Raw genomic sequence first — 56,527 nt, 5'->3', positions numbered from 1 at the left:
TGGCGATGAAAAACGGTTCCGCCTACCGCGCCCGCTGTTGGATCGTGCGGGGTGCGATATGTCGTTCTCGGGGCTGAAAACTGCAGTTCTTCGGGCGCGTGACGCTTTGGTTGCGGAAAAGGGCGGTATCACGGTTCAAGACCGCGCCGATCTGTGTGCCGGGTTTCAGGGTTCTGTCCGCGATGTGCTGGCCGAAAAGTCGCGCCGCGCGCTGCGTGAATATATGGCGCTTAACCCTGCGTCCCCGGCGTTTGCAGTTGCCGGCGGCGTTGCGGCAAACCAAGCTATTCGCGGTGCGTTAGAGACTGTTTCTGCGGAATTTGGCGCGCAATTCGTTGCCCCACCGCTGGCGCTGTGCACCGACAACGCCGCGATGATCGCTTGGGCCGGGATCGAACGGTATCGCGCGGGGCATGCTGACGACATGTCCCTTTCCGCACGGCCCCGCTGGCCACTGGACACTTCAAGCCCATCAATGCTGGGCTCTGGCAAAAAAGGGGCCAAGGCATGAGCCATATCGGCATCATCGGCGCAGGTGCGTTTGGGACTGGGCTGGCCATATCGCTAAGCCGCATTGGCACGAAGGTGACGCTGTGGGCGCGCAGTGAAGAACAAGCTGCGGATATGCAAAAGCATCGCGAAAACCGCGCGCGGCTGGCCGGGTGCGCGTTTCCAGACAGCTTGCAGGTTTCGTCCAAGATCGCCGACCTGCACGATGCTGACGCCGTGTTGCTGGCGACCCCAATGCAATCTCTTTCCGGGTTTCTGGGCCAGAATGGTGACGTTTTGAACGGCGCGCCGTTGGTCGCCTGTTCCAAGGGTGTCGATCTTTCGACAGGGCGTGGGCCAACTGCGATCATCCGCGAAATTTGCCCTGCATCTGTGGCGGCTGTTTTGACCGGCCCCAGCTTTGCCGCGGACATTGCGCGCGGGCTTCCCACCGCGCTGACATTAGCGTGCAAAGACGCGGCGGCTGGCACGCATCTGCAACAGCTACTTTCCACCCCCAACCTGCGCCTTTACCGCAGCACCGACACCACAGGCGCCGAACTGGGCGGCGCGTTGAAGAATGTCATCGCAATATCCAGCGGTATCGTCATTGGCGCCGGGCTTGGCGACAGTGCCCGCGCCGCGCTGATGACCCGTGGTTTCGCGGAAATGCAACGCTTAGCCAGCGCGTTTGAAGCCGAAACAGAGACGCTTTCGGGTCTGTCGGGCCTTGGTGATCTGGTGCTGACCTGCACGTCCACCCAATCGCGGAACTTTCGCTATGGGCACGCGCTGGGTACGGGCGAAGGGTTTGACAGCTCTATCACCGTTGAAGGCGCGGCAACCGCCAAGGCCGTTACGAAAATCGCACGCGACCGCGACATCGATATGCCAATCACGATGATGGTTGCGGCCGTCATTGATGGTAAGTGTAGTATCAAACAAGCGACCGAGGCCCTTTTGGCCCGTCCGTTGAAGGAGGAATAAATGCCGTTTTTCGCCGTTATCTGCAAAGACAAACCCGGCCATCTGGAAACCCGTAAGGCAAACCGCGAAGCACATGTCGCGTACCTGAAAGAGACGAACGTCGCCCAAGCCGGCCCGTTTTTGGACGGGAACGGCGAAATGTGCGGCTCTTTACTGATCCTTGATGTTGCCGATGTCGCTGCGGCGCAGGCATGGGCGGCGAATGACCCTTACGCCAAGGCTGACCTGTTCCAAGATGTTCAGATCCAGCATTGGAACCGGGTGATCGGCTGATGGCCTATTGGTTGTTCAAATCCGAACCCAACACCTGGGGCTGGGAACAGCAGGTCGCCAAAGGTGACGCGGGCGAAGAATGGGACGGTGTTCGCAACTATCAGGCCCGCAACAACATGCGCGCGATGAAGGTTGGCGACCGGGGGTTCTTTTACCACTCGCTTAAGGAAAAAGCAGTGGTCGGCGTGGTCGAGGTGATCACCGAAGCCCATCCAGACAGCACAACCGACGATCCCCGTTGGGAATGCGTAGACATCAAAGCGGTAAAACCCGTCGTGACCCCCGTGACCTTGGACATGTGCAAAGCGGACGAGCGGTTGAAAGACATGGTGTTGGTCAACAACTCGCGCCTGTCAGTACAGCCGGTTTCAGACGCTGAATGGGTCGTGGTTTGCGCGTTGGCCGGTATCGAACCCTAGCCCGACGAACCGGCCTTTGGCATAGTTCGTCCCATAATTCTAATGAGGAGGGACCCGTGGATTACCTTTCAGTCATCATCGCGGCCATCGCGTCATATGCGTTCGGCGCGGTCTGGTACATGAAACTGGCCCGCCCGTGGATGCAGGCCGCCGGAATTGAGGCCGATGAAAACGGCCGCCCGAAAAACAACGCTGGCGCGATGCCCTATATTATCGCGTTCGTATCTGCGGTGATCGTCGCGGGCATGATGCGCCATATCTTTGCACTAAGCGGGATCGACACACTGGGCGCTGGCATCATCAGCGGTTTCGGGCTTGGCCTGTTCATCGCCACACCATGGATCGCGACCAATTATGGCTTTGCAGGGCGTCCACGGATGCTGACCTTGATTGATGGGGGCTATGCCACGATCGGCTGCACGATCATGGGGCTGGTCCTTAGCCTATTCTGAAAAAATGGAGGGCCCCGACCCATCGGAACCCTCCATCCACCCCACGCGCACCACTGCACCAGCACGTGTTATTATGAAGGTCCGACCATCCTGGCCCAACAAGAACAGGTTAGGAAACTTCGCGCCGCCGGGCAACGATCAAGCGCGTAAAATCTAATTCAAATACCCCAATAGAAAACGCCCGCCTGAAAACCAGACGGGCGTTTGAATGTTCACTGCGGCAGTAATTTAGCCGTAGATTTTTTCTTTACCAAAGTGCTTGGTCAGCATGTAATAAACCACAGCGCGGTATTTGTTACGCTCGGATTTGCCATAAGTTTCGATCACGGAATTGATCGCATCCATCAGTTCTGGCCCGTCGGACAGACCCAGCTTTTTGATCAGGAAGTTATCCTTAACGGTTTCAAGTTCGCTTTTCTGCGAGCCTGCAACGGTGGAGGCATCTGCATTATAGATGGACGGGCCGCAGCCAATCGTCACTTTTGTCAGCAGGTCCATGTCTGGCTGCATGCCGCATTTGTTGCGAAGGTCGTCGGCATACTGCGCGATCAAGTCGTCTCTCTTACCCATGTTCTCTGTCTCCCACCGTGGCTCGGTTTACGTTATCAAGCGCCCATAATTTATTTTTCAGGCGCGCGCGGGAAAGGTTACTTACGAATGCTGCGCAAACAAAGGGATTTTTGGTCGTAAGTTCCCCGCAAGTTTTACAAAAGCAAAACGCCGCCGCGGTTCCCCGCGACGGCGCCAGAATTGGGCAAACACCCGCTTAGTAGCGATAGTGTTCCGGCTTGAACGGCCCTTCGACTGCAACGCCGATGTAATCTGCCTGTTCTTTCTGAAGCTCTGTCAGCTTTACGCCGATACGGGCCAGATGCAGACGGGCGACTTTTTCATCCAGATGCTTAGGCAGGATGTAAACGTCGTTCTTATATTCGTCGCCTTTCAGCCAAAGCTCCATCTGAGCCAGAACCTGGTTGGTGAATGACGCGGACATCACGAAGGATGGGTGACCCGTGGCATTACCAAGGTTCAACAGACGACCTTCGGACAGAAGGATGATGCGGCTGCCGCTTGGCATCTCGATCATATCGACCTGATCTTTGATGTTCGTCCACTTGTGGTTCTTCAGGTGCGCGACTTGAATTTCATTGTCGAAGTGACCGATGTTGCCAACAATCGCCATGTCCTTCATCGCGCGCATATGCTCGATCCGGATAACGTCTTTGTTGCCAGTGGTGGTGATGAAGATGTCAGCGTCGGAAACCACGTCTTCCAGAACCACAACTTCGAAGCCGTCCATTGCGGCCTGAAGGGCACAAATCGGGTCAACTTCGGTTACTTTCACGCGGGCACCAGCGCCACGAAGGGACGCGGCCGAACCTTTGCCCACATCGCCGTAACCGCAAACAACCGCAACCTTACCGGCCATCATAGTGTCGGTGGCGCGGCGGATGCCATCAACCAGCGACTCTTTACAGCCGTATTTGTTGTCGAACTTCGACTTGGTGACAGAGTCATTCACGTTGATCGCAGGGAAAGGCAGCTGGCCCTGTTTCACCAGATCGTACAGGCGGTGAACGCCAGTGGTGGTTTCTTCGGAAACGCCTTTGATCTGGTCGCGCACCTTGGTGAACCAACCGGGCGATGCTTCCATGCGCTTCTTGATCTGCGCCTTGATCACCTCTTCCTCTTCCGAGCTTGGAACAGGAATGATGTCTTCGCCAGCTTCGGCACGCGCGCCAAGCAGTACGTAAAGCGTGGCATCACCACCATCATCAAGGATCAGGTTCGGGCCGTCTTCGAACATGAAGGACTTATCAAGGTAATCCCAATGCTCTTCCAAGGATTGACCCTTGATCGCGAAAACTGGTGTGCCACCCGCAGCGATCGCCGCAGCAGCGTGGTCTTGGGTCGAAAAGATGTTGCAAGACGCCCAGCGCACGTCAGCGCCCAGCGCGACCAGCGTTTCGATCAAAACAGCCGTCTGAATCGTCATGTGCAACGACCCAACGATGCGCGAACCTTTCAACGGTTTGCTTTCGCCATATTCGTCGCGAAGGGCCATCAGGCCCGGCATTTCGGTTTCAGCGATATCCAGCTCTTTTCGGCCGAAGTCGGCCAGCGCGATATCCTTTACGATATAGTCTTCCATGTCCGTCTCCTGCGGAATTCGTATTTAAGGTGGCAGATAACAGGGACATTGGGTTCGGGCAATGGTTTGCCCCCGAAACGTTGAGGAAGATCAAAGCCAGCAACGGCGAATCCTGTGATGCGTCATGGCATGGATTTGTTGATCAGGATTGCTCCAAATGTCACTTCCCAAGACTATGAAAGCCGCCGTCGTTCCATCGCTTAAGGCGCCGTTGGAAATTCGCGAAGTTCCGGTGCCCGAAGTCGGCCCCGGCCAAGTACTGATGCGCGTGCGCGCGTCGGGCGTTTGCCACACCGATTTGCACGCCGCCGAAGGCGATTGGCCGGTTAAGCCCACCGCGCCCTTTATTCCCGGCCACGAAGGTGTGGGTGAAATCGCCGCTGTTGGTGCTGGCGTCACGCATCTGAAAGAGGGTGACAGGATCGGGGTGCCGTGGCTCCATTCCGCGTGCGGCCGGTGCGAACATTGCGTCGGCGGGTGGGAAACGCTGTGCGATTCACAGTCGATGACCGGCTACACCGTCAACGGCGGCTATGCCGAATATGTTCAGGCCGAAGCAGGCTATGTTGGCAAGCTTCCCGACGGGCTGGATTTTGGCGGGGCCGCGCCAATCCTCTGTGCCGGGGTTACCGTTTATAAGGGTCTGAAAATGACCGATACGAAACCCGGTGATTGGGTTGCGATTTCGGGCATCGGCGGCTTGGGCCATATCGCCGTGCAATACGCCAAGGCGATGGGCCTGCATGTGGTCGCGATCGACGTGCATGATGACAAGCTTCAGCTGGCCAAAGCCCTTGGCGCAGACCTGACCTTTAACGCGACAAAAGAAGACGCCGTGAAGGAAATCCAAACCCATCTGGGCGGTGTTCACGGTGCGCTTGTGACGGCTGTGTCGAATGCCGCGTTCGGCCAAGCGGTCGGGATGATGCGTAAGGGCGGCACGCTTTCGCTGGTTGGCCTGCCACCCGGCGACTTCCCTCTGCCAATTTTCGAAGTTGTTCTGAAAGGCATCACCGTGCGCGGATCAATCGTCGGCACGCGCAATGACCTGAACGAAAGCCTTGCCTTTGCAGGCGAAGGGTTGGTGAAATCTCATTTCACATGGGACAGCTTGGACAACATCAACGCGATCTTTGACAAAATGCGCGCCGGGCAGATTGATGGCCGGATTGTTCTGAAAATCTGATCAAGGGCCGGGCGGGCAAACGCGCTGCCCGGTTTACCTTTGGATGGGCATTTCATATTCCAGTGATGACAAGCACAGGACGGTGACAATGCCCAAGACCCAACCGCGCGCATGGCAACGAATGCTTTCGGGCCGACGGCTTGATCTGCTGGACCCTACCCCAGTCGACATAGAGATTGAGGATATCGCCCACGGCTTGGCGTTTGTCGCGCGTTGGAACGGGCAGACGAAGGGCGATTTTCCCTATTCGGTCGCTGAACACTCTTTGTTGGTTGAACAGCTTTACGCTCGGATCGTGCCCGATGCCCCGATCAAGTGGCGGCTGGCCGCGCTGCTGCATGACGCGCCTGAATATGTGATTGGCGATATGATTTCACCGGTTAAGGCATCGGTGGGGCCCGGTTACGGTGAACTGGATGACCGCCTGAGCAGCGCAATTCACATCCGGTTCGGCCTTCCTGCGGCGGTGCCTGTTTCCGTCAAGAAACAGATCAAACGGGCCGACCGGGTTTCAGCGTGGCTTGAGGCGACACAGATTGCCGGTTTCACACACGCCGAGGCGGACAAATTCTTTGGAAAGCCAAAACCAGACCTGATTGAAGGGCTGGGCATTCGTCTAAGACCGCCAGTAGAGGTGCGCGCAGAATACACCGCGCGTCACCAGGCGCTGTTGGCGGAATTGTCATCCAAACCGAAGCGCACTTAACGCAGGCCCGCGATCAGCCCCCAGATACGTGCGCTTTTGCGGCGATGTTCTTCCTTTGCTGGATCGTTCCGGTGGCGCAGATCATTGTGGAAGGTCGGATCGTCCATCCGGCTGGCGATCATCATTGCATTTGAAAGTAGGGTCAACATTTCTAAAACTCCTTAATCTCTGTTGCCCCTCGTGTATAAATTGAAAGCGAGGTATCGCTGAGTCAGGGATATTTCAGATATGTTAGCCAAACTTACAGGTGGTCGAATTGGACTGGCGCACAATACCTTCGCTGACTGCCCTGCGCGCGTTTGAAGCGACGGCGCGGTTGGAAAGTTTCAGCGCCGCCGCGCGCGAACTGAACGTCACCCACGCCGCGATTTCCCAACAGGTGCGCGCACTTGAAGAAGATTTGGGCGTCGGGCTTGTTTACCGGGATGGGCGCACAATGGCCCTGACGGCTGACGGTGCGCAATTGGCCGAGGCCCTTCGTGATGGGTTTGAAACCATCAAAGCTGGTGTTCTGGACATACGTGACCGCGACGCGGCGCAGCCTTTGAAAATCTCGCTTACGCCGGCGTTTGCCACGCAATGGCTGATGCCCCGGCTTGGCCGCTTCTGGAAAGAGCATCCGGACACACCTATTTCCCTGCATCCTGACCGGCGCATCGTTGATATGCGGCGCGATGGGATGGATCTGGCCATTCGGTTCGGTGCGGGTGATTGGCCCGGGCTTCAGTCTGAATATTTTATCCCTGCGGGCTACATGATCGTCGCGGCGCCGGAACTTTTGCAAGGCAAAACGCCAACAATTGCCGAGATGGAAAAGATGCCGTGGGTGATGGAACCGAACCGGCCTGAACCGCTTGCGTGGCTCAAAGGGTTGGGGATGGACACCGATGCCTTGAACATCAATTTCATTCCAACCGAAGAGCTTGCAATTGCAGCCGCGCGTCAGGGCTATGGCCTTTACGTGGAGCTTGAAGCGCTGGGGGAAAAAGACCTTCACGAGGGGCGGTTAAATCTGGTCCATTCCAAATGCGAAAAGACACCTGCGTATTTTCTGGTGTCGCGACCGGGTATCGTTAAGCCAGCACAGAAAACCTTTGTCCGTTGGTTGAAATCGGAACTCTAAGCTGCGGTTTACTTTTTGTTACGCTTCACGATCGCCGTACCTTCCACAAAGGCACGGTCGCCCGTCAGGCCCTTTTCGGCGAAAATAGCGTTTCTGTCTTCATCGCTCAGCGGACGCCAAGGTTCGCGCCGTTCGATAAAGCCAGATCGCACCAATTTACGCTGAAGGCGGGGCAAGTGCAGTTCGCCAAACGACAACCGGCTGGAACGTTGCTTGAATTGCGGCACCCATTCGCGGGCCAACGCATCAAGCACGATGGGCTCTCGTTCGCAAAAATGGGTTAGGTGGTTGATCAGGTTATCCACAACATTCGACGACCGGCGCAAAACCACCGCGACCTGCTGATCCGGACGGCCGACCATCGCAAACAGATGCAGCGCCGACCCGTCGCCCGCGATAATCTGTTTCGCAGCCTTATACCGGGCAACCTGCGTTTTCATGTCGTGCTTTTGCGGGTGGAAGATTTCGTATCCCTGCTCGGCCAGCTTTTCTTCCAGCGTCACTTCGCCCAGCAAACCGCCCTTGCCAAGACCCAGCTCGGAGCGTGACACATAAAGCCGATCTGGCCCGTCAGCAGGAACATCGGCCCCGAACCGTTTGTGGATTGAGGCGCGATAGGCCTCTGTTCCGGCGGAAATTTCGCCAAGGCCGAACCCCTGCCCCGGCACGATCAGTTCTTCCACCTCGCCGGGTTCCGCCATGACGCGGATCGGAAGGTTGCAACCCATCATGTCAAGGTAATCGCGATGAAACGGTTGGATCTGTTCGCCCAGACGCGGGCGTTTGGGGATGAACAAAACACCGTCGAACTTGCCGCCTTCGTAATCAAGCGCCCACAGACGGGCCGTGCTTTCCGCAAGGAAGTGCCCGAAATGCGCCCACAGAAGGCCACCCCACAACCAACGCCCCTCTAGACGCGGCAAAGGCCCCGTCGGCATAGAGGGTTCTAACGTGATCGGCTTCTTGCCACGCCACAGCGCCGCATGGGCGCAATAGCTGCCATCGCGGTGCAAAACACCGGCAGGCTGCCGCATCTTGGAGATTTCGGGCGGCATGACAATCGCATCCCGAATGGTCACGATTTCCGTTGACCAACCGCCGTCTGGGTTGGGAATGGTCGCGCTTTCGTTACTCATACAAACAATGCTCTCTCTGACGGCTTACCCGTTATCGAGGGCTTCGCTTGGCCAGAATACGCTGAAGCGTACGGCGATGCATGTTCAATCGACGCGCCGTTTCAGAAACGTTGCGGTCACACAGTTCATACACGCGCTGAATATGTTCCCACCGCACACGATCCGCGGACATGGGGTTTTCAGGCGGCGGCGGCAACGCATCGCCCGGCGCAAGAAGCGCGGCGGTGATGTCATTCGCGTCAGCGGGCTTAGACAGGTAATCAGTCGCGCCCATTTTCACCGCAGCAACAGCCGTGGCAATGGCGCCGTAACCCGTCAAAACAACGATCCGCGCATCTGGGCGCTTTTCACGCAGCACTTCGACAACATCCAGGCCGTTACCATCTTCGAGGCGCAGATCGACAACCGCAAAAGCCGGGGGGCGTGCGGTGGCAATGGCCTTACCCGCAGCAACGGATTCAGCCATTTCAGGTTCAAACCCGCGCTTTTCCATGGCCCGTGCCAATCGCCGCAGAAACGGCTCGTCATCATCGACAAGCAGAAGGGACTTGTCTTCACCGATATCCTGAGACTCACCGTCCGCCATTGCGCACACTCCTGAATGTCTTGGTATACGTTAGAAACGTTCTAGGGCGTTCTGTGGCATGGGTCAAATTACCCCGTGCCTTAGTTTTTTGATGCGTCAATGAAACAGGTGACGCGGTCTGCCATCTGCTCTGGCGTTTCTTCGCGGCGGAAATAGTCGATGAACCCTTCCCCCGGAAAGACGAGGTAGGTGAACGTCGAATGATCCATCAGATAGAACTCTTCATCCTCGGTCTGTCGTTTGGCGTAATAGGTCCGGTATGCTTGTGACACGGCTTTGATCTGTTCGGGTGAGCCCGACAGGCCGATCATCTTTTCATGCATATAGTCCGAAAATTCGCCCATCACCTCGGGTGTGTCACGGGCTGGGTCGATCGTGATGAAAACCGGATTAACGTCATAGCCACGCTCGTCCAGAATAGAGACCGCTTCGGCATTGCGCGCATTGTCCAACGGGCACACATCCGGGCAGAATGTGTAGCCAAAGTAAAGCAGTGACGGCTTGGTGATCACATCCGTGTCGGTCACCGTTTGGCCGGTTTCATCAATCAGCGTGAATGGCCCGCCGATGCTGGCTGTCCCACCTGCAACCTGCATGCCACGGCACTGGGCATATTTGTCGCCCTCACTATCGGGGCGAAGGGCAAACACCACCGCGACCGCCAACAGGGCCACAACGGCGACGGCAGACAGGATGGCTGAAAGGCGGGTCATTCGATCTCTCCATGTAAGCATATAGCGGCGCATTGATCCCGCGTCTGACCGGGATATACAAGGGAACAGCTTGCCACAGGGAACAGGTGCTATGACAGACCGCGGGAACATCGGCATTCTAAGCCCCGGCGAACGCAGCCAATGGGTCAGGCTTCGCACGCTGATCTTGCTGCGCTGGGTCGCCATTACCGGGCAAATCGTTGCCATCACCATCGCACAAAACACGCTTGGGCTACAGTTGCCGCTTGGCATGTGCTTTTTGGCGATTGGCACCGCCGTAATCGCGAACCTACTTGCGATCTTCATTTACCCCGAAAACAAGCGTCTGTCGGAAGAAGAGGCCACGCTGATGCTTTTGTTCGATGCTTCGCAGCTGGCGTTTCTGCTGTTCCTGACAGGTGGTTTGAACAACCCATTCGCGCTGTTGATCCTGACGCCCGTTACCATTTCTGCGACGGCGCTTCGGCTTCGTTCGACGCTGTTGTTGGGGCTGTCCGCCGCAACGTTGATGACGTTCGTCGCCTTTGTTCACGTACCGCTGCGCGACGCCATGGGCGAGGTTCAGCGGCTGCCCGATATCTTCTTGTTTGGCTTTTGGGTCGCCATCCTGATCGGGGTCGCATTTCTGGCGATTTACGCGGGCCGCGTGATGTCTGAAATTAACTCCATGTCCGACGCGCTGCTGGCCACACAAATGGCATTGGGGCGCGAGCAAAAGCTGACGGACCTTGGCGGCGTCGTGGCGGCCGCTGCGCATGAACTTGGCACGCCATTGGCCACGATCAAACTTGTCAGCAGCGAACTGATGGAGGAACTGGGCGATAACCCGGAACAACGCGACGACGCGGCGTTGATCCGTGAACAGGCTGATCGGTGCCGCGACATCCTGCGCTCTATGGGGCGGGCGGGCAAAGACGATTTGCAGATGCGCATCGCCCCCTTGGCGAATGTCGTCAGCGAAGCAGCCGAACCCCATCAGGACAGGGGCAAAACCGTGCATTTCGAAATTGCCGCCGCCGCTGGCAGCGATCCACGGGAACCCAGCATCGAACGCCGCCCGGAAATCATTCACGGTCTACGCAACCTCGTGCAAAACGCAGTGGATTTCGCCGCCGAAAACGTCTGGATCGAGGCGCAGTGGTCCGACGACAAAATCAGCGTGCGGATCATGGATGACGGCGCGGGCTATTCACCCCACGTTCTGGCGCGCATCGGTGATCCGTTCATGCGCCGCCGTCGCAGCCCGCGCGATAAGGAAAAGCGCCCCGAATACGAAGGCATGGGGCTTGGCCTTTTCATTGCCAAAACGCTGCTTGAACGATCCGGCGCCGAACTTAGCTTTGCCAACGGGTATGATCCGTTTGAAGAAAGCACAAAGCGCCCGGAACGCTGCGGCGCCGTGGTCGAGGTGGTCTGGCCACGTGCGGCCATCACGCCTGATCCGAAAACCGCAGGCCTTGCATTGGGTGAAAACCAGCCCTTCCAAAGCTAAGGATCCGTATAGTTAACCGGCGCTTAACCTTTCTGTCCAAAAACTGAAGCTCAAGAACTTGGAAAGAAATGGTTAAGCAAAATGGGTTTCGACTGGGGTATCGTGCTTGTCCTGCTGGGGTCGTCGCTTTTTACGGCAGTGACGGCGTTATACGTGCTCACCCGGTTTGGAACGCCACGCCTTCCGCCCATCGCCGCGACAGACGCTCAGGGTGAAGACACCGTTTTCCTATTCGACGAAGAACACCTGATTGACGCCACCCCACGTGCGCAGAAGCTTTTGGAGGGCGCGCCAACAGAATTGCCCGAATGGGATAAGCTGTCGGCGCTTTTGACACCTCGTTTTCCCGACTATCTGGCGCAACTGAAAACAGTGGCCGAACACGGTGCCGTCGTTTTGGACGAAGCATCCGGCGCGGCGCAGCTGCGCATTCGCGCGCTTGGTGAAACCCTTCGTATTGCGCTGATCGACCCCCAAACAGCCGAAGACAACGCCGCGATAGATCAACAAAGCCTTGCGGCCCTAAATTCAGAGCTTTCCGTTCTACAGCGGGTCGCCAGCCAAGTCCCCGCGTTGGCCTGGCAACTTGACAGTAGCAATGGGGTAAGCTGGGCCAACAACGCATATCTGAACCTTGTGCGCGAAACGTTGGAAGACGGCGAAACACTGGTCTGGCCCCTGCCCCACCTGTTCAAAACCGATGGCCTTGAACCGCGCCGCCTTTCGATCACGCTGCCCAGTGGCGAAACGCATTGGTTTGATTGCATGGCTGGCACCGGCGGCGAACAACCGATGTTCTTTGGCCTTCCCGCCGATGCGACCGTCCACGCCGAGGCTAGTCTGCGCAATTTCGTGCAAACGCTAACCAAAACCTTTGCGCACCTGCCAACCGGGCTGGCGATTTTCAACCGGTCCCGTCATCTGGTGATGTTCAACCCCGCCCTGATTGACCTGTGCCTGCTAGAGCCAGAGTTTCTGACCGCGCGCCCAACGTTGTTTGCGTTCCTTGATCGGCTGCGTGAAAAGCAGATGATCCCGGAACCGAAAGATTACAAAACCTGGCGGCAAAAGATGACCGCGCTGGAACAAGATGCCGCCAGCGGCGTGTTTGAGGAAACATGGACGCTGCCATCTGGGCAAACCTACCGCGTGGCGGGCCGCCCGCATCCCGATGGGGCTGTTGCGTTCATGTTCGAAGACATCAGTTCGGAAGTGTCCCTAACCCGCCGCTTCCGCGCAGAATTGGAGGTCGGCCAAGCCGTCTTCGACAGCCTTGATGAGGCGATGGCCGTCTTCTCCTCGGCTGGGGTTTTGACGATGTCGAACAACGCCTATGCCGAATTGTGGGGAAGCGATCCATGCCTGACATTGGGCGAGGTTGGCATTCACGACTCGGTTCAGCTTTGGCAGCAGAAATTCGGCCCTGCGCCCGCATGGAGCCACATGCAGGATTTCATAACCGGGCGGCAATTGCGCCAACGGTGGCGCACGGACCTTACACTGCCCAACGGTGAAACCCTGACTTGCCAGTTAACGCCGATCGCAGGCGGTGCAACGCTTGCGGCCTTCAGTATGGCGCAGCCGAACCCGGGCCTTTCGCCCAGCAGCACTTTGGCGGTTTCAGGCGCAACACTGTGATCAGCCCTTGCGGGTGCGCAGTGGCGGGTTAAAACTGACGGCATGTCCGCGAATACCGTGCCGTTGCCATTCTCATGTACCCTTCGCTCTGAAGAGGAAACCGCAAAGCTGGCCCAACGGCTTGCTCCGGCGCTTGGCGCGGGCGACGTTCTGTTGCTTCAAGGTCCCATCGGTGCCGGGAAAACTCATTTCGCGCGGTCGTTGATCCAGTTTCTGATGGCCCGCGATGGCCATGTCGAAGATGTGCCGTCACCGACATTTACGCTTGTTCAGACCTATGACGCGGGCGCGCTGGAAATCTGGCATTCTGACCTCTACCGGCTGACGCACCCTGACGAGGTGACAGAGCTTGGCCTTGAAGACGCGTTTGAAACCGCGCTGTGCCTGATCGAATGGCCCGACCGGTTAGGAGAGCTGGTGCCAGAGACCGCCTTGACCCTTACGTTTTCGCAAGGCGACACAGATGACGCGCGCCAGCTTACACTATCCGCCACTGATCCGCGCTGGGCGGATCGGCTTACCCCGCTTTTGGCTGAGGCCTCGTATGATTGATCGCTCTACACTTTCCCGTAACTTCATCGAGGCCGCTGGCTGGGGCGCGGCCCAGCGCACGGTTCTTGCCGGTGATGCATCCAACCGGCGCTATGATCGGCTTACCGACAAAAAAACCGGCGGAACAGTTGTTCTAATGGATGCGCCCCCGGAAAAGGGCGAAGATGTCCGCCCCTTCGTGCGGATCGCCAAATACCTGAACTCTTTGGGGTTAAGCGCGCCCCAAATTCTGGCCGAAGATACCTCTGCCGGGTTCTTGTTGTTAGAAGATTTGGGCGATGACCTGTTCGCACGCGTCATCCCCGAACAACGCGGCCCTGAACAGGCTTTGTATGAAACCGCGACCGACCTGCTTGTCGCGCTTCACAATAACGCCGCCCCGGCAGAGCTTGATCACTATTCCCCACCCGTGATGAGCGATCTGGCCGCCCTTGCGTTGGATTGGTATCTTCCAGGCGCGACCGATCAACCCGCCGCTGACGATACCCGCGCGACCTTTTGCGCAGAGTTAGAGACTGTTTTGACCCAGCACGCACCCGATGACACGGTGCTTATCCAGCGCGACTATCACGCCGAAAACCTGCTTTGGCTTCCAGCGCGTGACGGGGTCGCCCGCGTCGGTTTGCTTGATTTCCAAGATGCGATGGCCGGGCACCCTGCCTATGATCTGGTAAGCTTGCTGGAAGATGCGCGTCGCGATGTGCCCCCTAGCATTCAAGCCGCGATGGTCGCGCGTTACATTGCGGCAACCGGATGCGACAGTGCCGCGTTCAATGCGGCTTATTCCGTGCTGGGTGCCCAGCGGAACCTTCGCATTCTGGGAGTTTTTGCACGCCTGTGTATCCGCGACGGCAAGCCAAATTACACTGACTTGTTGCCGCGCGTCTGGAACCACCTGCAACGCGATCTGTCACATCCAGCGCTAAGCGGCGTGAAAGAACAGGTTGATCAGCTTCTTCCGCACCCGACACCCGAGATTTGCCAAAGGATTAAAGACCGATGCAAAACCAACCCGATGCGCTGATGCTTTTCGCCGCCGGGTTTGGCACCCGGATGGGCATTCTTACGGCCGACACGCCAAAGCCCATGATCAAAGTGGCGGGGAAGCCGCTGATCGATCACGCGTTCCAACAGATCGACGCGGCGAAAATCAACACCGTTGTCGTAAACACCCATTACCACGCCAGTCAGGTCAGCAAACACATATCTGGGCGGCCAAATGTTCATGTCGTGCACGAAGCGTCAGAGATTCTTGAAACCGGCGGCGGCCTACGTAACGCCCTGCCAAAGCTGGGCAGCGACCCTGTTTTCACGATGAACACCGACGCCGTCTGGACCGGGCCAAACCCGCTTAACACATTGCTGCAGGCTTGGGATCCGGACCGGATGGATGCCCTGTTACTGCTTGTGCCGCGTGAAAACGCGATTGGGCATTCGGGTTCCGGGGACTTTGAGTTTTCCGACAACGGGCACCTTATCCGCGGCCCCGGTGACGTCTATTCCGGTTTGCAGATCATTAAGACCGAGGGGCTGAAAACCATCCCGGACAAGGCATTCTCGTTGAACCTGCTGTGGGACTCTATGCTGCTGGACGAACGTCTATTCGGCGTCGTTCACGATGGCGGCTGGTGCGACGTCGGCAAACCCGAAAGCATTGCCCTTGCTGAAACGATGCTGTCCGAGGCCAAGGATGTTTGATCGCCCCGGCCCACGGGTATTTGGCCTTCCCCCCGGTGCGGATTTCCCGAAGGAGCTGTTGCTTGGTCTGGAAAAGCGGCTGGCCGGTCACCCCCCCGAAGCATGGGCCAAGGTCGAGATTTTCGTGAACACGCGGCGTATGCAGCGCCGTTTGGTTTCGCTTTTTGACAAGGGCCCGGCCCGGCTTTTACCGCGCATAAGACTTGTCACCGATATGGCGCGGATTTCTGGCCTTGGCGACCTGCCGCCCGCCATTCCGCCCCTGCGCCGCCGGCTTGAGCTAAGCCAACTGGTCGCCGGGCTTTTGGCGCGTGAACCCGATCTTGCCCCAAGTGCTGCGATTTTCGATCTGGCGGATAGCCTTGCCGGGCTGATGGACGAAATGCAGGGCGAAGGTGTTGCGCCCGAGGTTTTGCATAACCTTGATGTGTCGCATCTTTCCGAACACTGGGAACGGACGCGAAGCTTTCTGACCATTGTGGAACAGTTCTTTGGGACAGACGGCCAAGATGGCCTTGATGGAGAGGCGCGCAACCGTCGCGCCGCAGAGTTTCTGGTAAAGCTGTGGGAAACATCGCCGCCTCAACACCCAATTATCGTTGCGGGCTCAACCGGATCACGCGGGGCAACCGCGTTATTCATGGAGGCCGTGGCGCGGCTTCCGCAGGGCGCGGTTATCCTTCCGGGCTTTGATTTTGACCAACCCGACGTCGTGTGGGATGCCTTGGACGACGCGATGACGGCCGAGGATCACCCGCAATTCCGCTTTCGCAAACTGATGACAGCGTTGGGCATTTCCCGACCGGATGTTGATGAATGGAACGAAGGGTCACCCGCACCCAATCCCGCACGAAACCGCCTGATTTCGCTTGCATTGCGCCCTGCCCCTGTGACCGATCAGTGGCTAACGGAAGGGCGTGATCTGACCGAAATCGCCGCCGCAACTGCGGACATGACCCTGATCGAGGCTCCCTCGCCCCGGGCAGAGGCGATGGCGATCGCGCTGCGTCTGCGCCAAGCGGCAGAGGACGGCATCACCGCCGCGCTGATCACGCCCGACCGGATGCTGACCCGACAGGTTACCGCCGCCCTTGATCGCTGGGGCATCGAACCGGATGACAGCGCGGGCCTTCCGCTTCAACTTTCCGCGCCGGGCCGGTTTTTCCGCCATATCGCTGCGTTGTTTGGCCAAAAACTGACGGCAGAGGCATTGCTGACGCTGCTGAAGCACCCGCTTACCAGCTCAACCCCCGGTCTGCGCGGTAACCACTTGCTGTGGACGCGCGAACTTGAACTTTACATTCGCCGCAACGGCCCGCCCTTCCCGACAGGTCATGATTTGATCAGCTGGGCAGAAAAGAATGACGACGGTCGAATGGATTGGGCCATATGGCTGGCGGATATTTTAACCGGGCTAGACACCATCCAAGAGCGTCCGCTTAGCGATCACCTGACGCAGCATATTGCCCTGTCCGAAGCTTTGGCCGCTGGCCCATCCGCCGAAGGCAGCGGCGGGTTGTGGGACAAACCCGCCGGAAAAGAGGCGCACAAAGCCGTCACCGCGCTTGTCGCCGAAGCAGGCTATGGCGGGGATCTTTCCCCACGCGACTATGGTGATCTGTTCCGCGCGGTCCTTGGCCGGCACGAAGTTCACGACCCAATCCAGCCCCACGCCCGTATCATGATCTGGGGTACGCTAGAGGCCCGCGTTCAGGGTGCCGATCTGGTTATTCTGGGCGGGTTGAACGAAGGAAGCTGGCCCTCGGTCCCGCCGCCAGATCCGTGGCTAAACCGCGAAATGCGCCGCAACACGGGCCTTTTGCTGCCCGAACGCCGTATCGGCCTTGCGGCCCATGACTTTCAGCAGGCCATCGGCGCGAAAGAGGTGTTCCTGACCCGCGCCGTGCGCGATGCCGAGGCTGAAACCGTCCCGTCCCGCTGGCTGAACCGGCTTACCAACCTGCTGAACGGCTTGCCCAATCAGGGTGGCGACGCGGCGTTGAAAAACATGCGCGCAAAAGGGGCCTATTGGCTGTCCGTCGCAACAGCGCTGGAAGAACCAGCATCGCGCGAACCCTCTGCGCAGCGCCCGTCACCCTGCCCGCCCGTTACCGCGCGGCCCAACAAACTGTCGGTCACCCGGATTCAAACCCTGATCCGCGACCCTTATGCGATTTACGCGCGCTATATTCTGAACCTGAACCCACTTGATGCGCTGCGCCAAGAACCTGACGCGCCATTGCGGGGCACCATCCTGCACAAAGTGTTCGAAGAGTTCATTCGCCACGGTGTGGATCAAGATCCCGAGGTCGCAAAACATCAGCTGCTTTCAATCGCCGATCAGGTGTTCGCCGAAAGCGCGCCGTGGCCTGCCGCCCGCCGCATGTGGCGTGCCCGGCTTGCCCGCGTGGCCGATTGGTTCTTGCTGGGCGAAGCTGAACGTCAGGTCGATGCCCATTGGATCGCGCTGGAAAGAAAAGGCTCTGTTTCACTACAAAACGGCTTTGAACTTACCGCCGAAGCGGATCGGATAGACCAGCGCACGGATGGCACGTTGGTCATCTACGATTACAAAACCGGTTCGCCGCCATCGAAAAAACAGATGGAAGAATACGACAAACAGTTGTTGCTCGAGGCAGCGATGGCCGCACGCGGCGGGTTCAAGGATTTGGCCGCAGGGCCCGTGGCGCAGGTCGCCTATATCGGCCTTGGGCCAAACCCCAAGTTTGATCGGATGGACCTGCCTGACGGGATGGCCAACGAAACCTGGGCGAACCTTGGTGAGCTGATCGAAAAATACCGCCAACCGGAACGGGGCTACACCGCCCGCCGCGCAAGTTTCCGGCGCGAGGATGCTTCGGATTACGACCACCTGTCCCGCTATGGCGAATGGAATGAAAGCTTACCCCCATCCCCCGAGGAGGTCGGCGAATGAAGCGCGACGCAGCGACAGAGCGGCAGGTTCAGGCCGCTAACCCCGGCGCCTCTACATGGCTATCGGCGAACGCCGGGTCGGGCAAAACCCGTGTTTTGACCGATCGTGTGGCCCGGCTTTTGCTGAACGAGGTGCTTCCGCAGCACATCTTATGCCTGACCTACACAAAAGCCGCCGCAAGCGAGATGCAGAACCGGTTGTTCCGCCGACTGGGCGAATGGGCAATGCTGGACGAAACCAAACTTCGCAAAGAGCTGGTTAACCTTGGATTGGACCAAGGCGTCGATGATGAAACTTTGCGTCGCGCGCGCCGATTGTTCGCACGGGCTATCGAAACCCCCGGTGGGCTAAAAATTCAGACGATCCACTCGTTCTGCGCGTCACTGTTGCGCCGCTTTCCTTTAGAGGCGGGCGTTTCCCCGCAATTCGTGGAAATGGACGATCGCGCCGCGCGCCGTCTTCGCGAAGACATTGTGGAAAACTTGGCCGACGCGCCGGTGCCTGTTGCCTTTGACGGTATCGCACGGTGGTTTACGGGCGACGATTTATCAAAGCTGACCGGCGAAATCGCCAAGCACCGCACGCTTTTGCCAAAGGCGCTGGATACCGAGGCCGTTTTCAAAGAATTCGGGCTAAAACCCGGCTTCACCATCGACGCCCTGTTGGCTGAGGTTTTCCTTGGGTCGGAACACGTGATCCTTGGCCAGCTTATTCCGGCGCTGCGCGCGGGCTCAGTACTGGACGCCAAGGCGGCCGAGGCCTTGTCGCTGATCGACGTTACCAAACCTGACGCGCAAACCCTTCGCGCGCTAGAGGGTGTTTTTCTGACGGGTGCTTCGGCAAAGGTTCCGTTTTCTGCCAAGATCGGCACTTTCCCGACAAAGGGCACCCAGAAAACCATTCCCGACCTGATGACAGAGTTGGAGCAATTCATGGCCCGCGTCGAAGGCGCGCGGGAACGGCGGCTTGGACTTGGGTCGGCGGAAAAATCCTTGGCCCTGCATCAGTTCGCCACTGAATTCCTTCCGCAATATCAGGCCGCCAAGCTGCGCCACGGGTGGCTTGATTTTGACGATCTGATCCTGAAAGCGCGTGACTTGCTGACCAACCCCGGCGTTGCCGAATGGGTGTTGTACCGACTGGATGGCGGGATCGACCATATCCTTGTGGACGAGGCGCAGGATACCAGCCCGGTGCAATGGCAGGTCATCGACCTTCTGGCGCAAGAGTTCACATCGGGCCGCGGTGCGCGGGCGAATGTGGAGCGTACCATCTTCGTCGTGGGTGACAAAAAGCAATCGATCTATTCGTTCCAAGGCGCGGACCCAGACGGGTTCGACCGGATGCGTGAACATTTCGCTGAGCGGCTGAAAAACGTCTCTAACGCACTGCAAGAGCTGCTTCTTGAATATTCATTCCGCTCTTCCGATGCCGTTTTGCGCACCGTGGACTGCACGTTCCACGAACACGCGCGCCAAGGTTTGGGGAATGAGGTCACGCACCGCGCCTTTAAGTCAGAAATGCCTGGCCGGGTTGACCTGTGGCCCGTGATCGAAAAATCCGAAGATCCTGAAAAGCCGCACTGGGCCGACCCAGTGGATACGCCATCGCCCGAACATCACAACGTGCGCTTGGCCAACCGGGTTGCCAGCGAAATTGGCCGCCTGATCCGCAACGGCGAAACGCTTGAGGATGGCCCGGGAACACGGCGAAAGGTGCGCGCGGGCGATTTTCTGATCCTTGTGCAGCGGCGATCGGCGCTGTTTCACGAAATCATTCGCGCCTGTAAAAGCGCGGGCCTGCCAATTGCAGGCGCTGACCGGCTGAAGGTTGGTGGCGAATTGGCGGTGAAAGACCTGAACGCGCTGTTGTCGTTTCTGGCCACACCGGAAGACAGCCTTTCACTGGCCTGCGCGCTGCGGTCGCCGCTGTTTGGCTGGGACGAAAAGGCAATTTATGGCGTTGCGGCGGGACGGGCGGAAAAATACCTGTGGGAAACGCTGCGCAAACAGAAAGACCAGTTCGGGGACACGTTCGAAACCCTTGATGCCCTGCGCAGCGATGCGGACTTCCTGCGCCCCTATGACCTGATCGAACGCATTCTGACCCGTCATGACGGGCGGAGAAAACTGATCGCACGGCTGGGGGAAGAGGCCGAAGATGGGATTGACGCGCTGCTGTCACAGGCATTGGCCTATGAACGGCTGGAGGTTCCAAGCCTGACCGGGTTCCTGACGTGGCTGTCCAGCGACGAGGTCGAAATTAAGCGTCAGCTTGATAGTGCTGGCGACCGTATCCGGGTGATGACCGTCCACGGCTCCAAGGGGTTGGAGGCACCGATCGTTATTCTGCCCGACACCGGAAAGCGCGACATCCGCATCAACGATGAGATTTTCGAAACGCCCGACGGCATGGCGATTTGGAAAACCGCCAAAGCCGAAAGTGCGAAGCCCGTGTTGGCTGCGAACGAACGACTTGTCGTTAAGCAGCAGGAAGAACGCCAGCGCCTGCTTTACGTCGCGATGACCCGTGCGGAACAATGGCTGATCACCTGCGCGGCGGGCGATCTGGCCAAAGGTGAAAGCTGGTACGAACGCATCGCCGGAGGGATGGAGCGGGCAGGGGCCGAGGATCACGATTTTGGTTTTGGCATGGGCAAACGTGTGCAAACCGGCGATTGGTCCGCGGGCGAACTTACCGAAGCGCCCGTCGTCGTCACACCGCCGCCGTCTGTTCCCGATTGGGCAAGGGCGCGCGCCGTGACACCTGAAAAAGAGGCGCCCGCACTTTCACCGTCTGATCTTGGCGGTGCAAAAATCCTACCCGGCGACGGGGCGGGGCTGGACGAAGAAGCCGCAAAGCTGCGCGGGACGCGCCTTCACCTATTGCTGGAACATCTTCCGACGTATGATCGCAGCGAATGGGCCGACGTTTCGCAAAGCCTGTTGTCTGGGGATGAAGGCCCAACACCGAATGAAATTGCCGCGCTTTTGGCTGAAACAGAGACTGTTTTGACCGCACCCGCACTTGCCCATCTGTTTACGGCAGACGCCTTGGCCGAGGTCGATGTGACCGCCACATTGCCAGATCTTGGCGGTCAGCCTCTTCATGGCACCATCGACCGTTTGATCATCGAAGAGGGGCGCGTGCTGGCCGTGGATTACAAATCAAACGCCATGGTTCCTGATACTGCCAACGACGTTCCTGACGGGTTATTGCGCCAAATGGGGGCCTACGCCGCCGCGCTTTCGGCAGTTTTCCCTAATAAAACCGTGGAAACCGCCATCCTGTGGACACGCACCGCAACCTTGATGCCGCTGCCATCACAACTTGTTGCTCAGGCACTTGGTCGCGCAACGACATCTTGACGGGGGTGGGGTGGCTCCATAGGTTCCAAGCAACCCAAGACACGCCAAGGAGAACAATCATGGCAACTGTTGCTGTCACCGATGCCACGTTCGACGCAGAAGTTAAGGCCTCTGACATCCCCGTAGTGGTGGATTTCTGGGCAGAGTGGTGCGGCCCCTGTAAGCAGATCGGCCCAGCGCTTGAAGAACTTTCCGCCGAAATGGACGGTAAAGTTAAGATCGTCAAAGTGAACGTTGACGAAAACCCAAACAGCCCGGCCCAGATGGGTGTGCGCGGCATTCCTGCGCTGTTCCTGTTCAAAGGCGGCGAAGTGGTTTCCAACAAAATCGGCGCAGCCCCCAAGGCGGCTCTGCAAAGCTGGATCGAAGAATCCATCTAAATGTCGGTTGAATGACCGAAATCGGGGCGCTTCGGCGCCCCTTTTTCATGCGCCGCTTGTCCCCAGCGGATCGCGCGGCCATATATCGTTGAAGAGTAAGGAGGCCCCGATGGCAGAGAGTGATTTTCCCGGCTGGCACGGCACCACGATTTTAGGTGTAAAGCGCGGCGGCGAGGTGGTGATTGCCGGTGACGGACAAGTCAGCCTTGGCCAAACCGTAATTAAGGGCACCGCCCGCAAGGTGCGCCGTTTGTCGCCCGGTGGGTATGACGTTGTGGCCGGGTTCGCCGGATCCACCGCAGATGCGTTCACCCTGTTGGAGCGGCTTGAAGTCAAGTTGGAGGCCACGCCCGGCCAACTTCAGCGCGCCGCGGTAGAGCTGGCCAAAGATTGGCGCACCGACAAATACCTGCAAAAGCTAGAGGCGATGCTGATCGTTTCGGATGGCGAAGCGATTTATGTGATCACCGGTGCGGGCGATGTTCTGGAACCGGAACATGACGTGGCCGCCATCGGATCAGGCGGGAACTTCGCGTTGGCCGCCGCGCGTGGCCTTCTGGAAACGGACCTTTCCGCCGAAGATGTGGCGCGTAAGGCCATGGCGATTGCCGCCGATATTTGTGTTTATACCAATGGTAACCTGACGGTAGAGAAGATCGCCAAATGACCGACCTGACCCCCCGTGAAATCGTTTCGGAACTTGACCGTTTCATCATCGGCCAAAAGGACGCCAAGCGCGCTGTGGCCGTGGCCCTTCGCAACCGCTGGCGCCGCAAACAGCTTGGCGCTGATCTGCGTGACGAGGTGTATCCAAAGAACATCCTGATGATCGGCCCCACTGGCGTGGGTAAAACCGAAATCAGCCGCCGTTTGGCGAAACTGGCCCGTGCGCCTTTCATCAAGGTTGAGGCGACGAAGTTCACCGAAGTCGGCTATGTCGGCCGTGATGTGGAACAGATCGTGCGCGATCTGGTGGACAGCGCCATCGCACAGACCCGCGAATACATGCGCGAAGATGTTAAAGCCGCCGCCCATGAAGCCGCCGAAGAACGTGTTATCGAAGCCATCGCCGGCACCGACGCCCGCGAACAAACCCGCGAAATGTTCCGTGGCAAGCTGAAGCGCGGCGAACTGGACGACACCGTGATCGAATTAGAGGTCGCGGATACATCAAGCCCGATGCCGATGATCGACCTTCCAGGTCAGCAGCCCGGCCAGAACATGGGCATGATGAACCTTGGCGATATCTTCGGCAAAGCCTTTGGCGGGCGCACCGTTAAGCGCAAAATGACCGTCGCGGAAAGCTATGAGTTGTTGATCGGCGAAGAGGCAGACAAAATTCTGGACGACGAAACCGTCAACCGCGCCGCTTTGGAAGCAGTTCAGGAAAACGGCATCGTGTTCTTGGATGAAATCGATAAGGTCTGTGCCCGCGCCGATGCGCGTGGTGCCGATGTTTCACGCGAAGGCGTACAGCGCGATTTGCTGCCCCTGATCGAAGGCACCACCGTATCCACAAAATACGGGCCCGTGAAAACCGACCACATCCTGTTCATCGCCTCTGGTGCGTTCCACATCGCCAAACCGTCTGATTTGTTGCCGGAACTTCAGGGTCGCTTGCCCATTCGGGTTGAGTTGCGCGCACTTACCGAAGGCGACTTCGTGCGCATTTTGACGGAAACCGACAATGCGCTGACCCGGCAATACACGGCGCTTATGAACACCGAAGAAGTTGTCGTCAGCTTTACCGACGACGGCATCGCGGCCTTGGCCAAGATCGCAGCAGATGTGAACCAGACCATCGAAAACATCGGCGCGCGGCGCCTTTACACCGTGATGGAACGTGTCTTCGAAGAGCTCAGCTTTACCGCGCCGGATCGTTCCGGCGACACGGTGACGGTAAACGCCGAATTCGTAGACGCCAACCTTGGTGAACTGCTGAAATCAGCAGATATGAGCCGATACGTGCTGTAACGAACGCTGGTAAGGGCGAAGATGTTTACGTAACACTTCGCCCGAAACCATTTTCGAAACAGCGGCCATGTCCTCTTTCAAATTCCTCGTTTTTGCACTTGTCGCACTGGCCGCCTGCACACCGCGGCCCAGCCTTATCCTTGTTCCTGAGGCTGCCAACGTGGGCGAGGTGGTTGATGTTTACTATGCCTCGACCCGGACGCCGGATGTTACGGTTGGGCTGGGTATAGAACGGTCATCCTCTTCGTCGTTCGGGCGTATTTCCGTGGCCATCCCACCAGAACACCAAGTGGGAAAAGTCGAAGTGGCCGAAGGACGGCCCGACCCTGCGGAAAGCTTTGCAATTGCGGACGTCACCAACTTTCCCAACGCAGACACGTTTCGAAAAACACTGGCGCAAACCTTTCGCAGCAAACCCAAGGGCGCGCGCGAGGCTGTGATTTTCGTGCATGGGTTCAACAATAACTTCGCCGAAGGTGTCTTTAGAACCGCGCAGCTGGAACATGATTTTGAACTGGATGGCGTTGCAATCCATTATGCCTGGCCATCACGCGGAAGTGCCGTCGGATATGCCTATGACCGTGATAGCGCGCTATTTGCCCGCGACGGGTTAGAGCAATTGTTGCGCGATGTTCGCGCGGCTGGTGCTGAATCGGTGCTGTTGATTGCGCATTCCATGGGCGCGCAGCTAAGCATGGAATCGATGCGCCAGATGGCGATCAGATCCCCGGCGGAGCTTCGCCGTTCTGTTGATGCCGTCGTGCTGCTGTCACCGGATATCGACATTGATGTGTTTCGCTCTCAGGCCACGCGTATCGGGCAACTGCCGCAACCTTTCGTCATTTTCGTATCGCAGCGCGATAGGGCGCTGGCGCTTTCGGCACGGTTATCTGGGGAAAGTAACAGGCTGGGCAACGTTGAAAGCATCGATCAGGTGGCCGACATCGACGTAACGATTTTTGATGTGACCGAGTTCACCAAGGCGACTGATCTTGGCCATTTCACCGTTGGCAATTCGCCCGCATTGATCAACCTGCTCGCCAGCTTACCGGGGATTGATGCGTTGTTCCGGGGGGACACCTCTGGCCGGCTCGGGTTGTTGCAGGGCACCGTTCTGACGGTACAAGAGGCAACGAAGGTCGTGCTGTCACCGATCTCTGTTCTGGCCGAGTAAGCCTAACGCTGACGGCGCAGATACACGTAATAGGCGCCGCCGCCGCCATGTTTTTGGTGGGCGGGCGAAACCTGCAGCACGACGGACCCCAGCGGCGGAGAGTTAAGCCAATGAGGCACCTGATGTTTCAAAATTCCACGGCGCACTGGCATGGGGCCGGTATCTTCGCCGCGCTTTCCTTTGCCGGTGATGACAAGCACCAACCGCTTACCCGCCGCATGTGATTGCAGAATGAACGACGTCAGCGCGGGGTGCGCCTGTGACAAGGTCATTCCATGAAGGTCGATCCGGCCTTCGGGCGAAAGCTTGCCGCGTTTCATCCGGCCGTAACTTTTACGATCCATATGCACAGGGGCACGGCCCAGCGCCTCGGCCGGGCCAAGGGCAAGGTCATGGGGCAGGGGATGATCGGCGGCCTTTTGACCCAAACGAAAGCCCGAAATCTCTGTCCGTGTTTTCGGTTTGGGTTTTGGCTTGGGCTTAACCGAACTTTCATCCAATTTCGGCTTTTTGGGGTGATCGGCATGCATCGGCACGGCCGTTTCCGTCACCTTCTGCCAAAGCGCATTTTCTTCGGGGCTTAACCCGCGGGGTGGGCGGCGGCGCATGGCTTAACCCTCCGGCACTAAGTCGAAGGCCTGTTCGATGGGCAGCAAAACGACCATCCGACCGGGGTCGCGAACGCGCCCTGCATCTCGGCCAGCTTCATCCCCCGTGCCAAAGAATATATCTGCGCGTTGTGCGCCCTTGATCGCGGACCCAGTGTCCTGCGCGATCATCAGCCGGCGCAATGGCCCGCGCCCGCCTTTTTCGATCCAAACAGGCGCACCAAGCGGCGTATACGCAGGATCAACCGCGACGGTCCGTAGTGTGGTGATCGAACGGTTCATCGCGCCAAGCGGGCCTTTTTCAGCGGGTACATGGCCAACTTCGCGAAAGAAAACGTAGGATGGGTTGTGTTGCAACAATTCGCGCCCGGCCTCTGGGTTGCGGCGCACCCAATTGCGGATCACCTGAGCAGACACCTGATGACGTTCATAGATGCCGCGGCGCACAAGTTCCGCGCCGATGGACCGGTATTTGTGCCCATTCGCGCCGCCATAACCAACACGCAACGCACTGCCATCGGGCAATCGCACACGGCCTGACCCTTGGATTTGCAGAAAGAAGACCTCTACCGGGTCGTCGACCCATGCAATTTCCAAACCTCGATCACTTAGCAAACCTTCGTTTTCAATCTCGGCGCGGGAATTCCATTGAACCCCGTCCTGAAGCTCGGGCGGTTTGCGATAAAGCGGAAAGCGAAAGCGGGCAGAGGGGCGAAGCGCGCCGTTAAGCTCAGGTTCGAAATAGCCTGTGAACAAGGCCGGAGCTTCACCACCGATAAGAACCGGGCGAAAGAACAGCTCAAAGAAAGTGCGGGCGTTGGGTTGGCTTTGGGCAAGGGAACAGATCGGCGCCCAGTCGGGCGATTTCAGATCGGCGCAGGTTTCCAGAAAAACGGAAAGGGCGGCCTGATGGTCATCATCCGCCCACCCATCCAGGTCTTCGAAACGCAAAATCTCTGCCGAGGCGCCGGATGCGAAATTTGCACCGCTTACGGCAAGGGCCGCCGCGGCGGCTACGGCCCTTAGGCCACGGATCATTCCCCCGTGGCCACCAGCTGCCAGTTGGGGTCGTTGGACCCCATTGTCCGGGCAAAGGTCCAGACATCGCGCTGGCGCTTAATCTCTGTCGGGCTGCCTTCGACAATTTCGCCAGCGGCATCACGTACAACCGACGTCAGCTCGCCCACAAATTTCACCGAAAGTTCGCCGATGCCTGTGTCAGGTTGGAAGCTGGCCTCTTGCAGCACCAGTTCACGCACGCCAACGAAGTTCGCCTCGATCGTCAGGCCCCGTTCTTCGCGCAGCGCGATCCCTTGGCGGAAACTTTCCAACACGTCGGGCGCAAGGAAGGATTCAACTTCGGAGATGTCGCCGCTTTCGAACGCCATCAGGATCATTTCATAAGCGCCGCGTGCGCCAGACAGGAATTCACTGACGTTAAAGCTTGGCTCTGCGACCTTCATCGCGGCCAATGCTTTTGCAGCATCTGACCCGTCTTCGACGTGATCTGTAATGTCGGAATCTGGCCCGCCTTCGATCACCTCGAAGTCGCGTCGGCCATTTTTACCCGCGTCCGAAGCGCCTTGCATCGGGGCGCGGGGCTTTTCAAAACCTTCACGCGTGCCAAGCACAGAGCGGAGCCGCAGGATCAAAAATACTGCAATACCGGCCAGAACCAGAAGTTGGATGATGGCGCCGTTCATATGATCCTCATTGCTTCGGGGGTTGGTAACATGTCTACAACGCACATATGTAAGGCACGGGGTCAATCAAGTCCACCAGCGACCCCCAAGGATAAGAGGGTTTGCCATGTGGCTTTTTGTGCTTTTTCTAGCTGTTCCGTTAATTGAGATCGCGTTGTTCATTCAGGTTGGCGGTTTGATAGGCCTTTGGCCAACATTGTTGATCGTCATTCTGACCGCACTTTTGGGCACATCACTGATGCGAAATCAGGGGGCGCTGGCCATGGGGCAGATACGATCGTCCTTCAACGAATTGCGCGACCCGACAGAGCCCTTGGCCCATGGCGCGATGATCCTTTTTGCGGGCGCGTTGTTGCTGACACCGGGTTTTTTCACCGACACGCTTGGGTTTCTTTTGCTGATCCCCGGATTTCGCTCTGCCGCGTACAAACGGATTAAGTCGCGCGTAAATGTTCAAAGCTTTTCCACAGGCCCAACAACGCATCATCGCGGCCCGCAGCAGGCAAATGACGTGATCGACGGCGAATATGAAGAGGTCAGCAAAGAAAACACGGCGCCACGCGGCCCCTCAGGTTGGACACAGCATTGAGGCAGTTCCGGCTTCCTGTTAAGCACCACTCAAAGTTCAGGTTCTTTTCAGGAGCATAAAATGACCGAAACTGCCGAAACTGGCGCGCAGGCTACAGCGCCTGTACAACCCAAGATGCAAATTCTGGGTCAATTCATTCGTGATCTGTCCTTTGAAAACCTGCTGATGCAGAAAGGCGTTCAAGGCGAAGTATCCCCCGAGGTGCAGGTGCAAGTCGCACTTGATGCCAAAAAGCGCCCTGCTGACAATCAGTACGAAATCATCGCGAAGTTCACCGTTCGCTCGGACAACAAAGCCGACAAGTCGCCTCTGTTCCTGCTAGAGTTGGAATACGCTGGCATTTTCACGGTTGAAAACGTTCCAGAAGAACAGCTTCACCCCTTCTTGTTGATCGAATGCCCACGGATGCTGTTCCCGTTTGTGCGCCGCATCGTAAGCGATGTGACCCGCGACGGTGGCTTCCCGCCGCTGAATCTGGAAATGGTGGATTTTGTGGCCCTGTATCGCCAAGAAATCGCTCGCCGCGCCGAAGCGCAGGCGGCCAGCCAGCCTACAAACTAAGCCTAGCTTAGCTTTTTCCAAAGCGCGCCATCGCCCATGTTTTCGACGAAAGCAGCGTGGGCGGTGGCCTCTTCCTCGGTCAGGCGCGAGGGCAGGGGCGTTGGCCGGGGTTTGGGGCGCCAATCATCGACTTGAACGCCTGTATTACTGGCCTGACTGCTTTGCCCGCTTAGCCCGAAATCGGGTTGGCGACCGCCGACAAGCTCCAGATACACTTCTGCCAAAATCTCGGAATCGAGCAACGCGCCGTGCAAGGTACGTGATGTATTGTCGATTCCAAAACGACGGCACAATGCGTCAAGCGACGCCGGAGAACCCGGAAACCGTTTGCGCGCGATTGCCAATGTATCAAGCGCCTGTTCCCACGGAAGCGTCGGCAAACCCATCCAGCCAAGTTCAGCGTTCAGGAATTTCATATCGAACGCCGCGTTGTGGATGACCATCTTCGAGTCACCTACAAAATCTAAGAACGCTTGCCCGATCTGACTGAACACAGGCTTGTCACGCAGGAAATCATCGCCAAGGCCGTGCACCTCAAACGCTTCTTTAGGCATCGAACGTTCGGGGTTGATGTATTGGTGGTAGGTGTTGCCGGTCGGCAGGTGGTTCCACAGTTCAACCGCGCCGATTTCGACAATCCGGTCGCCTTGCTCGGGCTCAAAGCCGGTTGTCTCTGTATCAAGAACGATTTCACGCATTGGCCAGTTTTTCCCGAATATCCGCAATCACAGAATGAACCGCAGCTTCTGCGCCTTCAAGCGTTAGCGTTTCAATCACATAATCCGCGCGCGCGCGTTTTTCCGCATCTGGTGTCTGTTTGGCAAGAATGGTATCGAATTGGACTTCGCTCATCCCTGGGCGATCCAGCACGCGCTTGCGCTGAACCTCGGCCGGGGCGGAAACGACAACGATGGCATCCACGGCTTTGTCACCGCCTGTTTCGAACAACAGCGGAATATCCAGAACCAGAATATCTGCATCGCGATGATCCGCGATGAAAGCAGCCCGATCCGCGGCAACAAGCGGATGAACAACGGCCTCAATCTGACGCAGCGCGGATTTGTCGTTGGCGATCCATGTTTTCAAAGCATCGCGATTGACAGCGCCATCAACAATGGCGGCAGGATGCAGTTTTTCGATTTCCGAAACGGCAGCACCGCCAATCGCATAAAGCCGGTGAACCGCTGCATCGGCATCCCACACAGGAAGGTCGGCTTGGCCGAACATCTTAGCCGTAGTCGATTTCCCCATACCGATCGAGCCGGTCAAACCGATACAGAATGGCATTAGACCCCCAAAACGACAGAGCGTGTCTGGTCGTCAACTTCTGGGCGGTGGCCAAACCAACGTTCAAAGCCGGGCGCGGCTTGGTGCAACAACATGCCCAGCCCATCAACGGTAGTGCATCCCTTGGCCTCGGCTTCTTCCAGAAACTTGGTGCGCAGAGGGTTATACACAATGTCGGTCGCGACGGCGTCGGGCGACAGCGCATCAAGCGAAATCCGGAAATCTGACTTTCCGGCCATCCCCAACGACGTGGTGTTCACAACCGTTGTGGCCCCTTCCAGCATATTGCCAGCCTGCGCCCAGTCATAAACGCTTATCTTGGGGCCAAACTCTGCGCGCAAAACATCGGCCCGCGCGCGGGTGCGGTTTGACAGACGAATTTCCGTCACGCCGATTTCGACAAATGACGCGATAACCGCGCGCGCAGCGCCCCCGGCACCCAACACAGCGGCTGGTCCAGCAGCGGGATCCCAACCCGGTGCGCCTTGGCGGATGTTTTCGACGAACCCGTAACCATCTGTATTGTCTGCATAAAGCTTACCGTCTTGACGAAAGATCAGCGTGTTCGCAGCCCCGATCAGTGCGGCCCGGTCGCTGACAACATCAGCCAAGGCCAACACGGTTTCTTTATGCGGGATCGTGACGTTTACCCCGACAAAGCCCAACTTCGGCATCATCTTAAGCGCGTCCTTAAGGTCCGAATGGTCGATATCCATCGGAACATAGAAGCCCGGTATGCCGTATTTCTTCAGCCAATAGTTATGAAGGCGCGGCGATGCGGAGTGAGCGATGGGGGAGCCAATAACGCCCGCGAGTGGAATTTTATTACTCATGCCTGCACTTTTCCACGCATTGTTAGATAAGATAAAAGTTCAAGAAGCGGCAAACCAAGCACTGTGAAATAATCACCCTCTACCCGAGAGAAGAGGCGAACACCTTCTTCTTCCAGCTTATAGCAGCCGACAGAATGCTGCACACTTTCCCAATTTCGGGCCAAGTAATCTTCCATATAGCTATCTGAAAACGGGCGCATGGTCAGGCGGACTTCGCCGACATGGCGCCAAACGGGCTTTCCTTCGTCATAGATAACAGCGGCAGACAGCAACTTGTGCCGATTTGCCCGCAATTGCCGCAGCTGAACGCGCGCTTGGTCAAGGTCGGTGGGTTTGGACATCACCTTACCCTTCAGCTCTAACACCTGATCGCAGCCGATAACCATTCGGTCTGGGAACTTGTCGGCGATCTTGCGTGCCTTAAACTCGGCCAGCGCGTCGGCGATGTCGCGTGGGTTTGCCTCTTCGGCTTCAAGCGCCGCGCGGATCGCTTCTTCGTCAATTCTGGACGGCAGAACCTCAAATTCGACGCCAGCTTGGCGCAGCATCTGCTGCCGAATTTCGGACGATGAAGCAAGGATGATGGGCTGGGACATGTTGATTAACCTGTGGATGACCCGGCTAAGAACCTGCGTGTGGTTTTGTGGGCAAGTGGATGTTTTCGCCGACTTGGGAATTTCGGGGGCGGTTTGTCAAGCAAGACACACAATTCATCCCATGAGGAAAAGAGGAATCTGAAACGCGGGAAAACTCTGAATACCGTCCGCTGCTTCCAGAATAGTTAACAGGCTGACACGGAAATTACATTATTTAAGTTATTGTATTTTATTGATAATAATATTGCTCAGAAGAAATCCGGCTTTTCTCAACACTGTTATCCACATCCGCGGTTTCCTGTGGATTTTTTCGTGGACCTAAAAATAATCCCCATTATCCCCAGCCCCTACATCATCATCATCTTTTCTTTTTTTCTTTTATTATTTTAGAAGGGAGCCCGAAACACAGCACAGGGATAAGATTTCAACATGGGCGATTTTCTGGCCAGCGCTTATCCTTGGACGAAGTCCCTTCATGTCATCGCTGTTCTGACCTGGATGGCAGGGCTGTTCTATCTTCCCAGGCTTTTCGTCTATCACGTCGAAAGGGTGGAAACCGGGTCAGACACCGATGCTCTGTTCCAAACGATGGAATACAAACTGCTGCGGTTCATCATGAACCCATCGATGATCGCTGTGTGGGTCTTTGGGCTTGCGTTGGCCTTCACCCCGGGAATTGTCGATTGGTCCGCTGTGTGGCCCTACACGAAGGGCGCAAGCGTGCTTGGGATGACTTGGTTCCATCATTGGCTTGGACGTCGGCGTAAGGAATTCGTTGCAGGGGCCAACACCCTGACAGGCAGACAATACCGGCTGATGAACGAAGTTCCGACGATTTTGATGCTTGTTATCGTTGTCTCAGTGATCGTTAAGTTCTGATTTCGTTGACTCGCGTGGGTTGAGCCCTTATGTGATCGCTTAACGGGCAGTCCTGCCCTTGATCTTCCCATTCTTGACAGACCTGATCGCTTCGTTGCGAAAGGCCAAAGTGTAGTTCCCATTCCCATGACCGAAGAACGTCTGAATCTATCCGATCTTAAAGCGAAAAGCCCCAAAGACTTGCTGTCTATGGCGGAAGAGCTGGAGATCGAGAACGCCTCGACGATGCGCAAGGGGGACATGATGTTCTCCATCCTCAAAGAGCGCGCCGAAGAAGGCTGGGAAATTTCCGGTGATGGCGTTCTTGAGGTTCTGCAAGACGGGTTCGGTTTCCTGCGTTCGCCCGAAGCGAACTATCTGCCGGGCCCAGATGATATTTACGTATCACCTGACATGATCCGTCAACATTCGCTGCGTACCGGTGACACCGTCGAAGGCGTCATGCAGGCCCCGCGCGAGAATGAGCGTTATTTCGCGATCACCAAGGTTTCTCAGATCAACTTCGAAGATCCAGAGAAAGCCCGCCACAAAATCAACTTCGACAACCTGACGCCGCTGTACCCCGATGAGCGTCTGAAAATGGAAGTCGAAGACCCGACAGTCAAAGACCGTTCAGCACGGATTATTGATCTGGTTGCGCCCATCGGTAAGGGCCAGCGTTCGCTAATCGTGGCGCCGCCGCGCACAGGTAAAACCGTGCTGCTGCAAAATATCGCCAACTCGATCGAGCAGAACCACCCAGAGTGTTATCTGATCGTTCTGCTGATCGATGAACGCCCGGAAGAAGTGACCGATATGCAGCGTTCCGTTAAGGGTGAGGTTATCTCCTCGACCTTTGATGAACCTGCGACGCGCCACGTTGCCGTGTCGGAAATGGTTATTGAAAAAGCCAAGCGTTTGGTCGAACACAAACGAGATGTTGTTATCCTTCTCGACTCGATCACAAGACTTGGTCGTGCCTTCAATACCGTGGTTCCATCCTCGGGTAAGGTTTTGACCGGTGGTGTGGACGCAAACGCATTGCAACGCCCCAAGCGTTTCTTTGGTGCAGCCCGAAACATCGAAGAGGGCGGCAGCCTGACCATCATCGCAACGGCGTTGATCGACACCGGGAGCCGGATGGACGAAGTCATCTTTGAAGAATTCAAAGGTACGGGTAACAGCGAAATCGTTCTTGATCGTAAGGTTGCTGACAAGCGCGTCTTCCCAGCGATGGACATTCTTAAATCCGGCACACGGAAAGAGGATCTGTTGGTTGATAAGGCTGATCTGCAAAAGACATTCTTGCTGCGCCGGATTCTGAACCCGATGGGCACGACAGACGCGATCGAGTTCTTGATTTCGAAGTTGAAGCAGACGAAGACGAACTCCGAATTCTTCGATTCAATGAACAGCTAACGTTCTTCCGTTGGGAAAATGTCGGTGGATACCATTTATGCTCTCGCTACGGCGCGCGGCAAAGCCGGTGTAGCCGTCATTCGGATATCCGGGCCGGATGCGAAAACGGCTGTGGCGTCTTTCGGGGCGTCGTTGCCGAAACCGCGTATGGCCGGATTACGAAATCTGCATTCCGCTGACGGCACGCTGTTGGACGAGGCGCTGATCCTTTGGTTTGAAAGTGGCGCAAGCTTTACCGGCGAAGAGGTCGTAGAGCTGCACACCCATGGCAGCCCGGCCACCGTTACCGCCGTTTTGCGCGCCCTGTCCGACGTTGACGGGTTGCGCCTTGCGGAACCGGGCGAATTTACCCGCCGCGCTTTGGAAAACGAACGCTTGGATCTGGCCCAAGTTGAGGGTCTTTCCGATCTTATCGAAGCCGAGACTGAGGCGCAGAGGCGACAGGCCCTGCGTGTTTTATCCGGCGCCATTGGCCAACGGGCTGAATCCTGGCGATCTGACCTTATTCGCGCGGCCGCTCTGATCGAGGCGACGATAGATTTTGCCGACGAAGACGTTCCCGTCGACGTCTCGCCCGAGGTTTTGGAGCTTCTGGACCGTGTAGAATCGGATTTGCAGCGCGAAGCAGCCGGTGTGTCTGCCGCTGAACGCATCCGAGAAGGGTTTGAGGTGGCGATTGTCGGCCCACCGAACGCTGGAAAGTCCACTCTTTTGAATGCGTTAGCTGGTCGCGAGGCGGCGATCACCTCGGAATATGCGGGCACGACGCGCGATGTTATCGAAGTTCGGATGGACCTTGGTGGCCTTCCGGTAACGGTCTTGGACACCGCCGGATTGCGCGAAACCGCGGATGTTGTTGAAGGCATCGGAATTGACCGCGCGAAAGAACGCGCAGCGGGCGCAGACCTTCGCGTGTTTTTGCTGGGCGATGGCAGCGATGATCTGGGCCTTGAACCAGCGCCCGAAGACATTGTCGTTCAAGGAAAAGCCGATCTTTCAGGCACCGCTGCCCGCGCAGTTTCTGGCAAGACGGGTGCGGGGGTTGCGCAGCTGATTGCCGATATTACATCGCATCTTGAAACCCAAGCCGCCCGCGCGGTGACAGCGACGCGCGAACGCCACAGGGTGGCGATTGTTAGATCACTGGCCTCTATTGCGACGGCACGGAATCAGGTATTGAGGGGGGCAGACAGCGCGGAGCTTGCCGCGGAAGAGCTTCGCACTGCCATCCGTTCCCTCGATTCCCTCGTGGGGCGTGTGGATGTAGAGCATATCCTGGATGAGATTTTCGCTAGTTTCTGTCTTGGTAAGTAAGGAGTGTTTCACGTGAAACATCGCGACTTTGATGTTGTGGTGATCGGCGGCGGCCACGCCGGAGCGGACGCAGCGCACGCTGCGGCCCGGCTTGGCGCGCGTACTGCTTTGGTCACGCTGAAACGTTCGGGCATCGGCGTTATGTCCTGCAACCCAGCGATTGGTGGGCTTGGCAAAGGGCATCTGGTCCGGGAAGTCGACGCAATGGACGGCCTTATGGGTAAGGTTGCTGATCGTGCTGGTATTCAATTCCGGCTGCTGAATCGGCGTAAAGGCCCTGCGGTTCAAGGCCCGCGTGCGCAGGCAGATCGTAAGATTTACCGCGAAACGATGCTGTCGTTTATCGAAGCGACCCCAAACCTTACCGTGGTGGAGGGGGAGGCGACAGACCTTATTTTAAAGGGAAAAACCGTTTCTGGGGTCGTATTGGCCGACGGATCCGAGCTTCACTCTGGTGCGGTTGTTCTGACCACGGGCACATTTCTGCGCGGCGTTATTCATATCGGTGATGTCCAGCGCCCCGGGGGCCGTATGGGCGACAAGCCTTCTGTCAAATTGGCGGAACGGATTGATAGCTTCGGCCTGCCGCTTGGCCGCTTGAAAACAGGTACACCGCCGCGTCTTGATGGGCGCACGATTGATTGGGAAGGTCTTGAAAGCCAGCCCGGCGACGATGATCCAGTGCTGTTTTCATTTATGTCGACGACGCCATTCGCGCAGCAAATTTCCTGTGGGATTACCCATACCAACGAAAAAACACACGATATCATCCGCGATAACCTTGGCCGCTCGGCCATGTATGGTGGGCACATTGACGGGGTCGGGCCGCGGTATTGCCCGTCAATCGAAGATAAGGTCGTGCGCTTCGCCGACAAAACGTCTCATCAAATCTTTCTGGAACCTGAAGGCTTGGATGACCACACGGTTTATCCAAATGGCATCTCCACTTCGCTGCCTGAAGATGTGCAGGAAGATTACGTTCATTCGATCCGTGGGCTTGAAAATACGACGATCCTGCAACCCGGATACGCGATTGAATATGACTACGTCGATCCGCGCGCGCTGTTGGCCACGCTTCAGCTAAAGGACGTTCCGGGCCTATATCTTGCGGGCCAGATCAACGGAACCACAGGATATGAGGAAGCTGCGGCCCAAGGTATGGTCGCCGGCTTAAACGCCGCGCAGCACGTCGCAGGTCAGGAACCTGTCATTTTCAGCCGCACTGACAGCTACATCGGCGTTATGATCGATGATCTTGTGACGCGCGGCGTTACGGAACCGTACCGGATGTTCACCTCGCGCGCAGAGTTCCGGCTTTCCCTTCGGGCGGATAACGCAGACCAGCGCCTGACGCCGCTTGGAATGGAGCTTGGCTGCGTCGGGGATGAGCGCGGGGAAATTTTCTCTGCGAAGATGGATAAGATGGCGGACGCCCGTGCGAAACTCGACGCACTATCCCTGACGCCCAAACAAGTCGGCGAGGCGGGGATCAAGGTTAGCGCGGACGGAACGCGCCGATCGGGCTTTGATTTGTTGTCTTTCCCAGATGTGACCTTTGGCGACATTATTGGGTTGGCACCTGATCTGGCCGCTGTTCCCGAAGAAATCCGCTCTCAGGTCGAACGGGATGCATTGTACGCAAACTACATCGCGCGGCAGAAGCAAGATGTAGCAGCGATGAAGCGGGACGAGGCGCAAAGCATTCCAGCGGACTTTGATTACGACGCGCTAAGCGGGCTTTCTAACGAACTAAAGCTAAAACTTGGCCGAGTTCGCCCGGCCACCTTGGGCCAAGCCGGCCGTGTTGATGGGATGACGCCAGCGGCGCTTACATTGCTGTTGGCGAAGCTGCGTCAGAAGGAGCGTAAATCCGCATGAGCGAAGCGAATAGCTTGGGCTTGGATGTTTCACGTGAAACATTGGAGCGTTTGCAGACCTACGAAGCGTTGCTGAAAAAATGGAACCCGGCGATCAATTTGGTCAGTAAAACAACGCTTAACGACGCATGGAGCCGTCATTTTAAGGATTCCGCTCAGATTTTCGAACTTGCGCCGACTGACGCCAAACATTGGGTTGATCTGGGCAGCGGTGGCGGCTTTCCCGGCATGGTCATTGCGATAATCGCTGCTGAAAAGGCACCCGATATGAAAGTCACGCTTGTCGAAAGCGATCAGCGAAAGGCGACCTTCCTTAGAACAGTCGCGCGCGAAACGGGCGTTACGACCGAGGTGATTGCCAAGCGCATCGAAGAAACCGATCCGCAAGGCGCTGATGTGGTTTCCGCGCGCGCTTTAACCTCGCTTGCTGGGCTGTTTGAGTTCGCGGAACGCCACCTGTCACCCAAAGGCACCGCCATTTTTCTGAAAGGCGCAACGCATCAGCAGGAAATCTCCGATGCGCTTGCAAAGTGGCGATTTGACGTTCAAAAATCAGTAAGCCGTACCGATCCGAACGCGGTCATTCTCACAGTTGGAGGTCTTGCCCGTGTCTGATCCGACGCGCCCAGAGGGGCCGAAAATCATCGCTGTTGCAAACCAGAAGGGCGGGGTGGGTAAAACCACGACGACCATCAACTTGGCCGCTGCGATGGCCGCCGAAGGTTTGACGGTTCTGATCGTCGATCTTGACCCGCAGGGTAACGCCTCGACAGGTCTAGGTGTTGAGGCCAACCAGCGAGAGCGCACAACATATGACCTGTTGCTGGACGAAGCGCCGCTAAACGAAGTTATCCGCGCGACGGATGTCGAGGGGCTTTTGATTGCGCCTGCGACGACGGATCTAAGCTCTGCCGACATTCAAATGGTTTCCAGCGAAAAACGAAGCTTTTTGCTGTTTGATGCGCTGCGCCAGCCCGCGATGGACAGTTATGGCTTTGATTACATCCTGATTGATTGCCCACCTTCGCTTAGCCTGTTGACGGTGAATGCGATGGTTGCAGCGCATTCCATCCTTGTGCCGTTGCAAAGTGAATTCTTCGCGTTGGAGGGGCTTTCGCAGCTTATGCTGACAATTAGAGAGCTTCGCCAGACAGCAAATCCGGACCTTAGAATCGAAGGTGTTGTGTTGACCATGTATGATGGACGCAACAACTTGTCCCAACAGGTCGAAAAAGATGCGCGCGAATATCTTGGTGGTTTGGTGTTTAATACGGTAATTCCGCGAAATGTTCGGGTAAGTGAGGCGCCATCTTATGCGATGCCGGTTCTGGATTACGATCCATCATCGCGCGGTGCCGAAGCATATCGCAACCTGGCCCGAGAGATTTTGAAATTGCCGTCGCCCGTAAGCGCGTGAGGAGACCTAAAGAATGAGCAAGAAGCCCGAAAAACGCGGTCTTGGCCGGGGACTTTCCGCGCTTATGGCGGATGTCAGCCTTGATGATGGCCAGAAAACAGATGCCGCCGCGCCGCGCCGCGCCGATTTGAACGTTCCCATTGAAAAGCTGTTTCCAAACCCTGACCAGCCGCGCCGCCGTTTTTCGCCCGAAGCGCTGGAAGAACTGGCCGCTTCTATCCGTGAGAAGGGCGTAATTCAGCCGCTGATCGTTCGAGAGAACCGCAGAAAGGCCGAAACCTTCGAAATTATCGCTGGGGAACGGCGCTGGCGTGCCTCTCAGATGGCGCAACTTCACGAAGTGCCGGTAATTATACGCGAGCTCGACGACACAGAGGTGTTGGAAGTTGCGATTATCGAGAATATTCAGCGCGCGGACCTTAATCCGGTGGAAGAAGCGCAGGGTTATCGCCAGTTGATGGACCGTTTTGGTCATACGCAAGAAAAACTGGCCGAGGCGTTGAGCAAAAGCCGCAGCCACATTGCGAACTTGATGCGTCTGCTTCAGCTGCCGGAAGAGGTGCAGGAATATTTGCAAGAAGGGCAGATTTCAGCGGGCCACGCGCGAGCGCTTATCACCACTGAAAACCCCGCCGCTTTGGCACGCGAGGTGATCGCCAAAGGCCTTTCTGTTCGGGAAACCGAAAAGCTGGCGAAGGGGCCAAAGCCAACAAAGGCGCGTACCGCGGCGCCTGCTGGTGAAAAAGATGCCGATACCCGTGCGTTGGAAAATGACCTGTCTGCTAATCTTGGCATGAAAGTCGCGATTGATCACGCGGATGGGCAGGAATCCGGGAAGCTGGTGATCAGCTATAAAACGTTGGAAGATTTGGATGACCTGTGCCGGGTTTTGACGGCTACGCCTCTGGGCGGGTCCATATAAACACGGCGACCGCGCACAGCGTTACAGCTTGAACCATTAAAATTGTTGGCCTGACACCCATCGCGAGTGACAGGCCAAATGCCGCGGCTATAGACGCGCTGGAAATCCACTTTACCCGTCGACTGATCGCACCGGATTCTTGCCAATCGATGATTGGTGGCCCGAAAGTTGGATGTGTCAAAAGCCAGTTGTGCAACCGTTCGGATGAGCGGGCGAAGAAAAACGTGGCCAAAAGCAAGAACGGAACTGTTGGCAAAAGCGGAAGCACGGCCCCGATCATCGCCAGACCGACAGCGACAAGCCCCAAAATCAGCCAAACGATACGCATTTTCGTGCTACTCCGGCAAAAGTTCCCGCAATACGGCGTTCAGAACCGCGAGGCCTTGGGGGGTTGGGCGCAAATTGTCGCCTTCATGTACTACCACGCCAATTTCACTTAACTCATTGATTTTATTATGGCAAAGCGGTTTTCTGGCAAGGCTTTCGTATCGGGATAGGCTGATCCCATCGATCAGCCGCATCCCCATCAACAGATATTCCGTTACCTGATCTTTCAAGGGCAGGGCGATGCTATTCGCTTCTCCGCTGCCGGTTTTTTCGACGGAATTCAGCCATGCGCCGGGTTGCAATGGCGTATCGGTGGCATAGCGGTTGCCGTCAATTGTAACCCGACCGTGGGCACCGGGGCCAACGCCAGCATAATCGCCGTACCGCCAGTAGATTTTGTTGTGACGGGATTCAGAGCCGGGACGGGCGTGATTTGACACTTCGTAAGCAGGCATACCCGCCTTTTCGCAAAGCTCTTGGGTGATGAAATACATGTCGCCGGCGCTGTCGTCATCGGGAAGCCCGCGCAGTTTGCCGCGCTCATAGCGGTCACCAAATGCGGTGCCGGATTCAATCGTCAGCTGATAGAGCGACAGGTGGTCAATCGCCATGGTCAGGGCTTCGGACAATTCCGCACGCCAGTGATCAGCGGATTGATCTTGGCGGGCATAGATCAGGTCGAAACTGACGCGGTCAAAGGTGTTACGCGCGATGTCAAAGGCCGCGCGGGCCTCTGCGACGCTGTGTAGTCGTCCCAAACGCCGCAAGTCATTATCGTTTAGCGCCTGAACGCCCATCGAAATGCGGTTAACGCCCGCATCGCGATAGCCCTGAAACCGACCGGCTTCGACCGAAGTTGGGTTTGCCTCTAAGGTCACTTCCATGTCGTTGGAGGTGGGCCATGTCGCGCGGATCTTTTCGATGATCGCAGCGACAAGCGAAGGTTCCATCATGCTGGGTGTGCCGCCACCGAAAAATACGGTGTTCAGCACGCGGCCCTGCGTTTGAGCGCCAACACGGGCAATTTCGGAAAGATAGGCGTTTTTCCAGCGATCCTGATCAATCAGCGCGGAAACATGAGAGTTGAAGTCGCAATAAGGGCATTTCGCCTGACAGAACGGCCAATGAAGATAAAGGCCGAAGCCGCCGTTTTGCCAATCGTCAACTTTCAAAGAGCCTCACAAGTTTTTCAAACGCATTTGCGCGGTGGCTGATGCGGTTCTTTTCGGCCCAGTCCATCTGGCCGAAGGTCACCGTGTATCCGTCGGGACGGAAAATTGGGTCATAGCCGTGGCCCTGTTTGCCCTGCATCGGCCAAACGATTTGGCCATCTACGTGACCTTCGAAAACTTCGTCATGACCATCAGGCCAGGCCAAAACGAAGGTACAGCAAAACCGGCCGGTGCGCGGGAAGGGGGCGTTCGCCTCTTCCAGTTTGTTCCAAGTGTTGGTCATTGCCATCACGAAATCGCGCCCGTCGGGGGTTTCGGCCCAATCCGCCGTGTAAACACCGGGTGCGCCATCAAGACCGTCAATTTCGATCCCGCTGTCGTCGGCAAGTGCGGGAAGGCCGGTGGCCTTCGCCGCAGTGTGCGCCTTGATCCGGGCGTTGCCGACGAATGTAGTTTCGGTTTCCTCAGGCTCGTCCAGGCCAAGGTCCCCCGCAGAGGTGACGGAGATGCCGAAAGGCTTAAGAAGATGCGAAATCTCCTCTAGCTTGCCCTTGTTGTGGGTCGCGACCAGCAGGGTATCTCCGTCGAACTTGCGCATTTAGCCCTCCACGGCTGCTTTTTGGGCGGCAACCAATTCGGCCACGCCTTTTTCGGCCAAAGTCAGCAGTTCGTCCATTTCCGAACGGGAATAGGTTGCGCCCTCGGCGGACATCTGAACCTCAATCATGCGGCCAGTGCCGGTCATGACAAAGTTACCATCGACGCCTGCAACGCTATCTTCGGGATAATCCAGATCAAGCACGGGCTGGCCTGCATAGATACCACAGGACACAGCCGCCACAGGATCAACCAGCGGGTCGGAAATAATGTCGCCCGCCTTCATCAGTTTGTTCACAGCCAAACGCAGCGCGACCCAGCCACCGGTGATCGAGGCGCAGCGGGTGCCGCCGTCGGCCTGAATAACGTCACAGTCAACGGTGATCTGACGTTCGCCCATGGCAACGCGGTCAACACCGGCACGAAGGGAGCGGCCAATCAGGCGCTGAATTTCAACCGTCCGGCCACCTTGCTTGCCAGCCGTCGCTTCGCGGCGCATCCGCGATCCTGTCGAACGCGGCAGCATGCCGTATTCTGCCGTCACCCAGCCTAGGCCGCTGTTCTTCATGAACGGCGGAACGCGCGCTTCAAGAGAGGCAGTACACAGCACATGCGTGTCGCCGATCTTGATCAGGCACGACCCTTCGGCATGTTTAGTTACGCCTGTTTCAATTGAAATCGGGCGCATTTCGCTTACATCACGGCCAGAGGGGCGCATCAGATAGTCCTTTCGCTTTGTTGCTGACTTGCTCACATGACGGGCGGCATGATGCAAGCCCGATTGACGCCGCTAACGCTTGGTCTTTAATGGCAGAGCACCAAGGAGATGGTTCCGGTGAACGATGGGCCGAACATTCTTAACGAGATGAACGCGCGAAGCCGGGAAGTGTTCCGCCGCGTGGTTGAAGGCTATCTAGAGACTGGTGGCCCGGTCGGTTCGCGCACCCTGACCCGCACGATGGAAGAAAAGGTCAGCGCCGCCACGATCCGCAATGTGATGCAGGATCTGGAGTATCTGGGCTTGCTCGACAGCCCTCATATCTCTGCTGGTCGCATCCCGACCCATATGGGTTTGCGGATGTTCGTCGATGGCCTGTTAGAGGTGCGCGACCTTGATACCGACGATCGTGAAAAGATTGATGCGACGTTAGGGTCGAATGAACGCGATGTCGGCACGATGCTTGATCGCGTGGGTTCGGCACTGTCGGGGGTGACCCATGGCGCCAGCTTGGTGCTAACGCCCAAGCACGAAGCGCCGATCAGGCACATTGAATTCGTAAGCCTTGGGCATGACCGCGCGTTGGTTGTGTTGGTCTTCGCGGATGGCCACGTTGAAAACCGCGTGTTCACACCACCCGCCGGCCAAACGCCATCTTCGATGCGCGAGGCGGCGAACTTTTTGAATGCGCTGGCCGAAGGGCGAACCGTAAGCGAACTGCGTCAGGTGATGGAGCACGAGATCACCGCACGTCGCCAAGAACTTGATAGCCTTGCCCACGCGATGGTCGAAAGCGGCATGGCAATTTGGGAGAATGAAGGTCAGTCCTATGAGCGGCTGATCGTTCGTGGCCGGGCGAATCTTTTAGAAGAGAGCGCCGAGGCAGAAGAGTTGGAGCGCATCAGAAACCTATTCGATGACCTTGAACGCAAGCGAGACATCGCCGAATTCTTGGAACTTACCGAAGATGGGGACGGTGTGCGTATTTTTATTGGCGCAGAGAACAAGCTTTTTTCACTTTCGGGTTCCTCTTTGGTGGTGTCTCCATATATGAACTCTGACCGAAAGATCATTGGTGCCGTAGGCGTGATCGGACCGACCAGGCTGAACTATGGCCGCATCGTTCCGATCGTGGATTATACGGCACAACTGGTTGGAAAGCTGATCTCTGATCGGGGTAAAGGGTAAAGAATGGCCGACGCTAACAAAGACGAAAGCTTGGAACCAGAAGAAGGTTTCGCTGAAGACGGTGCTGAATTCGAAGGGATCGACGGAGCCCCCGAGGATGAGCTGGAAGTGCTGCGTATCGAACGTGACGATATGCGCGACCGGTTTATGCGGGCTTTGGCAGACGCCGAAAACGCGCGTAAACGCGGCGAGCGTGACCGGCGCGAGGCCGAACAATACGGTGGTTCCAAACTGGCACGTGATATGCTGCCAGTGTTTGACAACCTGAAGCGCGCACTTGACGTTGTGACCGACGAACAGCGCGATGAAAACAAAGCGCTGATCGAAGGCGTTGAACTGACCCTGCGAGAGCTGATCAACGTATTCGGCAAGCACGGCATCAAACCAGTCACCCCCGAAGTGGGCGAAGCGTTTGATCCCCAGCTGCATCAGGCGATGTTCGAAGCACCCGTTCCAGATACCAAAGCGGGCGACATCATTCAGGTGATGACCGAAGGTTTCACATTGCATGAACGCCTACTGCGCCCGGCGCAGGTCGGCGTATCATCCACGCCCGGTTAATCGGACGCGGTCAGGGCTTTCAGCTCGTAAATCAATTGAAGCGCCTCTTTTGGCGTAAGCTCGTCGGGATGAACCCCGGCGAGCTTTTCTTCGGCCTGCGACGTGGTTTGAGGGCGCGGCGCAGGTGCGGGCGTGGCTGAAAACAGCGGCAGATCGTCAATAATCGCCTTCTGTCCCGTCCCGCCTTCGCGTTCACCCTTTTCCAACGCATCCAAAACGACCCGCGCGCGTTCGACCACTGCGTCGGGAAGACCGGCCAGTTTGGCGACCTGAACCCCGTAAGACCGGTCCGCGGCACCCTTGCGGACCTCGTGAAGGAAAATTACGTCACCTTCCCATTCTTTCACGGCTACGGTGGCGTTTTCCACGCCGTCCAGCTTGGCGGAAAGGGCGGTCATTTCGTGATAATGCGTCGCGAACAGCGCGCGACAGCGGTTTACGTCGTGCAGATGTTCCATGGTGGCCCAAGCGATCGACAGGCCATCATAGGTCGCCGTACCCCGCCCGATTTCATCAAGGATAACCACCGCGCGGTCGTCCGCTTGGTTCAGAATGGCGGCGGTTTCGACCATTTCGACCATAAAGGTGGATCGCCCACGTGCCAGATCATCCGACGCGCCAACCCGGCTGAACAGTTGCGACACCAGCCCAATGTGGGCCTTTCGCGCTGGAACGAACGATCCGGCCTGTGCCAGCAATGCGATCAGCGCGTTTTGGCGCAGGAAGGTCGATTTACCCGCCATGTTGGGCCCGGTTAGCAACCAAATCGCGGCGTTTCCGTTGGTTGCGGTCAGTTCGCAATCGTTGGCGATGAACGGCTCGCCACCCTGTTTGCGCAGCGATTGTTCCACGACGGGGTGGCGGCCGCCTTCGATGTCAAAGGCGCGGCTGTCGTCGACGGTTGGTTCGCACCACTCTTCGCCGCGCGCTAGATCGGCAAATGCGGCGGCAAGGTCGATTTCGGCCAGTGCTGACGCCGCCTGCCCAATCTCGGCGGCGCGGTCTAGAATAGCCTCTTTTAAGGTGTCATAGAGCCGTTTTTCGATCTCTAGCGCCCGGTTTCCGGCGTTCAGGATGCGGGTTTCCATTTCGGAAAGCTCAACCGTCGTGAACCGAACCGCGTTGGCGGTTGTTTGACGGTGGATAAAGGTTTCCGACAGCGGTGCAGACAGCATCTTTTCAGCATGCGTTGCCGTCGTTTCAATGAAATAGCCCAACACGTTGTTATGTTTGACCTTCAACGCCGACACCCCGGTTTGCGTGGCATAGTCGGCCTGCATTTGCGCGATCACGCCGCGCCCTTCGTCGCGCAGGGTGCGTGCCTCGTCTAGATCACCGTCATAGCCGGGCGCGATGAAACCGCCATCGCGGGCAAGAAGCGGGGGATCTGCGACAAGTGCTTGATCCAGCAGGTCCAGCAGTTCGTCATGCCCTACCAAGGCTTGCGCGGCTTCGTTGATAAGCGATGGCAACTCTGCCCCGGCAAGGAGTGACGAGATTTCGGCAGCCTGTTCCAACCCGTTGCGAACACCGGCCAAATCGCGGGGGCCACCCCGATCAAGCGCGATGCGGGAAAGGGCACGGTCCATATCGGGCGCTTTGCGCAGATGATCGCGCAGATTTTGCGATAGCCGACCCTGTTCCGCCATGAAACGCACTGAATCGAGGCGCGCGTGGATGGTGGCCAAATCCCGCGACGGGCTAGAGATACGCCGCTCCAACAATCGCGCGCCGGGGGCAGTCACTGTTCTGTCGATAGTAGACAGTAACGACCCATCGCGCCCGCCCGACAGGCTGGACGTCAGTTCAAGGTTGCGCCGGGTTGCGGCGTCGATCTGGACCGTTCGTGCAGCAGCTTCGCGCACGGGGGCCCGCAATAGGGGCAGTTTGCCCTTCTGGGTGATGTCCAGATATTCGACAATTGCGCCCATCGCCGAGATTTCGGCGCGGGTGAAGGTGCCGAACGCCTCCATCGTGCCGACCTTGAAAAGGTCGGTCAGGCGTTTTTCTGATGATGTGCTGTCAAAACTTGCGCGGGCTAGGGGTGTAATGGCGGCGCCAGATTCAGTGACTATTTCAGCCAAATCCGCCTCTTTCGCCTCGGATACCACAACCTCTGTCGGGGCAAGGCGGGCCAGTTCGGGCGACAGGCGCACAGGCGGGCAAGGCATCACGCTGAACGCGCCGGTCGAAATATCGACCCATGCCAGTGCGCCTTCTTCGCGAACTTCGGTATAGGCGGCCAAATAGTTGTGGCGCCGCGCCTCTAGCAGGCTTTCTTCGGTTAGGGTGCCGGGTGTGACCAATCGAACCACCCCGCGCTTCACGACGGATTTTGATCCGCGCTTTTTCGCCTCGGCCGGGTCTTCAAGTTGTTCACAGACGCCAACGCGAAATCCTTTGCGGATCAGCGTCAGCAGATACCCTTCGGCGGAATGGACGGGGACACCGCACATCGGGATGTCTTGGCCCAGATGCTTACCGCGTTTTGTTAGAGCAATATCAAGGGCTTCGGCGGCGGCGACGGCGTCTTCAAAGAACATCTCATAGAAGTCGCCCATGCGGTAAAACAGCAGGGCATCCTTATGCTCTGCTTTGATTTCAAGAAACTGCGCCATCATGGGCGTTACGGATGCATTGGCGACGGTCACGAATTTCCCCCGGTTTTCGGTTCGCAGACCTTACAAATCGTGGGCCGTTAGCAAAAGACGCAATCCCATCTTTTGTTGAGACAATCGCCGCGGGGCGTTAAGACGCGATGACCTGATTTGAGGAGACCGGGCGCCGATGTCCACGAAAAACAAGATTACCCGCGAAGAGGCCCTTGCCTATCACTTGGACCCTACGCCCGGAAAGTTCGAGATTGTCGCCACAACAGCGATGACCACTCAGCGCGATTTGTCGCTGGCATATTCCCCCGGCGTTGCTGTTCCGGTTGAGGCAATCGCCGAAGCGCCCGAAACCGCGTATGATTACACCACCAAGGGTAACTTGGTCGCCGTGATCACCAACGGCACCGCGATCTTGGGCCTTGGGAACCTTGGCGCGCTGGCCTCAAAGCCTGTGATGGAAGGTAAGGCGGTTCTGTTCAAACGCTTCGCTGACGTGAACGCGGTGGACATTGAGCTGGATACCGAAGACCCCGAAGAGATCATCAAGGCGATCAAACTGATGGGCCCGACCTTTGGCGGCGTCAACCTTGAAGACATCAAGGCACCCGAATGCTTCATCATCGAACAACGCTTGAAGGAAGAGATGGATATTCCAGTCTTCCACGACGACCAGCATGGCACAGCCGTGATTTGCGCGGCGGGGCTTATCAACGCGCTGCATCTGTCTGGCAAGAAGATCGGCGATTGTAAGATCGTCCTGAACGGTGCTGGCGCCGCTGGCATTGCGTGCCTTGAGCTGATCAAGGCGATGGGCGCAAAGCACGACAACTGTATCATGTGTGACACCAAAGGCGTGATCTGGCAGGGCCGTACCGAAGGTATGAACCAGTGGAAATCGGCCCATGCGGCGAAAACCGATGCCCGCACCTTGGAAGACGCGATGAAAGGCGCCGACGTGTTCCTTGGCGTTTCGGTTAAGGGCGCTGTTACGGCTGAAATGGTCGCCTCGATGGCGTCTGATCCTGTGATCTTTGCCATGGCGAACCCCGATCCAGAGATTACCCCCGAAGACGCCCATGCGGTTCGCGAAGACGCGATTGTGGCGACAGGCCGGTCCGATTACCCGAACCAGGTGAACAACGTTTTGGGTTTCCCGTACCTGTTCCGCGGTGCGCTGGACATTCACGCCCGCGCCATCAACGACGAGATGAAGATCGCCTGTGCCGAAGCCTTGGCCGAACTGGCCCGTCAGGATGTGCCCGACGAAGTGGCGATGGCCTATGGCCGGAAGCTGTCGTTTGGTCGTGATTACATCATCCCCACGCCGTTTGATCCGCGCTTGATCCACGTGATCCCGCCTGCGGTTGCGCGTGCGGGTATGGACACAGGCGTTGCCCGCCGTCCGATCGTTGACATGGAAGGGTACGAACAGTCGCTAAAGGCGCGGATGGACCCGACCGCTTCGGTTCTGCGTGGTATTTCGGCGCGTGCTCGTGCTGCTCAGGCACGGATGTTGTTTGCCGAAGGTGACGATGACCGCGTGCTGCGTGCTGCGGTTGCGTATCAGCGGTCTGGTTATGGTAAGGCGCTGGTTGTTGGGCGCGAAGCGGATGTTCAAAAACGGTTGGAAGCAGCCGGTTTGGGCGATGCCTATGGCGACCTAGAGGTCGTGAACGCCGCGAACACTCCGCATTTGGGGCTGTATAAAGAGTTTCTTTATAACCGCCTTCAACGCGAAGGTTTCGACATGCAAGATAGCCACCGCCTTGCGGCGCGTGACCGGCATGTGTTCGCCGCGCTGATGCTGGCGCATGGTCATGCCGACGGTCTGGTCAGTGGCGCAACCCGCAAATCGGCCCATGTGTTAGAACTGATCAACCACGTGTTCGACGCCCGTGCTGAACATGGCGCGGTTGGTGTAACCGCGCTGTTGCACAAGGGTCGGATCATGTTGATCGCTGATACGTTGGTGCATGAATGGCCCGACGAAGAAGACCTTGCCAACATCGCTGAACGTGCGGCGGGTGTGGCCCGTGGTTTGGGCCTTGAACCGCGCGTGGCTTTTGTCAGCTTCTCGACCTTCGGCTATCCGGTCAGCGAACGCGCAACCAAGATGCACATCGCGCCAAAAGTTCTGGATAAACGCGGCGTCGATTTCGAATACGAAGGCGAAATGGCTGTGGATGTCGCGCTGAATGCGGATGCGATGGCGAAGTACCCATTCTCGCGTCTAAGCGGCCCGGCGAACGTTCTGGTGGTTCCGGCGCGGCACTCGGCTTCGATTTCGGTCAAGTTGATGCAGGAAATGGCCGGGGCGACTGTGATCGGCCCGATCCTTACCGGTGTGGATAAGCCTATTCAGATTTGTTCCACGGTTTCGACGGTGAACGACATCATGAACATGGCGCTGCTTGCGGCGTGTAAGGTGGGCTAAATGACGGTTTTCAACCTCGGTTCGATCAACGTGGATTACTTCTACGAAGTGCCGCATATCCCGGCCGAGGGTGAAACTATCGCCGCAAAAATGCATCGCAGCGGGTTGGGTGGCAAAGGCGCCAATCAATCCGTTGCCGCAGCTTTGGCCGGGGCGAATGTGACCCATATCGGTGCAATCGGCGAAGACGGCGGTTGGACTGTCGAACGTCTGAATGGCCACGGCATCGATGTGTCCCATGTGGCGACTGTGGCAACGCCCACGGCGCATGCGGTCATTACCGTTGATCCGGCGGGCGAAAACACAATAGTTTTGTTCACCGGTGCGAACATGGAACAGTCAGAGGATCGGATCAGCGCCGCGCTTGCGTCGGGAAAGCCGAACGATACGCTTTTGCTGCAGAATGAGACGTCGCATCAGGTATTTGCCGCCAGGGGCGCGCGGGAAAAGGGAATGCGTGTCGTTTATTCCGCCGCGCCGTTTTCGGTGGACGCGGTCACGGCTATGTTGCCCCACCTTTCGATGCTTGTGCTGAACGAGGTTGAGGCAGAACAACTAACCGCCGCGCTGGGCGAAATTAATGTGCCCGATCTGATCGTGACGCGCGGGTCAAAGGGCGCAAGTTGGGAAACAGCCGGCGCTGACCCCATTACGGTTCCTGCGTTCAGCGTGACGGCGGTTGATACGACCGGCGCGGGTGATTGTTTCATCGGCTCGGTTGCCGCTTCGATTGATGGCGGTGAAGCGCCAGAGGCCGCGTTGCGATATGCCGCTGCCGCCTCTGCCATTCAGGTCAGTCGCCCTGGCACGTCTGACGCAATGCCAAAACGGGCCGAGGTTCTGGCGTTTCTGAACCGGACTTAAGATCCGGCGAACGCTGCCTGACCACCCCACAACTGCAACACGCGCTGATCGCGGCCACAGGATTTACGGTAAAGCTTGTACGCCTCTGCCTTTGATTTGGGGCCAAAGCGGGTGATGACCAGATCTTTCTTTTTGTAATAGTCCTGATGGTACTTGTCGGCCTTGTAAAACCGCGCGGTGTTCAGGATAGGCGTGGCGATCTTCGCGCCAAGCGCTGCACCCGCTTCGGCTTTCGCAGCCTCGGCTGCAGCCTTTTCAGCAGCGTTAGAGACGAAAATGGCAGTGCGATAGCTTTCGCCACGATCACAGAACTGCCCGCCCGCATCGGTCGGATCAACGCTGCGGAAGAACATGTTCAGCAACGTCGCATAGCTGACTTTGTCGGCGTCATAGGTGATTTTGACAGCTTCGTAATGGCCCGTGCCGCCCTTAACGACCTGCTTATAGGTCGGGTTGGCAACAGATCCGCCGGTAAATCCGGAAACCACGTTTTTCACGCCGGGGACTTTTTCAAAATCAGCCTCAACACACCAGAAACATCCGCCAGCCAGCACCGTGGTTTCAATTGATGCGGCCTTGGCCGCGTTGCATTGAACGGTCATTCCGAATGCGATGGCAACGGCAAGGGTCAGCGACTTAATGTTTTGTAAAGCTAGGGGCATCTCACCCTCCTTCAATTTGCTGACCAACCATAGGCGCGGGGTGCAACTATGCGGAACTGACAAGGACGTGAGATCACGACAGTTCGAACAACTGAAACATTTCAGGGCAGACGGCGCGCGATCACGACCCTTGGCTAAGGCGCTTTATTTCTTCGACTCTGTCGGTGTGGGATGGATGCGTCGATAACCAGGCAGGGCCGCCATCGCCCATTATCTCTTCCAGATGCTCAAAGAATTCAGCCAAACCTTCTGGGTCAAACCCAGCGTTTTTGGAAAGCTTAACCCCAAACGCATCGGCAGACGCTTCGTGCTGGCGCGAATATGCAAGCGACAGGATCAGGTTCCCTTCAAGCAAGATGTCTTCCAAGATTGGGCCGGTATCGCCAGCAAGGACAGCGATCAACAGATAAATCCCGGCAGAGCGGTACATCTGGCGCAGGCCGTGTTTTTCAACCACGTGGCCCAGTTCGTGCCCAAGAATGCCGGCTTGAATGTCCTCTGACGGGAAAGTGCGGACAAGCGCATCGGTCATGACGACCGTACCGCCGGGAAGGGCAAATGCATTCGGGCCCATGCCACCAATCTGGCGAAAGCCTAGGGTGAAATTGGCTTGCTTGCGGGAACCTTCGTCCATCTGCTGAACAAGCTGTGCGAAAATCGCCTGTGCCTTTTCTTTGTCATCGTCGCTTAGCCGACTGGGCGCGGCGATGGTTTTATCCATCGAATAAAGCACACCGGCGTCGATCGTGTTCACCAGCGGCTGTGGCGTCAGCCAAATCGCCGCCGCGACCAACAGATCAAGCCCAAAGCGCCAAATAAACCAAACACCGGCAAGGCATAGGGCAATCACAGCCACCAGACGGGGATGGAACCTTTCCAATCCGTGTAAGCCGCCGTCTGGGTGCCTTCCGGTGATCGTGGCAAGCCCATGGTGATCATCGGTTTCAAATAACGCGCCGTCGGGGAATGTGATCCGCCGCGGGGCAGAGCCAAGCCGGGCGTCGAACTGAACATCGGGCCCCATGGCATTGGTAATCACGCCGCCATCTTCTTCGACCAAGGTCAGGCCGCCGGATGCGTTTTGGACAAGCCGGGCTTGGACCATCCGCGAACTTCCCGGGAAAAAAGCCCGTCCACTGACGAACGGGCTTTGCGTGTTTTTGTGACCGATCATGGCGCCAGATTACACGGGAAGGCCAAGATCGAAACCTTCGATGTCAGAATAAGCATCGCCCACGGCGCCCGCGTTTTTCTCGATCGTGCCGACAAAGTCATCAAGCGACCCACCGGGGATCAATGTGGTGTTCGCCGCCATATATTTGGCGTAACGCACCTTGGCCCAAGGCAGCAAAAGCCCAAGACTTAGGATCGTCGCCAAAGTGTTCGTCAGAATGATCAGCAAAAGCTTTAGGGGCTTCACGGTTGACTGGAACCGGTGCTGGCCGCCCAATACGGTGTTGTTGTAGGTCGTGTTGCGGATCATCGCCTGATAAATGCTGATTGCTGGCAGAATGGTCACGAAACTAAACACATAGATGCCGGCAATCGCCAAAGCGAAGGCGCCGCTTTCTGGGTTATCAAAGCCTTGTGCGATCATAACAATGGGCGGACCGAAAATTACGGATGACACAAGCGTGACCAGAACAACCCAACCAACGGCCGCAAGGAATGCTTTGTAAAAGGCGCCGATCCCACTTTCAAAACTGAAGGCCGTGTCACCAAGGCTGTGGTTGTTCACAACGTAATTCTTGACCGAGCGGCTGGCAAAGGGCCACGCAAGGTAAAGTGTAAAAACGGTCAAAAACGGGTAAAGCATATAGCTTAGGAAGGCGCGGCCTGCCTTTCCGTGAAAGCGGAAGCGGACGTTAGACCAGCTGCTCATCTGCGCGTTGAACCGCAAAGATCTGACAATCAAGACCGGAAGCAGAAAGAGCAAAACCAGCAGAATTAAGATTCCGACCAACGGAATTGCGCTGAGTATTGAAAACACAACAAGCCCGGCAGCGACGATCAACCGCCCAATCAGGATCTGTTTGCCTGTGGCGTGATAATCAAACCCGCGTCCGGCGACTTTGGTGTTCTGATAAAAGTATTTTTTGGTGCGCACCTTGGCCCACGCGGAATAAATACCGAAGGTGACGATGGAAAGTGCAAGGTTTACGATCCAAATCCCGAAGTACTCGCGGGCAGAGCCGGTAAATTCGAAATCCTCGGAGCTACTTGTTTGGCTAAAATTCATTAAATTACCTTCGGTTAGGTTGAACAGATTAATTCCGGCGCATCCTAGTGGTGAAGCTGGTCATTTCATGAAAAAACGCCCGCGCTTCGGAAAACCGGTTGATCTGTTGCTTTTTGGCAAATCTGAAAATGCGCCTTGGATTGGGCGGCAAAACATCACTTTGGGTTGCGTTTGGTAGAGCGTGGTGCGCCTAAGCGCTTAGGCGGCGCTTCCGGTGTTTGGCGTGTCACACTTTGCGTCGTTCGTGGCTGCATCGTCAGTGTCCTGCGACGAAAGCGCTTGCACGGCGCGTGCCTCATACTTCTTCATGACGACGCGCGCAGATGTGGGGTGCAGGGCGGCACCGTGCAGTGAAAGCTGGGGAAAAAGCATCTCTATTTCATCGCGCTGGGCGCTTTTCATGTTCCGCGAAATGACATCTCCCAAAAAGAAGCTTTCGGTAAACAGCCCGTTGCTTTCAACAATTTCATGCTGGTCAAACAACATGTGAAAATACCGGCGGTCTTTCATGTTGCGGGCCTGTGCGATGCCGTTTTGACCCACCAAATGTATCGCGGCCACCAGCGCGTCTTTTGACCCGGTAACCAACTCTACGGCCCAGCCTTCCAGACGCACCCGGTGTTGGGGCGATAGGTGAAGATCGTGTGTCGGTTTGTTGTGTCCAAACACATGCGCGGGAATTCGGACAGGCGCGATAGAGGGGCGCGCCAAAAGCTGGCGATCTGTCGCTTCGCTGAACCCAATCCAACGGATCGGTTGCGGCCCATGATCCAGCGTTTCGACCAAATCGCCGATGCTCAGATCCTCGACCGGAATTAACCCGTTCGGGGTGCGAATAAGGCTGCCAGCGCAGAAACAAGCAACGTTATCATAATTCAGAGGTGTGAAATTGGCGAAGGATTGAAGGTTGATCGTGTCATCAACATCGACACCCGGCAGATTGTAACCGCTGGTGCTCATGATGAAGGAACGGGTGTCTCCATCGACGGTAAGTTGGAAGGTTTTGACCGAATAGGCGGTTCCATTGATCAACAGCTCGTCGTTGTAAAAGAACTGATAGCTTTCGATGGTGCCCGAAAAGGACGCGGTAAGAACCTGAGGCGTGCCAGAGTCAGCCCCAGCTGTTCCATCCAGAAAGCCATCATCGTCGTCGATGCTTAGATAGAACACACCGGTAATTGCTACGCTTCCGCCCGTGTCGACGTAGGAATTTGGGACTTCGTAAATCTGAAAAGTAGCGGATGGCATAAAAGCGCCTCACAATTTTAAAGCAGCAGAGAACCGGAGTACATTGGCATGTTCTAAGGTAGGCGGGGCACTAATTCTGTCAAATGCGCGGAGAGTCGCGCATCAATTCGTACCGGTTGAGCAAGGCTCAGCCGTTATTCATGCCCTGGAATCTAGTGTTAGGTTAGCTTTTTAGCAGCTGTCCCAGCTTCAGGGCCACACTGGGGTCACCTGAAACTTTCAGCTTGCCCATCATCACGCCCGTCATCGGGTTCAGGTTTCCCGCCACCAGTTTTTCAAGATTACTTGTGGATATTTTGATTGTGCAGTCTGTCTTCTGATCGACCAACGAAGTTTTCTTGTCGGCAATCACGATGACGCCATCGTCGCCACAATCAAATTTCAGGGTATCCGTGAAATCGCTCGTATCAAGGCCGGACTGAATGGTTTCGGCGATAGAAGAGAGAGGCATTGCGGTGTCCTGTCTAGTGCGTGCCCCCCACGGATAGGGGGGCAGCAGAACATCGGCAATTCTGACGTTGGGTCGTTACTTCAACCGGCGGTTACGCGCGGCAAGAAGTTTCAGGCGCAGCGCGTTCAGCTGAATGAAGCCAGCCGCGTCTTTTTGGTCGTATGCACCAGCGTCGTCTTCGAATGTCACGTGCGCTTCGGAATAAAGGCTGTGATCGGACCAGCGGCCAACGGTACGTGCCAGACCCTTGTACAGTTTCAGGCGAACGGTGCCTGTGACGTGCTCTTGGCTTTTGTCGATCAGGGCCTGAAGCATCTCACGCTCGGGGCTGAACCAGAAGCCGTTGTAAACCAGTTCGGCGTACTGCGGCATAATCTGATCTTTCAGGTGGGCCGCGCCGCGGTCCAGCGTGATTTGTTCGATGCCACGGTGGGCTTCCAACAGGATCGTGCCGCCCGGCGTTTCATAGATGCCGCGCGATTTCATGCCAACAAAACGGCCTTCGACCAGATCAAGACGGCCAATGCCGTGCTTGCCGCCCAGTTCGTTCAGCTTGGTCAGAACGGTGGCCGGGCTCATCGCTTCGCCGTTGATGGAAACCGCGTCGCCTTTTTCAAAGCCAACTTCGATGAACTCGGGCTCGTTCGGGGCGTCTTCGGGGCTGACGGTGCGCTGGTAAACGTAATCGGGCGCATCCACGGCCGGGTCTTCCAGAACTTTGCCTTCCGAAGACGTGTGCAGCAGGTTCGCATCAACGCTGAACGGCGCTTCGCCGCGCTTGTCTTTTGCGATCGGAATCTGGTTTTTTTCAGCAAAGTCGATCAGCTTGGTCCGGCTGCTTAGATCCCATTCGCGCCAAGGTGCGATCACCTTGATGTCGGGGTTCAGCGCGTAAGCTGCCAGTTCGAAACGAACCTGATCGTTGCCCTTGCCGGTTGCGCCGTGTGCCACAGCATCGGCGCCGGTTGCTTCGGCAATTTCCACCAACCGCTTGGAAATCAGCGGGCGCGCAATCGACGTGCCCAGCAGATACAGCCCTTCGTACAGCGCGTTCGCCCGGAACATCGGGAAGACGAAATCGCGCACGAACTCTTCGCGCAGGTCTTCGATATAGATGTCGCTTGCGCCCATCATCTCGGCCTTTTTGCGGGCCGGTTCCAGCTCTTCGCCTTGGCCAAGGTCAGCGGTGAAAGTCACCACTTCGCAGCCATATTCGGTTTGAAGCCATTTCAGGATGATCGAGGTGTCGAGGCCGCCGGAATAGGCCAAGACGACTTTCTTAGGGGCAGACATGCGCACAACGCCTTTATTAATAGGAAAGGTTTCGGCGGCGTTTATTGCTTTTTTGACGTGCGGGCAAGGGGCTGCCCCGTGAAACGGAGGTTCCAGCACGGTGGCTGGCGCCGAAACAAAGTGCGAATTGCGGCAAATGGATCGCGAATGCGCAGATCGCTTGCCTCAACCGCGTTTTCGCGCCAGAGGTTTTGCATGACCAATTTCGCTGAAAAAGCCCGCGCCGCCGAAATGGCGCTTCGCCTTGTGTTTCCGCCCACGCCTTTGCAGCGGAACGATCATCTGTCCGCGCGGTTCGATGCGGATATTTATCTAAAGCGCGAAGATCTTTCGCCCGTTCGGTCATACAAAATCCGCGGTGCGTTTAATGCGATGCGCAAGGTGTTGGCCAACAATCCCGATCAGGGCGTGTTCGTCTGTGCCAGTGCGGGCAATCACGCACAGGGCGTTGCGTTTGTTTGCCGCCATTTCGGGGTGAAGGGCGTGATCTTTATGCCTGTCACCACGCCGCAGCAAAAGATCGACAAAACCCGCGTGTTCGGGGGCGATGCGATCGAAATTCGCCTGACGGGGGATTATTTTGACGACACGTTGGCCTCGGCCCAAGCGTATTGCGCCGAGGTAGAGGCTCATTTCCTTGCGCCATTCGACGACCCTGATGTGATCGAAGGCCAAGCCTCTGTCGCGGTAGAGGTGTTAGAGGCGTTGGAAAACCCGCCCGATATGGTGATCTTGCCGGTCGGT

General features: G+C 57.1%; 57 protein-coding genes (2 of these 57 cut by a window edge). 33 read left to right on the top strand and 24 right to left on the bottom strand.

Annotated features, from left to right (window positions below; genetic code table 11):
* The 5 genes in view from tsaD to COL8621_RS16625 are tightly spaced (at most 56 nt apart) and all read left to right on the top strand, a layout consistent with a single transcriptional unit that may run on beyond the window.
* Positions 1–511, top strand: the 3' portion of a protein-coding gene (tsaD, locus tag COL8621_RS16645; RefSeq protein ID WP_093968390.1) for a tRNA (adenosine(37)-N6)-threonylcarbamoyltransferase complex transferase subunit TsaD. It extends 587 nt beyond the left edge of the window; only the last 511 of its 1,098 coding nucleotides appear in the window; its start codon lies beyond the left edge, outside the window; it ends in the stop codon at positions 509–511.
* A complete protein-coding gene (locus tag COL8621_RS16640; protein WP_093968389.1) occupies positions 508–1,476 on the top strand; it encodes an NAD(P)H-dependent glycerol-3-phosphate dehydrogenase in 969 nt (322 codons plus the stop codon). Before tsaD ends, COL8621_RS16640 begins: the two co-directional genes overlap by 4 nt.
* The gene (locus tag COL8621_RS16635; protein ID WP_093968388.1) at positions 1,477–1,749 is read left to right on the top strand and encodes a YciI family protein; all 273 of its coding nucleotides are present in this window, start codon (positions 1,477–1,479) and stop codon (positions 1,747–1,749) included. It abuts the gene before it with no gap.
* Entirely contained in the window at positions 1,749–2,168 is a 420-nt protein-coding gene (locus COL8621_RS16630) for an EVE domain-containing protein (protein ID WP_093968387.1), read from the top strand. The genes COL8621_RS16635 and COL8621_RS16630 overlap by 1 nt, the downstream gene beginning before the upstream one ends.
* Before the next feature lie 56 nt (positions 2,169–2,224).
* The gene (locus COL8621_RS16625) at positions 2,225–2,620 is read left to right on the top strand and encodes a DUF1761 domain-containing protein (RefSeq protein ID WP_093968386.1); all 396 of its coding nucleotides are present in this window, start codon (positions 2,225–2,227) and stop codon (positions 2,618–2,620) included.
* Positions 2,621–2,848: 228 nt separating this feature from the next.
* Here the strand turns inward: COL8621_RS16625 and COL8621_RS16620 are convergent, their stop codons facing one another.
* Both COL8621_RS16620 and ahcY read right to left on the bottom strand, forming a co-directional pair.
* The gene (locus COL8621_RS16620; RefSeq protein ID WP_093968385.1) at positions 2,849–3,190 is read right to left on the bottom strand and encodes a DUF2853 family protein; all 342 of its coding nucleotides are present in this window, start codon (positions 3,188–3,190) and stop codon (positions 2,849–2,851) included.
* A gap of 196 nt (positions 3,191–3,386) precedes the next feature.
* On the bottom strand, positions 3,387–4,772 hold the full coding sequence (gene ahcY / locus COL8621_RS16615; RefSeq protein ID WP_093968384.1) for an adenosylhomocysteinase: 1,386 nt from the start codon (positions 4,770–4,772) through the stop codon (positions 3,387–3,389).
* A gap of 157 nt (positions 4,773–4,929) precedes the next feature.
* Between ahcY and adhP the strand changes: the two genes are divergently transcribed.
* Together adhP and COL8621_RS16605 are read left to right on the top strand one after the other, a co-directional pair.
* Positions 4,930–5,958 carry an alcohol dehydrogenase AdhP gene (gene adhP / locus COL8621_RS16610; protein WP_093968383.1) on the top strand — a complete coding sequence of 343 codons (1,029 nt, stop codon included), beginning with the start codon at positions 4,930–4,932 and terminating at the stop codon, positions 5,956–5,958.
* A gap of 88 nt (positions 5,959–6,046) precedes the next feature.
* Positions 6,047–6,664 (top strand): HD domain-containing protein, encoded by a 618-nt coding sequence (locus COL8621_RS16605; RefSeq protein ID WP_093968382.1) that lies wholly within the window; start codon positions 6,047–6,049, stop codon positions 6,662–6,664.
* Here the strand turns inward: COL8621_RS16605 and COL8621_RS19225 are convergent.
* Positions 6,661–6,813 (bottom strand): hypothetical protein, encoded by a 153-nt coding sequence (locus COL8621_RS19225; protein WP_176438519.1) that lies wholly within the window; start codon positions 6,811–6,813, stop codon positions 6,661–6,663. The two genes, COL8621_RS16605 and COL8621_RS19225, sit on opposite strands and share 4 nt — an antisense overlap.
* A 107-nt stretch (positions 6,814–6,920) precedes the next feature.
* Between COL8621_RS19225 and COL8621_RS16600 the strand changes: the two genes are divergently transcribed.
* Entirely contained in the window at positions 6,921–7,787 is an 867-nt protein-coding gene (locus COL8621_RS16600; RefSeq protein ID WP_176438518.1) for a LysR substrate-binding domain-containing protein, read from the top strand.
* 8 nt (positions 7,788–7,795) lie between these two features.
* Here the strand turns inward: COL8621_RS16600 and COL8621_RS16595 are convergent, their stop codons facing one another.
* The 3 genes from COL8621_RS16595 to COL8621_RS16585 all read right to left on the bottom strand — a co-directional run bounded on the left by COL8621_RS16595 (position 7,796) and on the right by COL8621_RS16585 (position 10,222).
* A complete protein-coding gene (locus COL8621_RS16595) occupies positions 7,796–8,923 on the bottom strand; it encodes a glycosyltransferase 61 family protein (protein ID WP_093968380.1) in 1,128 nt (375 codons plus the stop codon).
* Positions 8,924–8,954: 31 nt separating this feature from the next.
* The gene (locus COL8621_RS16590; protein WP_093968379.1) at positions 8,955–9,509 is read right to left on the bottom strand and encodes an ActR/PrrA/RegA family redox response regulator transcription factor; all 555 of its coding nucleotides are present in this window, start codon (positions 9,507–9,509) and stop codon (positions 8,955–8,957) included.
* An 80-nt stretch (positions 9,510–9,589) separates the two neighbouring features.
* Positions 9,590–10,222 carry an SCO family protein gene (locus COL8621_RS16585; protein WP_093968378.1) on the bottom strand — a complete coding sequence of 211 codons (633 nt, stop codon included), beginning with the start codon at positions 10,220–10,222 and terminating at the stop codon, positions 9,590–9,592.
* Between the two features lie 91 nt (positions 10,223–10,313).
* Here COL8621_RS16585 and regB point away from each other — a divergent pair, with 91 nt between their 5' ends.
* From regB to COL8621_RS16530, 11 genes are all read left to right on the top strand, one after another.
* Positions 10,314–11,714, top strand: a complete 1,401-nt coding sequence (gene regB / locus COL8621_RS16580) for a sensor histidine kinase RegB (RefSeq protein WP_093968377.1) — start codon at positions 10,314–10,316, stop codon at positions 11,712–11,714.
* An 81-nt stretch (positions 11,715–11,795) separates the two neighbouring features.
* Complete coding sequence (locus COL8621_RS16575) at positions 11,796–13,352, top strand: PAS-domain containing protein (RefSeq protein ID WP_093968376.1); 1,557 nt, start codon at positions 11,796–11,798, stop codon at positions 13,350–13,352.
* Positions 13,353–13,394: 42 nt separating this feature from the next.
* Positions 13,395–13,904, top strand: coding sequence for a tRNA (adenosine(37)-N6)-threonylcarbamoyltransferase complex ATPase subunit type 1 TsaE (gene tsaE, locus COL8621_RS16570; RefSeq protein ID WP_093968375.1), 510 nt, complete (start codon positions 13,395–13,397; stop codon positions 13,902–13,904).
* Positions 13,897–14,928 carry an aminoglycoside phosphotransferase family protein gene (locus tag COL8621_RS16565; protein WP_093968374.1) on the top strand — a complete coding sequence of 344 codons (1,032 nt, stop codon included), beginning with the start codon at positions 13,897–13,899 and terminating at the stop codon, positions 14,926–14,928. Before tsaE ends, COL8621_RS16565 begins: the two co-directional genes overlap by 8 nt.
* Positions 14,904–15,602 carry a nucleotidyltransferase family protein gene (locus tag COL8621_RS16560; protein ID WP_093968373.1) on the top strand — a complete coding sequence of 233 codons (699 nt, stop codon included), beginning with the start codon at positions 14,904–14,906 and terminating at the stop codon, positions 15,600–15,602. Before COL8621_RS16565 ends, COL8621_RS16560 begins: the two co-directional genes overlap by 25 nt.
* Positions 15,595–18,537 carry a double-strand break repair protein AddB gene (gene addB, locus COL8621_RS16555; protein ID WP_093968372.1) on the top strand — a complete coding sequence of 981 codons (2,943 nt, stop codon included), beginning with the start codon at positions 15,595–15,597 and terminating at the stop codon, positions 18,535–18,537. Before COL8621_RS16560 ends, addB begins: the two co-directional genes overlap by 8 nt.
* Positions 18,534–21,905, top strand: coding sequence for a double-strand break repair helicase AddA (addA, locus tag COL8621_RS16550; protein ID WP_093968371.1), 3,372 nt, complete (start codon positions 18,534–18,536; stop codon positions 21,903–21,905). The genes addB and addA overlap by 4 nt, the downstream gene beginning before the upstream one ends.
* 59 nt (positions 21,906–21,964) lie before the next feature.
* On the top strand, positions 21,965–22,285 hold the full coding sequence (trxA, locus tag COL8621_RS16545; RefSeq protein ID WP_093968370.1) for a thioredoxin: 321 nt from the start codon (positions 21,965–21,967) through the stop codon (positions 22,283–22,285).
* 109 nt (positions 22,286–22,394) lie between these two features.
* Complete coding sequence (gene hslV / locus COL8621_RS16540) at positions 22,395–22,952, top strand: ATP-dependent protease subunit HslV (protein WP_093968369.1); 558 nt, start codon at positions 22,395–22,397, stop codon at positions 22,950–22,952.
* Entirely contained in the window at positions 22,949–24,259 is a 1,311-nt protein-coding gene (hslU, locus tag COL8621_RS16535; RefSeq protein ID WP_093968368.1) for an ATP-dependent protease ATPase subunit HslU, read from the top strand. The genes hslV and hslU overlap by 4 nt, the downstream gene beginning before the upstream one ends.
* 67 nt (positions 24,260–24,326) lie before the next feature.
* Positions 24,327–25,433, top strand: a complete 1,107-nt coding sequence (locus tag COL8621_RS16530; protein WP_093968367.1) for an alpha/beta hydrolase — start codon at positions 24,327–24,329, stop codon at positions 25,431–25,433.
* Between the two features lie 2 nt (positions 25,434–25,435).
* Here COL8621_RS16530 and COL8621_RS16525 read toward each other — a convergent pair whose 3' ends face one another.
* From COL8621_RS16525 to COL8621_RS16515, 3 genes are read right to left on the bottom strand one after another with little or no spacing between them, the layout of a single operon-like run.
* The gene (locus tag COL8621_RS16525) at positions 25,436–26,041 is read right to left on the bottom strand and encodes a Smr/MutS family protein (RefSeq protein ID WP_093968366.1); all 606 of its coding nucleotides are present in this window, start codon (positions 26,039–26,041) and stop codon (positions 25,436–25,438) included.
* A 3-nt stretch (positions 26,042–26,044) separates the two neighbouring features.
* Positions 26,045–27,079 (bottom strand): murein transglycosylase A, encoded by a 1,035-nt coding sequence (mltA, locus tag COL8621_RS16520; RefSeq protein ID WP_093968365.1) that lies wholly within the window; start codon positions 27,077–27,079, stop codon positions 26,045–26,047.
* Entirely contained in the window at positions 27,076–27,744 is a 669-nt protein-coding gene (locus COL8621_RS16515) for a Tim44/TimA family putative adaptor protein (protein ID WP_093968364.1), read from the bottom strand. The genes mltA and COL8621_RS16515 overlap by 4 nt, the downstream gene beginning before the upstream one ends.
* A gap of 106 nt (positions 27,745–27,850) precedes the next feature.
* Here COL8621_RS16515 and COL8621_RS16510 point away from each other — a divergent pair, with 106 nt between their 5' ends.
* Both COL8621_RS16510 and secB read left to right on the top strand, forming a co-directional pair.
* Entirely contained in the window at positions 27,851–28,333 is a 483-nt protein-coding gene (locus COL8621_RS16510) for an FxsA family protein (protein ID WP_093968363.1), read from the top strand.
* Between the two features lie 60 nt (positions 28,334–28,393).
* Positions 28,394–28,894 (top strand): protein-export chaperone SecB, encoded by a 501-nt coding sequence (secB, locus tag COL8621_RS16505; protein WP_093968362.1) that lies wholly within the window; start codon positions 28,394–28,396, stop codon positions 28,892–28,894.
* A gap of 2 nt (positions 28,895–28,896) precedes the next feature.
* On the opposite strand, the gene dnaQ is transcribed toward secB, so the two are convergent.
* The 4 genes from dnaQ to COL8621_RS16485 are packed head-to-tail and all read right to left on the bottom strand — an operon-like array spanning position 28,897 to position 31,610.
* Positions 28,897–29,592: a DNA polymerase III subunit epsilon gene (dnaQ, locus tag COL8621_RS16500; RefSeq protein ID WP_093968361.1), complete on the bottom strand. Its 696-nt coding sequence runs from the start codon at positions 29,590–29,592 to the stop codon at positions 28,897–28,899.
* On the bottom strand, positions 29,585–30,181 hold the full coding sequence (coaE, locus tag COL8621_RS16495; RefSeq protein ID WP_093968360.1) for a dephospho-CoA kinase: 597 nt from the start codon (positions 30,179–30,181) through the stop codon (positions 29,585–29,587). Before coaE ends, dnaQ begins: the two co-directional genes overlap by 8 nt.
* A complete protein-coding gene (locus tag COL8621_RS16490) occupies positions 30,181–31,014 on the bottom strand; it encodes a shikimate dehydrogenase (protein WP_093968359.1) in 834 nt (277 codons plus the stop codon). Before COL8621_RS16490 ends, coaE begins: the two co-directional genes overlap by 1 nt.
* Positions 31,011–31,610, bottom strand: a complete 600-nt coding sequence (locus COL8621_RS16485; protein WP_093968358.1) for a Maf family protein — start codon at positions 31,608–31,610, stop codon at positions 31,011–31,013. The genes COL8621_RS16490 and COL8621_RS16485 overlap by 4 nt, the downstream gene beginning before the upstream one ends.
* Before the next feature lie 429 nt (positions 31,611–32,039).
* Here COL8621_RS16485 and hemJ point away from each other — a divergent pair, with 429 nt between their 5' ends.
* From hemJ to COL8621_RS16450, 7 genes are all read left to right on the top strand, one after another.
* A complete protein-coding gene (gene hemJ / locus COL8621_RS16480) occupies positions 32,040–32,489 on the top strand; it encodes a protoporphyrinogen oxidase HemJ (RefSeq protein ID WP_093968357.1) in 450 nt (149 codons plus the stop codon).
* 126 nt (positions 32,490–32,615) lie between these two features.
* On the top strand, positions 32,616–33,887 hold the full coding sequence (rho, locus tag COL8621_RS16475) for a transcription termination factor Rho (protein WP_093968356.1): 1,272 nt from the start codon (positions 32,616–32,618) through the stop codon (positions 33,885–33,887).
* A gap of 24 nt (positions 33,888–33,911) precedes the next feature.
* Positions 33,912–35,201, top strand: coding sequence for a tRNA uridine-5-carboxymethylaminomethyl(34) synthesis GTPase MnmE (mnmE, locus tag COL8621_RS16470; protein ID WP_093968655.1), 1,290 nt, complete (start codon positions 33,912–33,914; stop codon positions 35,199–35,201).
* A gap of 3 nt (positions 35,202–35,204) precedes the next feature.
* Positions 35,205–37,079, top strand: coding sequence for a tRNA uridine-5-carboxymethylaminomethyl(34) synthesis enzyme MnmG (gene mnmG / locus COL8621_RS16465; protein WP_093968355.1), 1,875 nt, complete (start codon positions 35,205–35,207; stop codon positions 37,077–37,079).
* Positions 37,076–37,693, top strand: a complete 618-nt coding sequence (gene rsmG / locus COL8621_RS16460) for a 16S rRNA (guanine(527)-N(7))-methyltransferase RsmG (protein ID WP_093968354.1) — start codon at positions 37,076–37,078, stop codon at positions 37,691–37,693. Before mnmG ends, rsmG begins: the two co-directional genes overlap by 4 nt.
* Complete coding sequence (locus tag COL8621_RS16455; RefSeq protein WP_093968353.1) at positions 37,686–38,495, top strand: ParA family protein; 810 nt, start codon at positions 37,686–37,688, stop codon at positions 38,493–38,495. Before rsmG ends, COL8621_RS16455 begins: the two co-directional genes overlap by 8 nt.
* A 13-nt stretch (positions 38,496–38,508) precedes the next feature.
* Positions 38,509–39,417, top strand: a complete 909-nt coding sequence (locus COL8621_RS16450; RefSeq protein ID WP_093968352.1) for a ParB/RepB/Spo0J family partition protein — start codon at positions 38,509–38,511, stop codon at positions 39,415–39,417.
* Here COL8621_RS16450 and COL8621_RS16445 read toward each other — a convergent pair.
* Genes COL8621_RS16445 through rph form a run of 4 tightly spaced genes read right to left on the bottom strand, consistent with a single transcriptional unit; the run spans position 39,392 to position 42,231 of the window.
* Positions 39,392–39,745, bottom strand: a complete 354-nt coding sequence (locus COL8621_RS16445) for a YbaN family protein (protein ID WP_093968351.1) — start codon at positions 39,743–39,745, stop codon at positions 39,392–39,394. The genes COL8621_RS16450 and COL8621_RS16445 overlap by 26 nt on opposite strands.
* A gap of 7 nt (positions 39,746–39,752) precedes the next feature.
* Positions 39,753–40,916 carry a radical SAM family heme chaperone HemW gene (gene hemW, locus COL8621_RS16440; RefSeq protein WP_093968350.1) on the bottom strand — a complete coding sequence of 388 codons (1,164 nt, stop codon included), beginning with the start codon at positions 40,914–40,916 and terminating at the stop codon, positions 39,753–39,755.
* A complete protein-coding gene (rdgB, locus tag COL8621_RS16435; RefSeq protein ID WP_093968349.1) occupies positions 40,906–41,514 on the bottom strand; it encodes an RdgB/HAM1 family non-canonical purine NTP pyrophosphatase in 609 nt (202 codons plus the stop codon). Before rdgB ends, hemW begins: the two co-directional genes overlap by 11 nt.
* Positions 41,515–42,231: a ribonuclease PH gene (rph, locus tag COL8621_RS16430; RefSeq protein ID WP_093968348.1), complete on the bottom strand. Its 717-nt coding sequence runs from the start codon at positions 42,229–42,231 to the stop codon at positions 41,515–41,517.
* Between the two features lie 117 nt (positions 42,232–42,348).
* Here rph and hrcA point away from each other — a divergent pair, with 117 nt between their 5' ends.
* Both hrcA and COL8621_RS16420 read left to right on the top strand, forming a co-directional pair.
* Entirely contained in the window at positions 42,349–43,419 is a 1,071-nt protein-coding gene (gene hrcA, locus COL8621_RS16425; protein ID WP_093968654.1) for a heat-inducible transcriptional repressor HrcA, read from the top strand.
* Between the two features lie 3 nt (positions 43,420–43,422).
* On the top strand, positions 43,423–43,980 hold the full coding sequence (locus COL8621_RS16420) for a nucleotide exchange factor GrpE (protein ID WP_093968347.1): 558 nt from the start codon (positions 43,423–43,425) through the stop codon (positions 43,978–43,980).
* On the opposite strand, the gene mutS is transcribed toward COL8621_RS16420, so the two are convergent.
* A complete protein-coding gene (mutS, locus tag COL8621_RS16415) occupies positions 43,977–46,601 on the bottom strand; it encodes a DNA mismatch repair protein MutS (RefSeq protein WP_093968346.1) in 2,625 nt (874 codons plus the stop codon). The two genes, COL8621_RS16420 and mutS, sit on opposite strands and share 4 nt — an antisense overlap.
* Positions 46,602–46,767: 166 nt before the next feature.
* Here mutS and COL8621_RS16410 point away from each other — a divergent pair, with 166 nt between their 5' ends.
* Both COL8621_RS16410 and COL8621_RS16405 read left to right on the top strand, forming a co-directional pair.
* On the top strand, positions 46,768–49,026 hold the full coding sequence (locus tag COL8621_RS16410) for an NADP-dependent malic enzyme (protein WP_093968345.1): 2,259 nt from the start codon (positions 46,768–46,770) through the stop codon (positions 49,024–49,026).
* Entirely contained in the window at positions 49,027–49,890 is an 864-nt protein-coding gene (locus COL8621_RS16405) for a ribokinase (protein ID WP_093968344.1), read from the top strand. It abuts the gene before it with no gap.
* On the opposite strand, the gene msrA is transcribed toward COL8621_RS16405, so the two are convergent.
* The 6 genes from msrA to COL8621_RS16375 form a co-directional block, all read right to left on the bottom strand.
* Positions 49,887–50,552 carry a peptide-methionine (S)-S-oxide reductase MsrA gene (gene msrA / locus COL8621_RS16400; RefSeq protein WP_093968343.1) on the bottom strand — a complete coding sequence of 222 codons (666 nt, stop codon included), beginning with the start codon at positions 50,550–50,552 and terminating at the stop codon, positions 49,887–49,889. The two genes, COL8621_RS16405 and msrA, sit on opposite strands and share 4 nt — an antisense overlap.
* A gap of 121 nt (positions 50,553–50,673) precedes the next feature.
* Positions 50,674–51,726, bottom strand: a complete 1,053-nt coding sequence (locus COL8621_RS16395; protein ID WP_093968342.1) for a M48 family metallopeptidase — start codon at positions 51,724–51,726, stop codon at positions 50,674–50,676.
* Positions 51,727–51,735: 9 nt separating this feature from the next.
* Complete coding sequence (locus COL8621_RS16390) at positions 51,736–52,791, bottom strand: YjgN family protein (protein WP_093968341.1); 1,056 nt, start codon at positions 52,789–52,791, stop codon at positions 51,736–51,738.
* 198 nt (positions 52,792–52,989) lie between these two features.
* The gene (locus tag COL8621_RS16385; RefSeq protein WP_093968340.1) at positions 52,990–54,039 is read right to left on the bottom strand and encodes a Hint domain-containing protein; all 1,050 of its coding nucleotides are present in this window, start codon (positions 54,037–54,039) and stop codon (positions 52,990–52,992) included.
* Positions 54,040–54,202: 163 nt separating this feature from the next.
* On the bottom strand, positions 54,203–54,490 hold the full coding sequence (locus tag COL8621_RS16380) for an SCP2 sterol-binding domain-containing protein (protein WP_093968339.1): 288 nt from the start codon (positions 54,488–54,490) through the stop codon (positions 54,203–54,205).
* Between the two features lie 75 nt (positions 54,491–54,565).
* On the bottom strand, positions 54,566–55,783 hold the full coding sequence (locus tag COL8621_RS16375) for an argininosuccinate synthase (protein WP_093968338.1): 1,218 nt from the start codon (positions 55,781–55,783) through the stop codon (positions 54,566–54,568).
* 195 nt (positions 55,784–55,978) lie between these two features.
* Between COL8621_RS16375 and ilvA the strand changes: the two genes are divergently transcribed.
* Positions 55,979–56,527: the beginning of a threonine ammonia-lyase IlvA gene (gene ilvA, locus COL8621_RS16370; protein WP_093968337.1), read on the top strand. 699 nt of this gene lie beyond the right edge of the window; 549 of the gene's 1,248 nt are visible here — the first part of the coding sequence; its start codon is at positions 55,979–55,981; its stop codon lies off the right edge, out of view.

It is taken from the genome of Actibacterium lipolyticum (assembly GCF_900184935.1).
Classification (GTDB): Bacteria; Pseudomonadota; Alphaproteobacteria; order Rhodobacterales; family Rhodobacteraceae; genus Actibacterium_A; species Actibacterium_A lipolyticum.
The sequence above is the reverse complement of the archived record's forward strand: the minus strand, read 5'-3'. Positions and strand labels throughout refer to the sequence as shown.

Bases quoted from the DNA above. Each gene is read 5' to 3' on its own strand.
- COL8621_RS16450 (WP_093968352.1), top strand. From the start codon at position 38,509: ATGAGCAAGAAGCCCGAAAAACGCGGTCTTGGCCGGGGACTTTCCGCG.
- COL8621_RS16530 (WP_093968367.1), top strand. From the start codon at position 24,327: ATGTCCTCTTTCAAATTCCTCGTTTTTGCACTTGTCGCACTGGCCGCC.
- COL8621_RS16585 (WP_093968378.1), bottom strand. From the start codon at position 10,222: ATGACCCGCCTTTCAGCCATCCTGTCTGCCGTCGCCGTTGTGGCCCTG.
- rph (WP_093968348.1), bottom strand. From the start codon at position 42,231: ATGCGCCCCTCTGGCCGTGATGTAAGCGAAATGCGCCCGATTTCAATT.
- COL8621_RS16510 (WP_093968363.1), top strand. From the start codon at position 27,851: ATGTGGCTTTTTGTGCTTTTTCTAGCTGTTCCGTTAATTGAGATCGCG.
- COL8621_RS16560 (WP_093968373.1), top strand. From the start codon at position 14,904: ATGCAAAACCAACCCGATGCGCTGATGCTTTTCGCCGCCGGGTTTGGC.
- COL8621_RS16405 (WP_093968344.1), top strand. From the start codon at position 49,027: ATGACGGTTTTCAACCTCGGTTCGATCAACGTGGATTACTTCTACGAA.
- COL8621_RS16635 (WP_093968388.1), top strand. From the start codon at position 1,477: ATGCCGTTTTTCGCCGTTATCTGCAAAGACAAACCCGGCCATCTGGAA.
- COL8621_RS16595 (WP_093968380.1), bottom strand. From the start codon at position 8,923: ATGAGTAACGAAAGCGCGACCATTCCCAACCCAGACGGCGGTTGGTCA.
- adhP (WP_093968383.1), top strand. From the start codon at position 4,930: ATGTCACTTCCCAAGACTATGAAAGCCGCCGTCGTTCCATCGCTTAAG.
- COL8621_RS16410 (WP_093968345.1), top strand. From the start codon at position 46,768: ATGTCCACGAAAAACAAGATTACCCGCGAAGAGGCCCTTGCCTATCAC.
- addA (WP_093968371.1), top strand. From the start codon at position 18,534: ATGAAGCGCGACGCAGCGACAGAGCGGCAGGTTCAGGCCGCTAACCCC.
- rho (WP_093968356.1), top strand. From the start codon at position 32,616: ATGACCGAAGAACGTCTGAATCTATCCGATCTTAAAGCGAAAAGCCCC.
- secB (WP_093968362.1), top strand. From the start codon at position 28,394: ATGACCGAAACTGCCGAAACTGGCGCGCAGGCTACAGCGCCTGTACAA.
- addB (WP_093968372.1), top strand. From the start codon at position 15,595: ATGTTTGATCGCCCCGGCCCACGGGTATTTGGCCTTCCCCCCGGTGCG.
- hemJ (WP_093968357.1), top strand. From the start codon at position 32,040: ATGGGCGATTTTCTGGCCAGCGCTTATCCTTGGACGAAGTCCCTTCAT.
- mutS (WP_093968346.1), bottom strand. From the start codon at position 46,601: ATGATGGCGCAGTTTCTTGAAATCAAAGCAGAGCATAAGGATGCCCTG.
- regB (WP_093968377.1), top strand. From the start codon at position 10,314: ATGACAGACCGCGGGAACATCGGCATTCTAAGCCCCGGCGAACGCAGC.
- COL8621_RS16620 (WP_093968385.1), bottom strand. From the start codon at position 3,190: ATGGGTAAGAGAGACGACTTGATCGCGCAGTATGCCGACGACCTTCGC.
- COL8621_RS16395 (WP_093968342.1), bottom strand. From the start codon at position 51,726: ATGATCGGTCACAAAAACACGCAAAGCCCGTTCGTCAGTGGACGGGCT.
- mltA (WP_093968365.1), bottom strand. From the start codon at position 27,079: ATGATCCGTGGCCTAAGGGCCGTAGCCGCCGCGGCGGCCCTTGCCGTA.
- hslU (WP_093968368.1), top strand. From the start codon at position 22,949: ATGACCGACCTGACCCCCCGTGAAATCGTTTCGGAACTTGACCGTTTC.
- msrA (WP_093968343.1), bottom strand. From the start codon at position 50,552: ATGCCCCTAGCTTTACAAAACATTAAGTCGCTGACCCTTGCCGTTGCC.
- COL8621_RS16640 (WP_093968389.1), top strand. From the start codon at position 508: ATGAGCCATATCGGCATCATCGGCGCAGGTGCGTTTGGGACTGGGCTG.
- tsaE (WP_093968375.1), top strand. From the start codon at position 13,395: ATGTCCGCGAATACCGTGCCGTTGCCATTCTCATGTACCCTTCGCTCT.
- COL8621_RS16605 (WP_093968382.1), top strand. From the start codon at position 6,047: ATGCCCAAGACCCAACCGCGCGCATGGCAACGAATGCTTTCGGGCCGA.
- dnaQ (WP_093968361.1), bottom strand. From the start codon at position 29,592: ATGCGTGAAATCGTTCTTGATACAGAGACAACCGGCTTTGAGCCCGAG.
- rsmG (WP_093968354.1), top strand. From the start codon at position 37,076: ATGAGCGAAGCGAATAGCTTGGGCTTGGATGTTTCACGTGAAACATTG.
- COL8621_RS16485 (WP_093968358.1), bottom strand. From the start codon at position 31,610: ATGTCCCAGCCCATCATCCTTGCTTCATCGTCCGAAATTCGGCAGCAG.
- COL8621_RS16525 (WP_093968366.1), bottom strand. From the start codon at position 26,041: ATGCGCCGCCGCCCACCCCGCGGGTTAAGCCCCGAAGAAAATGCGCTT.
- COL8621_RS16445 (WP_093968351.1), bottom strand. From the start codon at position 39,745: ATGCGTATCGTTTGGCTGATTTTGGGGCTTGTCGCTGTCGGTCTGGCG.
- COL8621_RS16380 (WP_093968339.1), bottom strand. From the start codon at position 54,490: ATGCCTCTCTCTTCTATCGCCGAAACCATTCAGTCCGGCCTTGATACG.
- ahcY (WP_093968384.1), bottom strand. From the start codon at position 4,772: ATGGAAGACTATATCGTAAAGGATATCGCGCTGGCCGACTTCGGCCGA.
- COL8621_RS16590 (WP_093968379.1), bottom strand. From the start codon at position 9,509: ATGGCGGACGGTGAGTCTCAGGATATCGGTGAAGACAAGTCCCTTCTG.
- COL8621_RS16385 (WP_093968340.1), bottom strand. From the start codon at position 54,039: ATGCCATCCGCTACTTTTCAGATTTACGAAGTCCCAAATTCCTACGTC.
- COL8621_RS19225 (WP_176438519.1), bottom strand. From the start codon at position 6,813: ATGTTGACCCTACTTTCAAATGCAATGATGATCGCCAGCCGGATGGAC.
- COL8621_RS16515 (WP_093968364.1), bottom strand. From the start codon at position 27,744: ATGAACGGCGCCATCATCCAACTTCTGGTTCTGGCCGGTATTGCAGTA.
- coaE (WP_093968360.1), bottom strand. From the start codon at position 30,181: ATGCCATTCTGTATCGGTTTGACCGGCTCGATCGGTATGGGGAAATCG.
- COL8621_RS16565 (WP_093968374.1), top strand. From the start codon at position 13,897: ATGATTGATCGCTCTACACTTTCCCGTAACTTCATCGAGGCCGCTGGC.
- COL8621_RS16420 (WP_093968347.1), top strand. From the start codon at position 43,423: ATGGCCGACGCTAACAAAGACGAAAGCTTGGAACCAGAAGAAGGTTTC.
- COL8621_RS16575 (WP_093968376.1), top strand. From the start codon at position 11,796: ATGGGTTTCGACTGGGGTATCGTGCTTGTCCTGCTGGGGTCGTCGCTT.
- rdgB (WP_093968349.1), bottom strand. From the start codon at position 41,514: ATGCGCAAGTTCGACGGAGATACCCTGCTGGTCGCGACCCACAACAAG.
- COL8621_RS16390 (WP_093968341.1), bottom strand. From the start codon at position 52,791: ATGAATTTTAGCCAAACAAGTAGCTCCGAGGATTTCGAATTTACCGGC.
- trxA (WP_093968370.1), top strand. From the start codon at position 21,965: ATGGCAACTGTTGCTGTCACCGATGCCACGTTCGACGCAGAAGTTAAG.
- COL8621_RS16630 (WP_093968387.1), top strand. From the start codon at position 1,749: ATGGCCTATTGGTTGTTCAAATCCGAACCCAACACCTGGGGCTGGGAA.
- COL8621_RS16490 (WP_093968359.1), bottom strand. From the start codon at position 31,014: ATGAGTAATAAAATTCCACTCGCGGGCGTTATTGGCTCCCCCATCGCT.
- COL8621_RS16375 (WP_093968338.1), bottom strand. From the start codon at position 55,783: ATGTCTGCCCCTAAGAAAGTCGTCTTGGCCTATTCCGGCGGCCTCGAC.
- hslV (WP_093968369.1), top strand. From the start codon at position 22,395: ATGGCAGAGAGTGATTTTCCCGGCTGGCACGGCACCACGATTTTAGGT.